Source organism: Variovorax sp. GW821-FHT09D07 (genome assembly GCF_059416345.1).
The window spans coordinates 1,297,372-1,352,852 of record NZ_JBWKOY010000001.1 but is presented as its reverse complement, the minus strand read 5'-3'; the positions used below and the strand labels follow the sequence as shown (position 1 = coordinate 1,352,852).

General features: G+C 68.7%; 51 protein-coding genes, 1 tRNA gene and 1 pseudogene (2 of these 53 only partly in view). 33 read left to right on the top strand and 20 right to left on the bottom strand.

Going from position 1 to position 55,481, the window contains the following annotated elements; genetic code table 11:
- The 7 genes from AC07OX_RS06170 to AC07OX_RS06140 all read left to right on the top strand — a co-directional run.
- Nucleotides 1–601 carry the 3' portion of a carbohydrate ABC transporter permease gene (locus AC07OX_RS06170; protein ID WP_206167906.1) on the top strand. Its footprint begins 212 nt before the window's first position, so the window shows 601 of its 813 coding nt (coding positions 213–813); its start codon lies beyond the left edge, outside the window; the stop codon is at nucleotides 599–601.
- Nucleotides 602–633: 32 nt separating this feature from the next.
- Entirely contained in the window at nucleotides 634–1,740 is a 1,107-nt protein-coding gene (locus AC07OX_RS06165) for an ABC transporter ATP-binding protein (RefSeq protein ID WP_495260254.1), read from the top strand.
- A 43-nt stretch (nucleotides 1,741–1,783) separates the two neighbouring features.
- The gene (locus AC07OX_RS06160) at nucleotides 1,784–2,833 is read left to right on the top strand and encodes an NAD(P)-dependent alcohol dehydrogenase (RefSeq protein ID WP_495260253.1); all 1,050 of its coding nucleotides are present in this window, start codon (nucleotides 1,784–1,786) and stop codon (nucleotides 2,831–2,833) included.
- 108 nt (nucleotides 2,834–2,941) lie between these two features.
- Entirely contained in the window at nucleotides 2,942–3,769 is an 828-nt protein-coding gene (locus tag AC07OX_RS06155) for an SDR family oxidoreductase (protein WP_495260252.1), read from the top strand.
- A complete protein-coding gene (locus AC07OX_RS06150) occupies nucleotides 3,766–5,103 on the top strand; it encodes a flavin-containing monooxygenase (RefSeq protein ID WP_495260251.1) in 1,338 nt (445 codons plus the stop codon). Before AC07OX_RS06155 ends, AC07OX_RS06150 begins: the two co-directional genes overlap by 4 nt.
- A 32-nt stretch (nucleotides 5,104–5,135) precedes the next feature.
- On the top strand, nucleotides 5,136–6,038 hold the full coding sequence (locus tag AC07OX_RS06145) for a bile acid:sodium symporter family protein (protein ID WP_492684319.1): 903 nt from the start codon (nucleotides 5,136–5,138) through the stop codon (nucleotides 6,036–6,038).
- Entirely contained in the window at nucleotides 6,035–7,033 is a 999-nt protein-coding gene (locus AC07OX_RS06140; RefSeq protein ID WP_495260250.1) for an SDR family oxidoreductase, read from the top strand. Before AC07OX_RS06145 ends, AC07OX_RS06140 begins: the two co-directional genes overlap by 4 nt.
- On the opposite strand, the gene AC07OX_RS06135 is transcribed toward AC07OX_RS06140, so the two are convergent.
- The gene (locus AC07OX_RS06135; RefSeq protein WP_495260249.1) at nucleotides 7,020–7,934 is read right to left on the bottom strand and encodes a LysR family transcriptional regulator; all 915 of its coding nucleotides are present in this window, start codon (nucleotides 7,932–7,934) and stop codon (nucleotides 7,020–7,022) included. The two genes, AC07OX_RS06140 and AC07OX_RS06135, sit on opposite strands and share 14 nt — an antisense overlap.
- A gap of 101 nt (nucleotides 7,935–8,035) precedes the next feature.
- Between AC07OX_RS06135 and AC07OX_RS06130 the strand changes: the two genes are divergently transcribed.
- Nucleotides 8,036–8,797 (top strand): sulfite exporter TauE/SafE family protein, encoded by a 762-nt coding sequence (locus tag AC07OX_RS06130; protein WP_495260248.1) that lies wholly within the window; start codon nucleotides 8,036–8,038, stop codon nucleotides 8,795–8,797.
- Between the two features lie 12 nt (nucleotides 8,798–8,809).
- On the opposite strand, the gene AC07OX_RS06125 is transcribed toward AC07OX_RS06130, so the two are convergent.
- The 6 genes from AC07OX_RS06125 to AC07OX_RS06100 all read right to left on the bottom strand — a co-directional run bounded on the left by AC07OX_RS06125 (nucleotide 8,810) and on the right by AC07OX_RS06100 (nucleotide 13,322).
- Nucleotides 8,810–9,301: an NUDIX domain-containing protein gene (locus AC07OX_RS06125; RefSeq protein ID WP_495260247.1), complete on the bottom strand. Its 492-nt coding sequence runs from the start codon at nucleotides 9,299–9,301 to the stop codon at nucleotides 8,810–8,812.
- Between the two features lie 13 nt (nucleotides 9,302–9,314).
- Nucleotides 9,315–9,764, bottom strand: a complete 450-nt coding sequence (locus AC07OX_RS06120) for a GatB/YqeY domain-containing protein (RefSeq protein WP_062476513.1) — start codon at nucleotides 9,762–9,764, stop codon at nucleotides 9,315–9,317.
- Nucleotides 9,765–9,875: 111 nt separating this feature from the next.
- The gene (rpsU, locus tag AC07OX_RS06115) at nucleotides 9,876–10,088 is read right to left on the bottom strand and encodes a 30S ribosomal protein S21 (RefSeq protein ID WP_007833691.1); all 213 of its coding nucleotides are present in this window, start codon (nucleotides 10,086–10,088) and stop codon (nucleotides 9,876–9,878) included.
- Nucleotides 10,089–10,198: 110 nt separating this feature from the next.
- Nucleotides 10,199–11,413 carry a BaiN/RdsA family NAD(P)/FAD-dependent oxidoreductase gene (locus tag AC07OX_RS06110; protein WP_495260246.1) on the bottom strand — a complete coding sequence of 405 codons (1,215 nt, stop codon included), beginning with the start codon at nucleotides 11,411–11,413 and terminating at the stop codon, nucleotides 10,199–10,201.
- On the bottom strand, nucleotides 11,410–12,195 hold the full coding sequence (locus AC07OX_RS06105; RefSeq protein ID WP_159276073.1) for a YaeF family permuted papain-like enzyme: 786 nt from the start codon (nucleotides 12,193–12,195) through the stop codon (nucleotides 11,410–11,412). The genes AC07OX_RS06110 and AC07OX_RS06105 overlap by 4 nt, the downstream gene beginning before the upstream one ends.
- A 2-nt stretch (nucleotides 12,196–12,197) precedes the next feature.
- A complete protein-coding gene (locus AC07OX_RS06100) occupies nucleotides 12,198–13,322 on the bottom strand; it encodes a sterol desaturase family protein (RefSeq protein WP_070063138.1) in 1,125 nt (374 codons plus the stop codon).
- An 81-nt stretch (nucleotides 13,323–13,403) separates the two neighbouring features.
- Between AC07OX_RS06100 and AC07OX_RS06095 the strand changes: the two genes are divergently transcribed.
- From AC07OX_RS06095 to AC07OX_RS06075, 5 genes are all read left to right on the top strand, one after another.
- Nucleotides 13,404–13,790, top strand: a complete 387-nt coding sequence (locus tag AC07OX_RS06095; RefSeq protein ID WP_495260245.1) for a hypothetical protein — start codon at nucleotides 13,404–13,406, stop codon at nucleotides 13,788–13,790.
- Nucleotides 13,791–13,866: 76 nt separating this feature from the next.
- On the top strand, nucleotides 13,867–15,099 hold the full coding sequence (locus tag AC07OX_RS06090; RefSeq protein WP_495260244.1) for a TolC family protein: 1,233 nt from the start codon (nucleotides 13,867–13,869) through the stop codon (nucleotides 15,097–15,099).
- Complete coding sequence (locus AC07OX_RS06085) at nucleotides 15,096–16,562, top strand: efflux RND transporter periplasmic adaptor subunit (RefSeq protein ID WP_495260243.1); 1,467 nt, start codon at nucleotides 15,096–15,098, stop codon at nucleotides 16,560–16,562. Before AC07OX_RS06090 ends, AC07OX_RS06085 begins: the two co-directional genes overlap by 4 nt.
- Nucleotides 16,559–19,726 (top strand): efflux RND transporter permease subunit, encoded by a 3,168-nt coding sequence (locus tag AC07OX_RS06080; protein ID WP_495260242.1) that lies wholly within the window; start codon nucleotides 16,559–16,561, stop codon nucleotides 19,724–19,726. Before AC07OX_RS06085 ends, AC07OX_RS06080 begins: the two co-directional genes overlap by 4 nt.
- Complete coding sequence (locus AC07OX_RS06075; RefSeq protein WP_495260241.1) at nucleotides 19,723–20,055, top strand: copper-binding protein; 333 nt, start codon at nucleotides 19,723–19,725, stop codon at nucleotides 20,053–20,055. Before AC07OX_RS06080 ends, AC07OX_RS06075 begins: the two co-directional genes overlap by 4 nt.
- Here AC07OX_RS06075 and cobA read toward each other — a convergent pair.
- From cobA to nirB, 6 genes are read right to left on the bottom strand one after another with little or no spacing between them, the layout of a single operon-like run.
- Nucleotides 20,052–20,858, bottom strand: coding sequence for a uroporphyrinogen-III C-methyltransferase (gene cobA / locus AC07OX_RS06070; RefSeq protein WP_354344942.1), 807 nt, complete (start codon nucleotides 20,856–20,858; stop codon nucleotides 20,052–20,054). The two genes, AC07OX_RS06075 and cobA, sit on opposite strands and share 4 nt — an antisense overlap.
- Nucleotides 20,855–21,760, bottom strand: coding sequence for a DNA-binding protein YbiB (ybiB, locus tag AC07OX_RS06065; RefSeq protein ID WP_495260240.1), 906 nt, complete (start codon nucleotides 21,758–21,760; stop codon nucleotides 20,855–20,857). The genes cobA and ybiB overlap by 4 nt, the downstream gene beginning before the upstream one ends.
- Nucleotides 21,761–21,807: 47 nt before the next feature.
- Nucleotides 21,808–24,609, bottom strand: a complete 2,802-nt coding sequence (locus AC07OX_RS06060; protein ID WP_495260239.1) for a nitrate reductase — start codon at nucleotides 24,607–24,609, stop codon at nucleotides 21,808–21,810.
- Between the two features lie 7 nt (nucleotides 24,610–24,616).
- Nucleotides 24,617–25,021, bottom strand: coding sequence for a nitrite reductase small subunit NirD (gene nirD / locus AC07OX_RS06055; RefSeq protein ID WP_062475470.1), 405 nt, complete (start codon nucleotides 25,019–25,021; stop codon nucleotides 24,617–24,619).
- A 34-nt stretch (nucleotides 25,022–25,055) separates the two neighbouring features.
- A complete protein-coding gene (locus AC07OX_RS06050; protein ID WP_495260238.1) occupies nucleotides 25,056–25,844 on the bottom strand; it encodes a type IV pili methyl-accepting chemotaxis transducer N-terminal domain-containing protein in 789 nt (262 codons plus the stop codon).
- A gap of 13 nt (nucleotides 25,845–25,857) precedes the next feature.
- Nucleotides 25,858–28,290, bottom strand: coding sequence for a nitrite reductase large subunit NirB (nirB, locus tag AC07OX_RS06045; RefSeq protein WP_495260237.1), 2,433 nt, complete (start codon nucleotides 28,288–28,290; stop codon nucleotides 25,858–25,860).
- A 64-nt stretch (nucleotides 28,291–28,354) separates the two neighbouring features.
- On the opposite strand from nirB, the gene AC07OX_RS06040 reads away from it, so the two are divergent.
- On the top strand, nucleotides 28,355–30,073 hold the full coding sequence (locus AC07OX_RS06040) for a bifunctional protein-serine/threonine kinase/phosphatase (RefSeq protein WP_493193862.1): 1,719 nt from the start codon (nucleotides 28,355–28,357) through the stop codon (nucleotides 30,071–30,073).
- A gap of 20 nt (nucleotides 30,074–30,093) precedes the next feature.
- On the opposite strand, the gene AC07OX_RS06035 is transcribed toward AC07OX_RS06040, so the two are convergent.
- Nucleotides 30,094–31,359, bottom strand: coding sequence for an MFS transporter (locus tag AC07OX_RS06035; protein ID WP_495260236.1), 1,266 nt, complete (start codon nucleotides 31,357–31,359; stop codon nucleotides 30,094–30,096).
- Nucleotides 31,360–31,619: 260 nt separating this feature from the next.
- On the opposite strand from AC07OX_RS06035, the gene AC07OX_RS06030 reads away from it, so the two are divergent.
- A complete protein-coding gene (locus AC07OX_RS06030) occupies nucleotides 31,620–32,903 on the top strand; it encodes an ANTAR domain-containing protein (protein WP_495260235.1) in 1,284 nt (427 codons plus the stop codon).
- 25 nt (nucleotides 32,904–32,928) lie between these two features.
- Here AC07OX_RS06030 and AC07OX_RS06025 read toward each other — a convergent pair whose 3' ends face one another.
- The 4 genes from AC07OX_RS06025 to AC07OX_RS06010 form a co-directional block, all read right to left on the bottom strand.
- Nucleotides 32,929–33,738 carry an ABC transporter ATP-binding protein gene (locus AC07OX_RS06025; RefSeq protein WP_070063125.1) on the bottom strand — a complete coding sequence of 270 codons (810 nt, stop codon included), beginning with the start codon at nucleotides 33,736–33,738 and terminating at the stop codon, nucleotides 32,929–32,931.
- Nucleotides 33,735–34,658: a nitrate ABC transporter permease gene (gene ntrB, locus AC07OX_RS06020; RefSeq protein ID WP_307588913.1), complete on the bottom strand. Its 924-nt coding sequence runs from the start codon at nucleotides 34,656–34,658 to the stop codon at nucleotides 33,735–33,737. The genes AC07OX_RS06025 and ntrB overlap by 4 nt, the downstream gene beginning before the upstream one ends.
- 13 nt (nucleotides 34,659–34,671) lie before the next feature.
- On the bottom strand, nucleotides 34,672–35,919 hold the full coding sequence (locus AC07OX_RS06015) for a CmpA/NrtA family ABC transporter substrate-binding protein (protein WP_062475451.1): 1,248 nt from the start codon (nucleotides 35,917–35,919) through the stop codon (nucleotides 34,672–34,674).
- A 320-nt stretch (nucleotides 35,920–36,239) separates the two neighbouring features.
- A complete protein-coding gene (locus AC07OX_RS06010; protein WP_495260234.1) occupies nucleotides 36,240–37,505 on the bottom strand; it encodes a nitrate- and nitrite sensing domain-containing protein in 1,266 nt (421 codons plus the stop codon).
- Between the two features lie 100 nt (nucleotides 37,506–37,605).
- Between AC07OX_RS06010 and tsaD the strand changes: the two genes are divergently transcribed.
- Entirely contained in the window at nucleotides 37,606–38,667 is a 1,062-nt protein-coding gene (tsaD, locus tag AC07OX_RS06005; protein ID WP_492736350.1) for a tRNA (adenosine(37)-N6)-threonylcarbamoyltransferase complex transferase subunit TsaD, read from the top strand.
- Here the strand turns inward: tsaD and AC07OX_RS06000 are convergent.
- A complete protein-coding gene (locus tag AC07OX_RS06000) occupies nucleotides 38,603–39,361 on the bottom strand; it encodes an alpha/beta hydrolase (protein WP_095949087.1) in 759 nt (252 codons plus the stop codon). The two genes, tsaD and AC07OX_RS06000, sit on opposite strands and share 65 nt — an antisense overlap.
- A 190-nt stretch (nucleotides 39,362–39,551) precedes the next feature.
- Nucleotides 39,552–39,920, bottom strand: a complete 369-nt coding sequence (locus tag AC07OX_RS05995) for an Hsp20/alpha crystallin family protein (protein ID WP_489058757.1) — start codon at nucleotides 39,918–39,920, stop codon at nucleotides 39,552–39,554.
- A gap of 127 nt (nucleotides 39,921–40,047) precedes the next feature.
- Here AC07OX_RS05995 and AC07OX_RS05990 point away from each other — a divergent pair, with 127 nt between their 5' ends.
- From AC07OX_RS05990 to nuoG, 17 genes and pseudogenes are all read left to right on the top strand, one after another.
- Nucleotides 40,048–41,331, top strand: coding sequence for a branched-chain amino acid ABC transporter substrate-binding protein (locus tag AC07OX_RS05990; RefSeq protein WP_492736348.1), 1,284 nt, complete (start codon nucleotides 40,048–40,050; stop codon nucleotides 41,329–41,331).
- Nucleotides 41,332–41,361: 30 nt separating this feature from the next.
- A pseudogene (locus AC07OX_RS05985) lies at nucleotides 41,362–42,531 on the top strand (pyridoxal phosphate-dependent aminotransferase); the annotation flags it as partial.
- Nucleotides 42,532–42,542: 11 nt separating this feature from the next.
- Nucleotides 42,543–43,337, top strand: coding sequence for a helix-turn-helix transcriptional regulator (locus AC07OX_RS05980; RefSeq protein ID WP_495260233.1), 795 nt, complete (start codon nucleotides 42,543–42,545; stop codon nucleotides 43,335–43,337).
- Nucleotides 43,338–43,420: 83 nt separating this feature from the next.
- A complete protein-coding gene (locus AC07OX_RS05975; protein WP_495260232.1) occupies nucleotides 43,421–44,431 on the top strand; it encodes a DMT family transporter in 1,011 nt (336 codons plus the stop codon).
- Nucleotides 44,428–44,694: a 30S ribosomal protein S15 gene (gene rpsO, locus AC07OX_RS05970; protein ID WP_056579564.1), complete on the top strand. Its 267-nt coding sequence runs from the start codon at nucleotides 44,428–44,430 to the stop codon at nucleotides 44,692–44,694. The genes AC07OX_RS05975 and rpsO overlap by 4 nt, the downstream gene beginning before the upstream one ends.
- Before the next feature lie 204 nt (nucleotides 44,695–44,898).
- Nucleotides 44,899–47,235 (top strand): polyribonucleotide nucleotidyltransferase, encoded by a 2,337-nt coding sequence (pnp, locus tag AC07OX_RS05965; RefSeq protein WP_307635449.1) that lies wholly within the window; start codon nucleotides 44,899–44,901, stop codon nucleotides 47,233–47,235.
- Nucleotides 47,236–47,325: 90 nt separating this feature from the next.
- Complete coding sequence (locus AC07OX_RS05960) at nucleotides 47,326–48,324, top strand: NAD(P)H-quinone oxidoreductase (protein ID WP_495260231.1); 999 nt, start codon at nucleotides 47,326–47,328, stop codon at nucleotides 48,322–48,324.
- A 13-nt stretch (nucleotides 48,325–48,337) separates the two neighbouring features.
- Nucleotides 48,338–49,102 carry a triose-phosphate isomerase gene (gene tpiA, locus AC07OX_RS05955; RefSeq protein WP_095746059.1) on the top strand — a complete coding sequence of 255 codons (765 nt, stop codon included), beginning with the start codon at nucleotides 48,338–48,340 and terminating at the stop codon, nucleotides 49,100–49,102.
- Nucleotides 49,103–49,140: 38 nt separating this feature from the next.
- On the top strand, nucleotides 49,141–49,551 hold the full coding sequence (secG, locus tag AC07OX_RS05950) for a preprotein translocase subunit SecG (protein WP_495260230.1): 411 nt from the start codon (nucleotides 49,141–49,143) through the stop codon (nucleotides 49,549–49,551).
- 119 nt (nucleotides 49,552–49,670) lie between these two features.
- Nucleotides 49,671–49,755 (top strand) — tRNA-Leu (locus tag AC07OX_RS05945).
- 67 nt (nucleotides 49,756–49,822) lie between these two features.
- Entirely contained in the window at nucleotides 49,823–50,182 is a 360-nt protein-coding gene (locus tag AC07OX_RS05940; protein ID WP_055805154.1) for an NADH-quinone oxidoreductase subunit A, read from the top strand.
- 15 nt (nucleotides 50,183–50,197) lie between these two features.
- Nucleotides 50,198–50,677: a NuoB/complex I 20 kDa subunit family protein gene (locus AC07OX_RS05935; RefSeq protein WP_007837763.1), complete on the top strand. Its 480-nt coding sequence runs from the start codon at nucleotides 50,198–50,200 to the stop codon at nucleotides 50,675–50,677.
- Nucleotides 50,678–50,690: 13 nt separating this feature from the next.
- Complete coding sequence (locus tag AC07OX_RS05930; protein WP_495260229.1) at nucleotides 50,691–51,302, top strand: NADH-quinone oxidoreductase subunit C; 612 nt, start codon at nucleotides 50,691–50,693, stop codon at nucleotides 51,300–51,302.
- Between the two features lie 5 nt (nucleotides 51,303–51,307).
- The gene (locus tag AC07OX_RS05925) at nucleotides 51,308–52,561 is read left to right on the top strand and encodes an NADH-quinone oxidoreductase subunit D (RefSeq protein WP_062475408.1); all 1,254 of its coding nucleotides are present in this window, start codon (nucleotides 51,308–51,310) and stop codon (nucleotides 52,559–52,561) included.
- A gap of 10 nt (nucleotides 52,562–52,571) precedes the next feature.
- Entirely contained in the window at nucleotides 52,572–53,114 is a 543-nt protein-coding gene (locus AC07OX_RS05920) for an NADH-quinone oxidoreductase subunit NuoE family protein (protein WP_062475406.1), read from the top strand.
- Entirely contained in the window at nucleotides 53,114–54,454 is a 1,341-nt protein-coding gene (nuoF, locus tag AC07OX_RS05915) for an NADH-quinone oxidoreductase subunit NuoF (protein ID WP_070063112.1), read from the top strand. Before AC07OX_RS05920 ends, nuoF begins: the two co-directional genes overlap by 1 nt.
- Nucleotides 54,455–54,474: 20 nt before the next feature.
- Nucleotides 54,475–55,481, top strand: the start of a protein-coding gene (gene nuoG, locus AC07OX_RS05910; protein ID WP_495260228.1) for an NADH-quinone oxidoreductase subunit NuoG. It continues 1,159 nt past the right edge of the window; 1,007 of the gene's 2,166 nt are visible here — the first part of the coding sequence; the start codon lies at nucleotides 54,475–54,477; its stop codon lies beyond the right edge, outside the window.

Sequence of the window (55,481 nt, the reverse complement as noted above, 5' to 3'; positions counted from 1 at the left end):
GGGCGCGGCGGTGATCATCGGCGCGGTGCTGGGCCTGCCGGCCGCCTATGCGCTGGCGCGCTACCCGCTGCGCTGGGGCAACGACATCCAGTTCTTCGTGCTGTCGATGCGCTTTTTGCCGCCGGTGGCGGTGGCCATTCCGCTCATGGTGATCTGGCTGCAACTGGAGCTGTACGACTCGCGCGTGGCGCTCATCGCCACCTACACGCTGCTCACGCTCTCGACCGTGATCTGGCTCGCCATCCCGGCCTTCAAGGCGGTGCCGAAGGAAGTGGAAGAAGCGGGGCGCGTCGACGGCTACGGGCCCTACGCGATCTTCTTTCGCATCGCGCTGCCGATCGCCGCGCGCTCGCTGGTGGGCGCCATCGCCTTCGGCTTCGTGCTGGTGTGGAACGAGTTCCTCATCGCGCTGATGCTCACCACCTCCGAGGCCAAGACGCTGCCCATCGTGGCGTCGGAACTCAGTCAGCTCGGGCGCGACGTGCCGTGGGGCATCTTGAATGCCTCGGTCATTTTGCTGTCGCTGCCGCCGCTGCTCATGGTGGGCGTGCTCAGCGGTTTTCTCAATGCCGCGTTCAAGCGCAAGCGGGAGGCTGAATGAACCGCGCCGCTTCCCTTTCTCCAGAACCCAAAATGTCTGCCATCCGCTGTCACCACCTCATCAAGCACTACGGGGAAACGCAGGTCGTCCACGCCTTCGATCTCGACGTGGCCGACAACGAGTTCGTCGTGTTCCTCGGCCCCTCGGGCTGCGGCAAGTCGACCATCCTGCGCATGCTCGCGGGCCTGGAAGACATCAGCGGCGGCGACCTGCACATCGGTGGCCAGCGCGTGAACGACCTGCCGCCGCAGGAGCGCGGCATCGCGATGGTGTTCCAGAACTACGCGCTGTACCCGCACATGACGGTGCGCGACAACATCGCGTTCGGGCTCAAGCGCCTGAAAGTGCCCAAGGCCGAGATCGACAGCCGCATCAAGGAGGTGTCGGACACGCTGGGCCTGGAGCGCTACCTGCAGCGCAAGCCCACCGAGCTGTCGGGCGGCCAGCAGCAGCGCGTGGCGATTGCGCGGGCCATGATCAAGACGCCGAAGGTGTTCCTGTTCGACGAGCCGCTGTCGAACCTCGACGCCAAGCTGCGCAACCACATGCGCATCGAGATCGCGAAGCTGCACCAGACGCTGAAGACCACCACCGTGTACGTCACGCACGACCAGCACGAGGCCATGACGTTGGCCGACCGCATCGTGCTGCTGCGCGACGGGCGCATCGAGCAGGTCGGCACGCCGCAGGAAATCTTCGAGCGCCCGCGCTCGGCCTTCGTGGCCGGCTTCATCGGCACGCCGCCGATGAACCTGATGGAGATGGCGGTGCACCACATGGACGGCGGGCAGTGCGAGCTGCGTGGCGGCGGCGGCTCGGTGCGCGTGGATGCGCGCCGCTTCGCGCTCGAAGGCCGCGAGCGCGTGACGCTGGGCGTGCGCCCGGCGCACCTGCACCTCGACACCGCCGGGGCGAACGGCGAAGGCTTTGCCGGCGAGGTCCAGCTCATCGAATACCTCGGCAACGAAGTTCTGGTGAGCGTCGGGCAGGGCGGCGAAGAGATCGCCGTGCTCCTGCCGTCCGCCGCGGGCCCCCGGCTCGGCGAGCCGCTGCGCTTCGTGGCCGATGCGCAGCAGGTGCACCTGTTCGATGTCGCGACGGGCGCTTCGCTGCTGCGTCCGGACGCCGCGCTGCACTGACGCCGAGTGTGTGGCCCCGTTTCAACCCTCTGAGAAAGATGCAATGAAAGCACTGATTCTGGAAAAGGCGCACGAGATCACGCTGCGCGATGTCGAGTTGCCCCTGCACGTCGGCCCGCGCGACGTGAAGATCCGCATGCACACCGTGGGCGTGTGCGGCAGCGATGTTCATTACTACCAGCACGGCGGCATCGGCCCGTACGTCGTCGACGCGCCCATGATCCTCGGTCATGAGGCTTCGGGTGTGGTGGCCGAGGTGGGCGCCGAGGTCACGCACCTGAAGCCCGGCGACCGCGTCTGCATGGAGCCCGGCATTCCCGACATGGACTCGCGCGCCGTGCGCGAAGGCTTCTACAACCTCGACCCGGCTGTGCGCTTCTGGGCCACGCCGCCGATCCACGGCTGCCTCACGCCCTACGTGGTGCACCCGGCGGCCTTCACCTTCCGCCTGCCCGACAACGTGAGCTTCGGTGAAGGCGCCATCGTCGAGCCGCTGGCCATCGGCCTGCAGGCCGCGAAGAAGGCGGCGCTGAAGCCGGGCGACGTGGCGGTGGTCATCGGCGCCGGCACCATCGGCGCGATGACGGCGCTGGCCGCGCTCGCGGGCGGCGCGGCGCGCGTGATCCTGGCCGACCTCGTGCCCGAGAAGCTGGCGCTGTTCGCCCACAACCCGGCGGTGACGACGGTCGACGTGCGCAGCACCAGCCTTGCCGACACCGTGCAGGCCCTCACCGACGGCTGGGGCGCGAACGTGGTCTTCGAAGCCAGCGGCAGCGCGCGCGCCTTCGACAACGTGTTCGACCTGCTGTGCCCCGGCGGCTGCCTCGTGCTGGTGGGCATACCCGCCGCGAAGGTGGCTTTCGACATCGTCGCGATCCAGGCGAAGGAGGCGCGCATCGAGTCGGTGTTCCGCTACGCCAACATCTTCCCGCGCGCGCTGGCGCTCATCGCGTCGGGGCAGGTCGACGTGAAGCCCTTCATCTCACGCACCTTCGCGTTCGAGGACGGCATCACCGCGTTCGAAGAAGCTGCGGCCGGGCGCGTCACGGATGTGAAGATCCAGATCCAATTTCCCGCCGCCGAAGCCGCCTGAACGCCCCGCAAGGGCGCGGGGCAAGGGGAAACGCTGGGGAGTGCGCTGGCAGGGCGCGGCTACAGTGGCTGCGTTTTGCCACTCGCAGCCTTGCGCGCTTGCCTGCCCATGCTCTTGCCGTTTCGCAATGTCGTTCTCACCGGTGCCTGCGGCGGCCTGGGGCAGGCGCTGGCGCGTGCGCTGATCGACGGCGGTGCGCGCGTGGCGCTGGTGGGGCTCGACACCGAACGCCTTGCGGCGCTCGCTGCCCAAGGTGAAGGGCGCTGCAAGGCCTACACGCCCGACGTGTCCGACAGCCCCGCCATGCAGGCGATGGCGGCTGACTGGATGCAGCGCTTCGGCCCGCCCGATCTCGTGATCGCCAACGCGGGCGTGGCCGGCGGCTACGACACCGCCGAGGCCGACGACCTGGCCGTGTTCCGCCGCATGCTCGAGATCAACCTGCTCGGCGCGGCCACCACCTTCCAGCCTTTCGTGCAACCGATGCGCGCGCAGGGGCATGGCGCGCTCGTCGGCGTGGCCAGCATCGCGGGCTGGCGCGGCATGCCGGGCAACGGGGCCTATTGCGCGAGCAAGGGCGGGCTGATCCGCTATCTCGAAAGCCTGCGCGCCGAACTGCGCGGCACGGGGCTCACGGTGCACACGGTGAGCCCGGGCTACATCCGGACCGCGCTCACGGCCGGCAATCGCTTCGCGATGCCGGGGCTGCTCGAGGCTGACGCGGCGGCGCGCCAGCTGCTGGCGGGGCTGGCGGCCCGGCGCGAAAAGATCGTGCTGCCGCGGCGCATCGGCTGGCTGTCGAAAGCACTGGGCCTGTTGCCCGCGCCGCTGCATGACCGCCTGCTGCGCGGCCAGCCGCGCAAGCCGCGCGTGGGCGAGGCGGGCGCCACCGCCATTCCCGGTCTGAATTCCCAGAAAGAACCTCCCCGCCGATGACGTCTTCCGCTGCCGCCGCCACCGTTCCCACGCACGAACAGATCGCCCTCATCGGCGCCGGGCCCTCGGGCCTGGCGGGCGCCCGCAATCTGCAGAAGCTCGGCGTTCCGTTCCAGGGCTTCGAGGCGCACAGCGACGTGGGCGGCCTCTGGGACATCGACAACCCGCGCTCCACGGTCTACCACTCGGCCCACCTGATCTCGAGCAAGCGCACGACCGAGTTCGCCGAGTTCCCGATGGCCGACACCGTGGCCGACTACCCGAGCCACCGCGAGCTGCGCCGCTACTTCAGTGACTTTGCCGACCGCTTCGGCTTGCGCGCGCACTTTCGCTTCGGCACGCGCGTGCTGCGCGTGGAGCCGGTGAGCGACGCGCCTGACACCCGCTGGCGCGTGAGCGTCGAGGCGCCCGATGGCACCGTGGAAACCGACGAGTACAAGGGCGTGGTGATCGCCAACGGCACGCTCTCCGAGCCCAAGCACCCGCAGTTCGAAGGCCACTTCGACGGCGAGCTGCTGCACACCAGCCGCTACAAGTACGCGGAGCTGTTCAAGGACAAGCGCGTGCTGATCGTCGGCGCCGGCAACTCGGGCTGCGACATCGCGGTCGATGCCGTGCACTACGCGCAAAGCGTCGACATCTCGGTGCGGCGCGGCTACTACTTCGTGCCCAAGTACGTGTTCGGCAAGCCGGCCGACACGCTGGGCGGCAAGCGCCCGCTGCCGCCGTGGCTCAAGCAGAAGGTCGATGCCACCGTGCTGCAGTGGTTCACCGGCGACCCGGTGCGCTTCGGCTTTCCCAAGCCCGACTACAAGATGTACGAGTCGCACCCGGTGGTGAACTCGCTGGTGCTGCACCACGTGGGCCACGGCGACATCGGCGTGCGCGCCGACATCGCGCGGCTCGCCGGGCGCACCGTGCATTTCAAGGACGGCAGCGCGCGCGACTACGACCTGATCCTCACGGCCACGGGCTATGCGCTGCACTATCCGTTCATCGACCGCGAGCTGCTCAACTGGCAGGGCATGGCACCGCGCCTGTACCTGAACATCTTCTCGCCGCGCTTCGAGACGCTGGGCGTGCTCGGCATGATCGAGGCCAGCGGCATCGGCTGGCAGGGACGCTACGAGCAGGCCGAACTGCTGGCGCGCTACTTCCGTGCGCAGGCCGCGGGCTCGCCCAAGGCGGCGGCGCTGCGCACGGCGGTGCAAGGGCCGCCGCCCGACCTGTCGGGTGGCTTCAAGTACCTGCAGCTGGAGCGCATGGCCTACTACGTGCACAAGGACACCTACCGCGCGGCCGTGCGCCAGGCCGCTGCCGCACTGGCTGACTGACCGACCGATCCCTTCTTCACGAGGTTCCGCGCATGCTGCCTGTCGACGAGATCCGCCTGCACTTCAACCCGGCCTCGCTGGTGCTGCTCAATGTGGTGCTGGGCTTCCTGATGTTCGGCATTGCGCTGGACACGCGCATCGACGACTTCAAGCGCGTGGCACGCATGCCCGGCGCGATGGCGGTGGGCATCGGCGCACAGTTCGTGGTGCTGCCGGCCGTGACCTTCGTGCTCACGCTGATCCTGCAGCCAGGGCCGAGCATCGCGCTGGGCATGATCCTCGTGGCCTGCTGCCCGCCGGGCAACATCTCGCAGATCCTCACGCACCGCGCGGGCGGCAACGTGGCGCTGTCGGTGTCGATGACGGCCATCTCGAACGCGCTCTCCATCGTGGTGATGCCGCTGAACTTCGCGTTCTGGGGCGGCCTGCACCCCACGGCCTCGGTGCTGCTCAAGACCATCGCGCTCGACCCCTTCGACATGCTGGGCCACATCGTGATGATCATCGGCATTCCCTTCGTGCTCGGCGTGGCTTGCGCGCACAAGCTGCCGGGGCTCACGGCGCGCATCAAGAAGCCGGCGCGCATCCTGAGCTTCCTGGCGCTGATCGCCTTCATCGTCGGCGCCATCGCGGGCAACTGGCGTTACTTCCTCGACTACGTGGGGCTGGTGCTGATGGCCGTGGTGATCCACGACGCGCTGGCCTTCGGCACCGGCTACCTGTGCGCGCGGCTCTCGGGGCTGGGCGACTACGACCGGCGCGCGGTGTCCATCGAAGTGGGCATCCGCAACGCGGGGCTCGGGCTGGTGCTGATCTTCAGCTTCTTCGGCGGGCTCGGCGGCATGGCCGTGGTGGCCGGCGTGTGGGGCTTCTGGGACATCATCGCGGGCCTGGCGCTGGCGAGCTGGTGGGGGCGCAAGCCTGCGACGCCATGAGTGAGGTCTGGAAGGCGTCCGCGCGGCGCGTGCTGGTGACGGGCGGTGACGGATTCCTGGGGCGCAGCGTGCTCGCGGCATTGACCGCACAGGGCACCTTCGAAACGCTGGTGGCGCTCGACGTGCGCGAGGTGCCCGCCGAGCGGCGGCTGCCCGGCGTGGTCTACCTGCAGCAGGACGTGCGCGACGACGGCATCGCCGACGTGCTCGCCGAACACGCGATCGACACCGTGGTGCACCTCGCGTCCATCGTCACGCCCGGCAAGGACTCGAACCGCGCCTTCGAGCATTCGGTGGACGTGGGCGGCACGCGCAACGTGCTCGACGCCTGCGTGGCGCGCGGCGTGGGGCACATCGTGGTGTCGTCCAGTGGGGCGGCCTACGGCTACCACGCGGACAACCCGGCCTGGATCGCCGAGTCGCAGCCACTGCGCGGCAACCCGGTGTTCGCCTATGCCGACCACAAGCGGCAGGTGGAAGAGATGCTGGCCGACTGCCGTGCGCGGCATCCCGCGCTGGCGCAGACCGTGCTGCGCATCGGCACCATCCTCGGCGAGCGCGTCGACAACCAGATCACGGCGCTGTTCGAGAAGAAGCGGCTGATCGCCATCCGCGGCAGCGACAGCCCCTTCGTGTTCGTGTGGGACGAGGACGTGACCGGCGCCATCGCCCACGCGCTCGGCGGCGCGCCGCCCGGCTGCTACAACCTCGCGGGCGACGGTGCGCTCACCATCCACGAGATCGCCGCACGCCTGGGCAAGCGTGCCATCGCCTGGCCGGCCGGGGTGCTGCAGGCGGCGCTGGCCGCGGGCTCGGCCTTGGGCGTGAGCCGCTACGGGCCCGAGCAGCTCGACTTCCTGCGCTACCGGCCGGTGCTGCTGAACACCGCGCTGAAGACCCAGTTCGGCTACGTGCCGCGCAAGACCAGCCGCGAAGCCTTCGAGGCCTTCATCGCGGCGCGTGCGCGGCAGGGGCGGCCGGTCACTTGCGCGTAGCGTCCGCAGCCGGCGGTGGTGGCGCGATCAGGTAGTCGAGCATGCGCCGCGCATTGAGCGGCAGGTCTTGCGACGAGCGCACGCAGGCCATGAGCGTGCGCTCGGCCCACGGGTCGGCCAGCGAGGCGCGCGCGATCTTCATCGAGCGAGCGCAGCGCTCGGCCGCGGTCTGCGGCACGATGCCCACGCCGATGCCGTACTCGACCATGCGGCACACGGCCTCGAAGTTGCGCACGCGCACGCGGTAGGCCAGGTGCCTGGCGAGCGCGCGCGCATGCCCGGTGATCAGCTGCTGCAGCGCGCTGTCGGCGGGCAGGCCGACGAACTCGCTGTCGACCACCTCGGCCAGGTGCACGCGGCGCCGGCTGGCCAGCGCGTGGCCGCGCGGCATCACCAGCACGAGGTCGTCGCGGCGGAAGGGGTGGCATTCGAGGCCGTCGCTCTCGATGGCGTCGGAGACGATGCCGATGTCGCACAGGCCGCTGCGCAGGGCCTCCACGGTGTCGGGGCTGGCGCGCTCCTCGAGGTCGACCGAGATGCGCGGATGCTCGGCCAGGAAGCGGCTCAGCACCTCGGGCAGGTGCTCGGTGAGCGCCGAGGTGCCGCACATGAAGCGCACGTGGCCCTTGAGGCCCTGGCCGTACTCGCCGAGTTCGCCGCGCAGCCGCTCCATCTGCTGCAGCACGACGCGCGCATGGTGCAGCAGCGTGCGCCCGGCCTCGGTGGGGCGCACGCCCTGCGCGTGGCGCGTGAGCAGTGGGGTGCCGAGCGCGTCTTCCATGCCGCGCACGCGCTGGCTGGCCGAGGCCAGTGTCATGTGCGAGCGGCCGGCGCCGGCCGTGAGGCTGCCGGCTTCGACGACGTGGAGAAAGAGCCGCAGGTCGGTCAGGTCGAATCGCATGATGGGCCGCAAGGTAGCACGCCAGCCTCAGCCTGTGCCTGAGGCTGGCTGCGCGAAAGCCGCATTTCCAGTGAAGGCGCCGGTCGGCAGACTTCGCGGCGATGACGATTTCCAACGATGCAATGGGCCTGTGGGCAGCGGCCGCCGCGGTCTTCCTGCTGGCCGGCCTGATCAAGGGCGTGATCGGCCTCGGGCTGCCGACCGTGGCGATGGCGCTGCTCGCGCTGTGGATGTCGCCCGCTCAGGCGGCGGCGCTGCTGATCGTGCCGTCGCTGGTCACCAACCTCTGGCAGACCGGGCCGCGCGCCAGCGTCGGCGCCGTGTTCCGCCGCATCGGTCGCATGCAGGCCGGTGTCGTGGTGGGCACGCTCGCTGGGGCGTGGTGGCTGGGCGTACCGGCCGGGGCCTGGGCCTCGCTGGCGCTCGGCGTGGCACTGGTGATCTATGCGCTGTGGGGGCTGACGGGGCGGCAGCTGCACGTGAGCGACGCGCAGGCGCGCTGGCTCGGTCCCGTGGTGGGCGCTGCGACGGGACTGGTGACGTCCGTGACCGGCGTGTTCGCGGTGCCGGCCGTGCCGTACCTGCAGGCCCTGGGTTTCCAGCGCGATGCGCTGATCCAGGCCATGGGCATCTCGTTCACCACCTCGACCGTGGTGCTGGCCCTGGGGCTGGCGGCCAACGGAAGCTACCCGGCGGCGGTGCTGGGCGGGTCGCTGGCGATGCTGGTGCCGGCGGTCGGCGGCATGGTGCTGGGCACCTGGTTGCGGCAGCGGCTGCCGGTGGCCGTGTTCCGGCGCTGCTTCCTGATCGGGCTGGCGCTGTTGGGGGCGTACATGGCGCTGCGCGCCGTCATGTCCGCCTGATCCCGTGATCGGTCAGCTGGCGGCCAGCAGGGCCGCGCGCACGCGCTCGATGGTCTGGCGGTAGGGCAGGGCGAAGTCCTCGATGGCTGCGTCGGCCTCGAGCCAGTAGAACGAGAACACCAGGCCTTCTTCTTCGGGGCTGCCCGTGGCCATGTGCTCGAAGGTCTCGGGCAGGGCGCGGTGGTCGCGCATCAGGAAGATGTGCCAGCGCTGCGGGTGGCGGTGCGTGTTGCCTTCGACGCCGGCTTCGCATTCGCGCTCCAGCGTGCCCAGCGATTCGAGCCGGCCGGCGAACACCAGGCCCGACTCTTCGAGCAGCTCGCGCCGCACGGCCGCCTCGGGCGACTCGCCGGGCTCGATGGTGCCCTTGGGCAGCTGCATGTTGCCGTCCTCGGGATGACGGAACACCAGCAGCCGGCCCTGCGCATCGACCAGGCAGGCGCAGGCCTTCGGGATCGTCGCGACGGGGGCGGCGCCGAGCGGGCTGCTGCTGCTGTTCTTCATGGCGGTGGCCGCCTCAGGCGCCCGTGAGGGCGGCCTTGACCGCGGCGCTGACCTGGCCCATGTCGGCCTTGCCGGCCAGGCGCGTCTTGACCACGCCCATCACCTTGCCCATGTCGCCAGGGCCCGAGGCGCCCAGTTCGGCCACGATGGCCTTCACCGCGGCGGCCGTTTCGTCGGCGCTCATGCGCTGGGGCAGGTAGACCTCGAGCACCTTGATCTCGGCGGCTTCCTTGTCGGCCAGGTCGGCGCGCCCACCCGTGGTGAACGCGGCGATCGAGTCCTTGCGCTGCTTGACCATCTTGTCGACGATGGCCACGACCATGGCGTCGTCGAGTTCCACGCGCTCGTCGACTTCCTTCTGCTTCATGGCGGCGAGCAGCAGGCGGATGGTGGCCAGGCGCTCCGAGTCCTTGGCGCGCATCGCCGTCTTCATGTCTTCGGTGATTTGTTCTTTGAGAGTCATTCTTCGCAACCTTTCGGAAAAAACAAAAGCCGCGGCAGGTTTCCCTGGCGCGGCTGGTGCAACGGGGCGCTGGCGGGGACTTTCGTCGGGGCCAGCCACCCTGGGCGTTGCTTAGTACAGCTTCTTGGGGAGCTGCATGCTGCGCACGCGCTTGTAGTGGCGCTTGACCGCAGCTGCCTTCTTGCGCTTGCGCTCGGCCGTCGGCTTCTCGTAGAACTCGCGGGCGCGCAGGTCGGTCAGCAGGCCGAGCTTTTCGATGGTGCGCTTGAAGCGGCGCAGGGCGACGTCGAAGGGCTCGTTTTCTTTAACGCGGATGGTGGTCATTGATGAATCGTTGAAATGGATTTGGCCGGGGGAGATCGAGGCCCCAAGCCGGGGTTCCTCAACTGAAAACTTTTTGCGGCCGTTGAGGGAAGGCCAGAGTTAGCCCGCGATTATAGCGCGGTTGCGCACGCATGTGCGCTCGCCCACGCCCATTGGAAGTTGTATCCGCCCAACCAGCCGGTCACGTCGACCACTTCCCCGATGAAATACAGGCCCGGCTGCTTCGATTCCATGGTTTGCGACGACAGATCGCGGGTGTCGACGCCGCCCGCCGTCACCTCGGCCTTCTTGTAGCCTTCGGTGCCGTTGGGGGTGATCTGCCAGCGGGCGATGCGCTCGGACAGTGCCGCCAGCGCCTTGTCGGTGGCCTCGTTGACCGGGCGCTGCAGGGCCGGGTCTTCGCCGACCCAGGCGTCGGCCAGGCGCGAGGGCACCAGCGCGGCCAGCTCGTTGGCGATGCGTTTCTTCGAGCGCCGCTTGGCGTCGGACAGCGACTCGGCCACGTCCGTGCCGGGCGCGAAGTCGAGCGTCAGCGGGGCGCCGGGCTTCCAGTAGCTCGAGATCTGCAGCACCGCCGGGCCCGACAGGCCGCGGTGGGTGAACAGCAGGTCTTCCAGGAAGGCCATCTTGTCCTTCTTGCCGCCGGTCTCGATGCGCACCGGCAGTGCCAGCCCGGCCAGGCCGGCATAGGGCGCCCAGGCGTCGCCGCCGAAGGTCAGCGGCACCAGCGCCGGGCGGGGCGTGACCAGGCGCAGGCCGAACTGCTCGGCGAGCCGGTAGCCGAAGTCGCTCGCACCAATCTGGGGAATCGACAAGCCGCCGGTGGCCACCACGAGCTTGGGCGCGTCGATCGGGCCGCGCGTGCTACTGATTTGGTAGCGCCCGTCGACAAAGGCGATGTCGCCGAGCTTGCACGGCTGCCAGCGCTCGACGCTGCCGGCGGCGCACTCGGCCAGCAGCATGTCGACGATCTGCTGCGAGGAGCCGTCGCAGAACAGCTGGCCCTTGTGCTTCTCGTGGTACGCGATGCCGTGGCGCTGCACCATGTCGATGAACTGCTGCGGCGCGTAGCGCGAGAGCGCCGAGCGGCAGAAATTCGGGTTGTCGCCGACGAAATGGCGCTGCGGGGCGCGCACGTCGAGGTCGCGGTTGGTGAAGTTGGCGCGGCCGCCGCCCGAGATGCGGATCTTTTCGCCGACCTTCTCGCTGTGGTCGACCAGCAGCACACGCAGGCCGCGCTGGCCCGCCAGTGCGGCGCACAAGAGACCGGCGGCGCCGGCACCGACGACAACGACGTCAAAGGAAGAAGAGGGGGAAGAGCTCAAGCGGGTCCGTCCGCCGCCAGCACCGGCGGCGGGTTGTATTTGAGGTGGCCCACGTAGCGCAACGGCTGAGTGGCGGCGATCGAGGGCACATCGCCCTCGCGCATGTGGAGCAGGTCGGCCGGACTCACCCAGCGCGGGTCGGCGTCGGTGATCGGCACGCCGGCCTGGCGGTAGGCCTCCAGCACGAACTGGGAGCAGAAGAACTGGTCGTTGCGACTGGCGCCCAGCTGCACCGTGGCCAGGCCGCTGATGCAGTACGCGCTCACGGCCGACGGAATCAGCGGCAGCTCGCACAGCCGGCGGTTCAGCACGAAGGGGGCGTTCAGCAGCACGCCGGCGGTGTTGTAGCGGGTGCCGACCTGCGAATGCGCCCACTCGCGCATCTTCTCGACGTCGGCCTCGACGAGGCCCGGCACGCGAAAGGCGACGACCATCTGCTCTTCGTCGACCACCTCGGCCAGCGGCCGTGCGCGCACGCCGGTGCCCACGGCCTCGGCGATCTGGCCGTCGCCCAGGTAGAGCACGGCATGGCTCACCGGCGAGAAAGTGCCCAGGCGGATGCCGAACGAGTTCACCGTGGCGATCGAGGTCAGCAGGATGTCGCCGGGCGCCAGCACCTCGGCGCCGATCAGCTCGCCGCCGTTGCCGGGGGCGATCACCGAGCTCTGCACGCGCAGGCGCAGGCCGGAGGTTTCGGAAGGCATCTCGATGCGCGTGGCGCAGGCCGAGAGCAAGAGCGGCAGCGCCGCGGCGAGCGCAACCGCGCGAAGAAGGGAGGCCATGGTCATCCCTTCCACACGAACGGGAACTTCAGCTGCTTGAAGAAGCCGTTGGGCACGTAGTCGCCCAGCACGCCGTACTTCTCGGGCCAGAGCTTGGTGCTCTTCACGGCGGTGCCGAAGAGGTAGTCGAGGAAGGCGTAGTGCGCCGCGTAGTTCTTGTCGAGTGCCTCGATGTCCTGGCTGTGGTGCCAGTGGTGGAAGTTGGGCGTCACGATCAGGTAGCGCAGCGGGCCCAGGCGCACGCTCACGTTGCAGTGGTTGAACACCGCCTGGAAGCCGACCACGACGATGTAGGCGTCGATCACGTCCTTGCTGAAGCCCAGCACGTAGATGGGTGCGAGCACCAGCGTGCGCGTGATCAGCAGCTCCAGGATGTGCTGGCGCGAGCCCGCCATCCAGTCCATGCTCTTCACGCTGTGGTGCACCGCGTGCAGGCGCCACAGCACCGGCACCTCGTGGTACGCGCGGTGCGTCCAGTACTGCACGAGGTCGGCCACCAGGATGATCAGCAGGATGCCGGCCCAGAACGGCAGGTTGCTCACCCAGCCGCGGATGCCGTCGTTGGCGGCCCAGCCGAAGAGCTTGTGCACCATGAGGTTGGTGGCCAGCAGCACGAAGCCCACGATCATGTGGTTCACCACGAAGTGATGAAAGTCGGTCTGCCACTCTTCGCGGAACACCGGCTGGTCCTTGCGCAGCGCAAAGAGCTTCTCGATGAAGATGAAGATCAGCGACGAGCCCAGCAGGTCGAGGATGAACCAATCGAGCCCGATGTAAGGCGTGTGGTCCGCGAAGTCGTGCACCGGCACCTTGTGCCCGCCCAGCAGCGCCGACACCGCCACCAGCAGGAACGCGGCCGACGAGAGCCAGCGCGAGCGGTTGAAGATGATGTTGACCAGCGAGAGCCCGCCGGCAATGACCAGCGCGGTGAGCAGGATGACGCGCATCACGTCGACGTTGTAGCTCTTGCGCAGCTCGGGCGTCGTCAGGTACTGCGGAAAGTGGAAGGCCAGCACGCCCAGAAAGCACAGGGCGGCGAGGCTGAAGGCGATGGTGCCTGTGACCAGCCCGCGCCCGCGGCGCAGCTCGCCGTGGCTTTCGGTGAATTCGTTGAGTTTGTCGAGCATCCCTGCCTCTTCCTTCTTGTTCGTTGGGCCGGGCGGGATTTTAGGCGGCGCCCGGACGGCGGCGCTACACTGCGCCTCCTCATGGCCCGCCGCTCCCTTCGTCGCTGCACGACCGCGATTTTCGTGGTCCTGTCGCTGCTGTTCTCGCAGCTGGCGCTGGCAGGCTATGTCTGCCCCGGCGCGTCGGACAGCCCGGGCTCGATGGCCGACATGATGGCGTCGGGCGAGCCCTGCGAAGGCATGGACATGGCCCAGCCGGTGCTGTGCTTCCAGCACGCCGCCGACCTGTCGCTGTCCTTCGAGCCGGTGAAGCTGACCACGCCCTCGCTGCCGGCCATCGTGCAGCTCGTGGTGATGCCGCTGGTGCTGGTGTCGGAAGGCCATGTCCTTCCGACGCAGGCCGTGCCGGAGCGGCAGCATCCACCGCCCGATCCCGTTTTTCTCGCCACGCGCCGACTGCGCGTCTGACATCTCCGTCGACTGACCGGTGCTGGTGCGGCGCGTCCGCCCGCCAGCGATTCGCTCGTTCGTTTGCGGAGTTTTCATGTTCATTTCCTTTTCGCGCGCGGCCGCATGGGCTGCCGCGCTACTGCCGTACCTGGCGACGGCGGCCCCCCTGTCCCTGGAGGACGCGCTTCAGCGGGCGACGCAGCGCTCCGAAGCCACCCGCGCCGCCCGTGCCGGCGTCGCCAGCGCCACGGCGGCGGCCTCCGCGGCCCCGCAGCTTCCCGACCCCACGCTGCGCATCGGCGTCGACAACCTGCCCGCGACGGGCGCGGATCGTTTCCACACCACGCGCGACTCGATGACGATGAAGCGCATCGGCCTCAGCCAGGAATGGCTGTCCGCCGACAAGCGCGCCGCGCGGCAGGCCGCCGCCGAGGCGTCGGTCGGCCTGGAGGCGGTGCGGGTGCAGGCCGCCGTGGCCGACACCCGCCGGCAGGCCGCGCTCGCCTACGTGGACGCCTTCTACGCCGGCGAGAGCATCAAGCTCGCGCGGCGCATGGAACACCACGCGCACGAAGAACTGGAGGCCTCGCGCGCACGCCTGTCGTCGGCCGCGGGAAACAGCCAGGACGTGCTGGCGCTGGCCGGCGCCAGAGGCATCGCGGAAGGCGAGACGGCCGACCTCCTGCAGCAGCAGGAAGCTGCCAGCGTCGCCTTCCAGCGCTGGGTCGGCGTGCCGCCCGACGAACTGCGGCCTCCGGGCACCATCGCCGTGCCCTCCGAAGCGGCCTACGTGGCCGCGCACCCCACGGTCGCGGCCCTGCAGCGCGATGTCGACGTGGCCAGGCAGACGGCGGCCGTCACCGCCTCCAACCGCAAGCCGAACTGGACCTGGGAGCTCGCCTACGGGCAGCGCACCGGCTACGCCGACATGGTGTCGGTGGGTCTGAGCATTCCCCTGCCCATCGCACCCGGCGAGCGGCAGGACCGGGACACCGCCGCCAAGCTCGCGTTGGTCGAGAAGGCCGAGGCCGACCTGGCCGAAGCCACCCGGGCCGCGACCGCCGAGTACCAGGCGCTGCGCAGCGATGCGCAACGCCTGCAGCAACGCATCGACCGCTACCGCTCGGGCGTGGTCGTTCCGGCCGGCCAGAGAACGGCGGCCGCGACCGCGGCCTACCGCTCCAACCAGGGCAGCCTCGTCACGCTGTTCGAGGCGCGGCATGCCGAAGTCGAAGCGCAGCGCAAGCTGCTGACGCTGCAGCGCGACCTGGCCAGAACCCATGTCCAACTGGCCTTCCGGCCGCTCACCACCGAGGGGGCCCCATGAACCGCACACGCACGATCGGCGCTTCGCTGCTGGCCGCCCTGTTGCTCGCCGCAGGCGCCTTCTACCTGGGGCGCACGACCGCCCCGTCCACCCCGGACGGCCGCAAGGTCCTCTACTGGCACGACCCCATGGTGCCGGGTCCGCGCTTCGACAAGCCCGGCAAGTCGCCCTTCATGGACATGCAGCTGGTGCCCATGTACGCCGACAGCACCACCGGCACGGGCAGTGCAGGCGGCGTGCAGGTGAGCCCCACGGTCCAGCAGAACCTCGGCATCCGGTATGCCGGCGTGCGGCGCGCGGAAACCGCCGCGTCCTTCGATGCGGTCGGTGCCGTGCAGTTCGACGAGCGGCTCAATGTCGTCGTGCAGACGCGCGTGGCGGGCTACGTCGAGCGCCTGTCGGTCCGTGCGCCGATGGAGCGCGTGCGCAAGGGGCAGGCGTTGGCGACGGTCTTCGCGCCTGAATGGCTGGGCCCGCAGAACGAGTTGCTGGCCCTCAAGCGATCGGGCGTTTCCGCCGACCTCGTCGCCGCGGCGCGTGATCGCATGCGGGCCCTGTCCATCCCCGCCGAGCTCATCCGCCGCAGCGAGGAGACCGGCACGGCGCAGGCGCGCTACGTGCTCACCGCGCCGTCCGACGGCGTGGTGGCCGAGCTGGGCGTGCGCGAAGGCGTCGCGGTCACGCCCGGCATGACGCTGTTCCGCATCGCGGGCCTGGAGAAGGTCTGGGCGGTGGCCGAGATTCCGGAAGCGCAGGCCGTGCGGCTCGCGCGCGGCCAGAAGGTCAGGGCAGTCCTCCAGGCCGATGCCGCCCAGTCGTTCGACGGCACGCTCGACGAGATCCTGCCCGAGGTCAACGCAGCCACCCGCACCCTGAAGGCCCGCTTCGAGGTCGACAACCGGCGCGGCACGCTCACGCCCGGCCTGCTGCTGCGCCTGCAGGTGACGGGGCCCGCCAGCACCCGGCTGGTCGTGCCGTCCGAAGCCGTCATCCGCACCGGCAAGCGCGCGGTCGTCATCGTGCGCAAGACCGACGGCGCGTTCGAGCCGCGCGACGTGTCGACTGGCGCGGACCTGGGCGACGACACCGAGATCGTCTCGGGCCTGAATGAAGGCGAGCAGGTGGTGGCCAGCGGCCAGTTCCTCATCGACTCGGAAGCCCGACTGCGCTCGGTGCTGGGCAGCATGGCATCGCCTGCCGTCACGGCCGCCACGCCGGCCGCCGTGCTGCACCTGGCCGAAGGCAAGGTCGAAAGCGTGGCGCCCGACGGCCTCACGATCTCGCACGGCCCCGTCGCGACGCTCAAGTGGCCATCGATGACGATGGGCTTTGCGAAGGCATCGCCCGAGGCGTTCCCGGACATTCAGCCCGGCGACCTGGTCCGCTTCGAGTTCAAGGAAGGCGGCCCCACGGGCTACGAGCTGGTCTCCGTGCAGCGCATGCCACAGGGTGCCAAGCGATGATCGCCGCCGTCATCCGCTGGTCGATCGGCAACCGCTTCCTGGTGCTGATCGCGACCCTGTTCCTGGTGGCCGCCGGGTGGTGGTCGGTGGCGCGCACGCCGCTCGATGCGCTGCCCGACCTGTCGGACACGCAGGTCATCATCCGCACGCCTTTCCCCGGCAAGGCGCCCCAGGTGGTCGAAGACCTCGTCACCTACCCGCTGACCACCACCATGCTCAGCGTGCCCGGTGCGAAGACGGTGCGTGGCTACTCGTTCTTCGGTGATTCGTTCGTCTACGTGCTGTTCGACGACAAGACCGATCCGTACTGGGCGCGCTCGCGCGTGGTGGAGTACCTGAACCAGGTGCAGGGCAGGCTGCCCGCGGGCGCGAACGCCTCGCTGGGCCCCGATGCCACGGGCGTGGGCTGGGTCTACGAGTACGCGCTGGTCGACCGCACGGGCACGCGCGACATCGGGCAGCTGCGCGCGCTGAACGACTGGTTCCTCAAGTTCGAACTGAAGACCGTGCCCGACGTGGCCGAGGTCGCCAGCATCGGCGGCATGGTGCGCCAGTACCAGGTGGTGCTCGACCCCGACCGCATGCGCGCGCTGGGCATCACGCAGCAGGCGGTCGTGGCGGCGCTGCAGAAGGCCAACCAGGCCTCGGGCGGCTCGGTCGTCGAACTCGCCGAGGCCGAATACATGGTGCGTTCGCGCGGCTACCTGCGTTCGCTGGACGACTTCCGCACCATCCCGTTGGCCGTGACGGGCGCCACGCCGGTGCTGCTGCGCGACGTGGCGACGGTGCAGATCGGCCCCGAGATGCGCCGCGGCATCGCCGAACTCGACGGCGAGGGCGAAGTGGCGGGCGGCGTGATCGTCATGCGCTCGGGCAAGAACGCGCGCTCGACCATCGAGGCCGTCAAGGCCAGGCTCGATGCGCTCAAGCCTGGCCTGCCGCCGGGCGTCGAGATCGTGCCGACCTACGACCGCTCGCTGCTGATCGACCGCGCCGTCGACAACCTGCGCGGCAAGCTGATCGAGGAGTTCATCGTGGTGGCGCTGGTCTGCGCGGTCTTCCTGTTCCACCTGCGCTCGGCGCTTGTGGCGGTGGTGGCCTTGCCGATCGGCGTGCTGGCGGCCTTCATCGTGATGCACTGGCAGGGCGTCAACGCCAACATCATGTCGCTGGGCGGCATCGCGATCGCGATCGGGGCGATGGTGGACGGCGCCATCGTGATGGTCGAGAACGTGCACAAGCACATCGAGGCCTTCGAGACGGCGCAGGGCCGGCAGCCGACGGTGGTCGAGCGATGGAGGCTGGTGGCTGACGCGTCGGTGGAGGTCGGGCCGGCGTTGTTCTTCTCGCTGCTGGTGATCACGCTGTCCTTCGTGCCCGTGTTCTCGCTCGAGGCGCAGGAGGGGCGGCTGTTCTCGCCGCTGGCCTTCACCAAGACCTACGCCATGGCTGCTGCGGCAGGCCTGTCGGTGACGCTGATTCCGGTGCTCATGGGCTACCTGGTGCGCGGGCGCATTCCGCACGAAGGCGCCAATCCCGTGAACCGCTTCCTGATGGCCGTGTACCGGCCCGCGCTGGAGCTGGTGCTGCGCTTTCCCAAAGGGACGCTGGCCGTTGCCGCGGTGCTGCTGGCGCTGACCGTGGTGCCGCTGATGCGCCTGGGCGGCGAGTTCATGCCGCCGCTGGACGAGGGCGACCTGCTCTACATGCCGTCGGCGCTGCCGGGGCTGTCGGTGTCGAAGGCCGCCGAGCTGCTGCAGCAGACCGACCGCCTCATCAAGACCGTGCCCGAGGTCGCGCGCGTGTTCGGCAAGGCCGGCCGCGCGGACACCGCGACCGACCCCGCGCCGCTCGAGATGTTCGAGACCACCATTCAGTTCAAGCCGAAGGATCAATGGCGCGTCGGCATGACACCCGACAGGCTGGTCGAGGAGCTGGACCGCGCCGTCAAGGTGCCGGGCCTGACCAACGTGTGGGTGCCGCCCATCCGCAACCGCATCGACATGCTGGCCACGGGCATCAAGAGCCCGGTCGGCATCAAGGTGGCGGGGGCGGACCTGGCCACCATCGATGCGCTCACCACGCAGATCGAGGCGGCGGTGAAGGGCGTGCCCGGCGTGTCGTCGGCGCTGGCGGAGCGGCTCACCGGCGGGCGCTACATCGACGTCGATGTCGACCGGCTCGCCGCCGCGCGCTACGGCCTCTCGGTGGCCGATGTGCAGGCCGTGGTGTCCACGGCCATCGGCGGCGAGAACGTGGGCGAAGTCATCCAGGGCCGCGAGCGCTATCCGATCAACGTGCGTTATCCGCGCGAGATCCGCGATTCGCTGGAACGGCTGCGGCAGCTGCCCTTCGTGACCGACAAGGGCGCGCAGCTGCTGCTCAGCGACGTCGCGCGCATCACCATCGAAGACGGCCCGCCGATGCTGCGCAGCGAGAACGCGCGGCTGTCGGGCTGGGTCTACGTCGACGTGCGCGGGCGCGACCTGCGCTCCGCCGTCCACGACATGCAGGCCGCCGTCGATCAGGCCGTGAAGATGCCCGCGGGCTATGCGGTGTCATGGTCCGGCCAGTTCGAGTACCTGGCGCGCGCGACCGAGCGGCTGAAGCTGGTCGTTCCGGCCACGCTGGCGGTGATCTTCGTGCTGCTGTACCTGCTGTTCCGCTCGTTCGCCGATGCGGCCCTCGTGATGGCGGCCGTGCCGTTCTCGCTCGTCGGCGGCTTCTGGCTCATCTGGGCGCTGGGCCATTCGATCTCGGTCGCCACGGCGGTCGGTTTCATCGCGCTGGCCGGTGTGGCGGCCGAGTTCGGGGTGGTGATGCTGGTCTATCTGAAGAACGCGCTGGCACGGCGCCTCGACGCCGGCGAGCCGATGAACGACGAGACGCTCCTGGCTGCGATCCGCGAAGGCGCCGTGCTGCGCGTGCGGCCCAAGGCCATGACCGTGGCCGTCGTGATGGCCGGCCTGCTGCCCATCCTGTGGGGCAGCGGCACCGGCTCGGAGGTGATGACCCGCATTGCCGCGCCCATGGTGGGCGGCATGGTCACCGCACCGCTGCTGAGCATGCTGGTCGTGCCCGCGGCCTGGTATCTGCTGCGCCGCCGCGCCCCTTTGTCGTCAGCTGTTTCCAACCCCTCATCTCATCAAGGAGCCACTTCATGAACGTTTTCCATCCCCTTGCCTTCGCACTGATCGCTGGCCTGGCCGGTGCCGCGCAGGCCCAGGCGCCGAAGAGCGAGCCACCGCCCGCGAAGGCGTCCGCGCCGGGCATGCTGACCGATGCCGTGGTCCAGAAGATCGATCCGGCCCGCGGCCTGATCGTGTTGAAGCACGGCGACATCCCCAACCTGGCGATGCCGCCGATGACGATGGGTTTCGATGTGGCCGAGAAGCAGATGCTTGAACAGGTCAAGCCCGGCGACAAGGTCCGGTTTCATGTCGAGGTGGTGAAGGGCAAGCCGACCGTCACGCACCTTGAAGCTGCGCGCTAGGTCCCGAACCGGCCGGCGTCGCCCGGCTGCAGCGCGGCTGCAGCCAGCCCCTGCAGCACGTCGCCCACCACGATCACCGCCGGGCTGGCCAGCCCGGCGTCGGCGATGCGGGCCTGCAGGCCCTGCAGCGTGGTCACGAGGTGGCGCTGGTGCGGCAGGCTCGCGTGCTGCACCACGGCCACGGGCGTGTCGCCCGGCAGGCCGTGCAGCAGCTCGCGCTCGATGTGGCTGGCGCCCGAGACGCCCATGTAGATCACGAGCGTCAGGCGTGCGTTGTGCGCGGTGGCGGCCAGCGCGCGCCAGTCGGTCGGGTCTTCGGCCGCGCCGGCGCCGGTCTTGGCGTGGCCGGTGACGAAGACCACGCCCTGCGCATGGTCGCGGTGGGTGAGCGGGACGCCCAGCGAGGTCACGGCGGCCAGGCCGGCGGTGATGCCGTTGACCACCGCGCATTCGATGCCGGCCTCGCGCAGGTGTTCCACCTCTTCGCCGCCGCGCCCGAAGATGAACGGGTCGCCGCCCTTGAGGCGCACCACGGTTTCGCCTTCGCGCACGGCGGTGATCATGAGCCGCTCGATGAAGGCCTGCGGCGTGCTCTTGCAGCCGCCGCGCTTGCCCACGTGCACGATGCGCGCGCCGGGGCGGGCGTAGGCCTGGAGCACGGCGTCGTTCACGAGGTCGTCGACCAGCAGCACCGTGGCGGCCTGGATCGCCTTGACGGCCTTGACGGTCAGCAGTTCGGGGTCGCCGGGGCCGGCGCCCACCAGCGTGCAGCGGCCGGTGATGAGGGTGGAAGGGGTGTTCATGCGTGGGAGGCCAGTTCGGTGATGTGCCTGACTTGCGTCGCGATGGCTTCGGGCACGGGAAGCTCGCCGGCCAGCACGCGCCGCGTGTACTCGGCCGTGGTGGCGACGTCGATTTCTTTCGGCAGGCCGGGCACGTCGGCGGCGGTGCCGGCGGCCTGGGCCTGGAGTTCGCTGCGCACGCCGCGCACGAAGCCGTCGATCTGCGCGGTGCGGCGCGGGTCGGACACCACCTCGCCCTCGAGGCCGCGCGAGAGCAGGGCGGTCATGCCCGTGAGCTCGAAGGTCTCGCCCATCGTGCGGGCGTATTCGGGGTGCGTGTAGCTGGCCACCACCACGCAGGGGCCGGTGGTCGGGCGCATGAGCTTGACCACGCTGTGGCCGGGGTTGCGCAGGCCCACCACGCGGCGCACGTCGAGCAGGCGCTTGAGCGCGGGGTTCAGCAGCTCGGTCGGGGCAAAGCCCACCTGGCCGGCGGCCAAGGGGGTGAGCGTGGTCATCGGGGGCATGTCCAAAGCTGAAAGCACGTTCGATGCCAGTACGCGCGAGGTTTCGCTTGCGCTGCCGTGCACCAGCACCGCCAGGCCTTCGCGCGCCAGCAGCAGCGCCAGCAGCGGCGTGAGCACCGGCAGCTTGCGCGCGCCGTTGTAGCTGGGCAGCACGATCAGAGGGCCGCTGCGGGTCGTCACGGGGTTCAGGCGCGCATGCGTGGCGTCGAGAAAGCCGGCCATCTCCTCGGGCGTCTCGCCCTTGATGCGCATGGCCAGGCAGAAGCCGCCGATCTCCAGGTCGGTGACCGTGCCGTCCAGCACCTGGCCGAACAGGTCGCGGGCCTGCTCGCGCGTGAGCGGACGGGCGCCCCGCGCGCCGCGGCCGATTTCCTTGATGTAGTGGCTGATTCCCATGGGTAGGCGGATTGTCCCGCAACGCTTATGCCGGAATGTGAGTCGGCTTATGCCCCCACGGCCAGTGCTTCGGCCGGGGTGGCCCGCACCATGCGCTTGAGCTCCGGCACGCACGACCCGCAGTTGGTGCCGCACTTCAGCGCCCCCTGCAGCGCCGCCAGCCGCTCGTCGGGGCTGCCGGTGCAGCGCAGCAGCTCGGCCTCGATGGCGCGGTCGGTCACGTTGAAGCAGGCGCACACCGGCTTGCCGCGCGACTGCACGGCCACCGGCGCGCGGGCGCCCGGCGACAGCAGCAGGCGGCCGTAGCTCTGGGCCGGCAGTTCCTCGCGCAGCAGGGTGGCGATCCAGGCTTCGGCGCTGGTGTCGCCGCCCAGCAGGAAGGCCTCGAGTCCGGCGCTGCCGTCGGCGCGGCGCACCAGCCGCGCGGCGCGGCGCTGGCCGCGGCGGTGGTCGGCGTAGCGCAGGGTGTCGGCGGTCTGCAGGCCCAGCAGGGCTTCGATTTTTTCGACCAACGCGGCGTCGGGCGCGTCGTGCGCGGCGGCGCGAAAGAGGACGCCGCTGCGTTCTGCTTCGCCGGGCGCGTTGCCCGCGAACGGCACGCAGGTGGCGAAGGGGAACAGCGCCATCAGCGGCTGCAGTGCGCGCTGCGCCGTGAGCGCGTCGCCGGCGGGCAGCCAGGCCATCGCCAGCAGCGACCACGGCAGCTCGGCCTTGAGGATCTTCACGGGCGTGTGCTTGAGCTCGGGCTGCTTCGAGGTGGGGCAGTAGGCCGGCGTGGTGAGCGCGTTGATGCCCGCCAGCCGCACGCCGGTCGACGAGCAGCCGCTCAGGTACTCCTCGCCCCAGTGCATGGCGACGAAGGCCTGGCTCATACCGATCTCGGCGCTGGCGCGCGCCGGCAGCAGGATCGAGCCGCGCTTCGATGTGAGGTGCACCAGGTCGCCCTCGGCGATCTGGCGGCGCGCCATGTCCTGCGCGTTCATCTGCACCACGGGCTCGGCCACGTGGCCGAACAGCTTGCCGACCGTGCCGGTGCGGCTCATGCCGTGCCACTGGTCACGCAGCCGGCCGGTGTTCAGCGAGAAGGGAAAGCGCGCCTCGCGCGCCTCGGCCACGGGCTTGTAGGGCGTGTCGACAAAGCGCGCGCGGCCGTCGGGCGTGGGGAACACGCCGTCTTCGTACAGGCGCACGCGGCCGGCGCGCTCGCCTTCCTTCAGCGGCCATTGCTGCGGGCCGACGTTCTCGAGCATCGCGTAGCTCAGGCCGGTGATGTCCAGGTCGCGTCCGCGCGTGGATTCGCGGTGCTCGTTCCAGACCGACTCGGCGCTCTCGTACGGGAACAGCGTGAAGGTGCGGCCCAGCTGCGCTTCGAGGCGGCGCGCGAAGGCCACGCCGATCGACCAGTCGTTGCGCGCCTCGCCGGGCGCCGGCACGGCCGGGCGCACGCGCGAGATGCGGCGCTCGCTGTTGGTCACGGTGCCTTCCTTCTCGCCCCAGGTGGTGGCGGGCAGCAGCAGGTCGGCGAAGGCGCAGGTGGCGGTGGTGGCGAAGGCTTCCTGCACCACGACGAACTCGGCGCGTTCGAGCGCGCGGCGCACCGTGGCCTGGTCGGGCATCGATTGCGCGGGGTTGGTGCAGGCGATCCACAGGGCGCGGATCTCGCCGTCGGCCGCGGCCTGGAACATCTCCACGGCGGTCTTGCCCGGCTTCTCGGGCACCGAGGGCACGCCCCACAGCGCGGCCACTTCGGCGCGGTGCTCGGGGTTGGCCAGGTCGCGGTGCGCGCTCAGCAGGTTGGCCAGGCCGCCCACCTCGCGCCCGCCCATCGCATTGGGCTGGCCCGTGAGCGAGAACGGGCCCGCGCCGGGCTTGCCGATCTGGCCCGTGGCCAGGTGCAGGTTGATGAGCGCGGCGTTCTTCGCCGTGCCGCTGGACGACTGGTTCAGGCCCTGGCAGTACAGGCTCAGCGTGGCGGGCGAGGTGGCGAACATCCGCGCCGCCGCGAGCAGGTCGTCCTTCGGAATGCCGCACACCTGCGCCACGGTGTCGGGCGTGCAGTCGCGCACCGTGGCCTTCAGTGCGTCGAAACCGTTGGTGCGGGCCGCGATGTAGGCGGTGTCGGTCCAGCCTTCCCACAGCATCAGGTGCAGCATGCCGTGGAACAGCATCACGTCGGTGCCGGGCTGGATCGGCAGGAACAGGTCGGCGATCTCGACCGTGTCGGTGCGGCGCGGGTCGGCCACGACGATCTTCAGCGCCGGGTTCGCGGCCTTCGCGTCCTCGATGCGGCGAAAAAGAATCGGGTGCGCCCACGCCGTGTTGCTGCCCACGATGAACAGGCACTCGGCGTGCTTCAGGTCGTCGTAGCAGGCCGGCGGCGCGTCGGCGCCCAGCGTCTGCTTGTAGCCGGCCACCGCGCTGCTCATGCACAGGCGCGAGTTGGTGTCGATGTTGTTGGTGCCGACCAGGCCCTTGGCGAGCTTGTTGAAGACGTAGTAGTCCTCGGTCAGCAGCTGGCCCGACACGTAGAAGCCGACCGCGTCGGGACCGTGGTCGCGCACCACCTGCGCGAACTTGCCGGCGGCGAGGTCGAGCGCGTGGTCCCACGTCACGGGCGCGGGCGCCTCCTTGCGCGCGAGGCGCTGCAGGGGCTGCAGCAGCCGCGTCTGGCGCGTGACGGTCGCGCTGGCCGTGAGGTGCAAGGTCGAGCCCTTGGTGCACAGGCGGCCGAAGTTCGCCGGATGGTCGGGGTCGCCGCGCACGCCGGTGATCTGGTCGCCCTGCGATTCGATGATGACGCCGCAGCCGACGCCGCAGTACGGGCAGGTGGAGCGCGTCTCCTGGGTCATGCGGGCCTCAACCTTCTTCCGGGGACAGGACCGTCACGGCGGCCAGGCGCTGCGGCCCGGCGACCGGGCGCTCCAGGTCGAGCGCGTGCGTGGCCAGTTCGCCGGCGTCCAGGTGCACCACGCCGTCTTCGAGCTTCACCGCGAACTTCGGCGTGCAGCCTTCGTCGGGCGAGCGGGCGCAGCCGTCGTCCAGGCCGATGGCCCAGTTGTGCAGCGGGCAGGCCACGCTGGTGCCGAACACGATGCCCTGGCTCAGCGGACCGCCCTTGTGCGGGCAGCGGTCGAGCAGTGCGAAGACCTGGTCCTCGGCGTTGCGGAACACGGCCACGTCCAGGCCGGCGGGCCGCATCACGCGGCGGGCACCGAGCACGGGGATGTCGTCGAGGCGGCAGATGGCTTTCCAATCGCTCATGGTGGGGCTCTCTTGTCTTGTGTTCGGGCGCGGGTCAGGTCTTGATCTCGGCGTACAGGCCGGTCACGCGGTCCATGATCGCGAGCAGGTTCTCGCTGCTCACGAACACGTCGGACATCAGCGCGGGCGAGGCGCCCGCACCGTCCAGGCGCTGCAGGCCGCGGTTGAAGAACATCCATTGCGCGTCGGCCAGCACCAGCTCCTGGCGGATCTGCGCGGTGGCCTCGGGCGCGTTGCGCAGCAGCTCGAGCGCGGCGAGGAATTCGGTGCGCGCCTTGGCGATCTCGGCGGTGCTGCCGGCCGGGTCGATCTGCATCGCCGCGGCCAGGTAGCACTTGGCCATGCGCTGCGACAGCATGCGCTGGCGCCCCGCGATGTTGACCAGCCGCCCGACCGGCTTGCCCGAGGCGGCCTCGTACTGCGCCGTGCCCTGGTGGGCCAGCGCGAGCACGGCGGCGTCGAGCGCCACGACCCGCGCGGCGGCCTCCCGGCCGGGCGCCGCATCGGCCAGCTCGGTGCGGAACGCGCGCCAGGCGCCGTCCAGGCCGTCGTAGGTGGCGCGCAGTGCGGGCGTCGGCGCAAAGGCCTTGAGCTCGCCGAGCTGGCGCTCGAACAGCGCCACCGAGCGGTCGAGCACCTGCTGCGCGCTGCGCGGTTCCACCTTCTGCACCAGCGCCAGGTAGGCCTTGCTCGCGCGCTGCGACAGCATGCGCTGGCGGCCGGCCTTGTTGATGGCGTCGTTGAGGTCGGCCACCTGCGCACGGGCACCCACCGGGGCGAGCGCAGCGAGGGCGGAAGAAGCGATGAAGAGTCGTCGTTTCAAGCGGTCGCTCCGATCACACGCTCAGCGGCGCAAACTGCCGCACATCCACCGAGGCTTGCGCCGATTCGAACCACGGGTCGGGCTCGCCGTCGAGCGCGAACTGCAGCCGCTCCCACAGTGCCTTGCGGCCCTCGGCGTCTTCGAGGATCTTCTTCTTCACGTAGTCCAGCCCGACGCGGCCGATGTAGTGCACCGTGCGCTCCAGGTACCAGCCTTCCTCGCGGTACAGCTGCAGGAAGGCGCCGGCGTGTTCCATCACTTCCCCGGCGGTCTTCACCTTCACGAGGAACTGCGCCACCTCGGTCTTGATGCCGCCGTTGCCGCCCACGTAGAGCTCCCAGCCAGAATCAACGCCGATCACGCCCACGTCCTTGATGCCGGCCTCCGCGCAGTTGCGCGGGCAGCCCGACACGGCCAGCTTGACCTTGTGCGGCGAGTACATGGCCCACAGCGCGCGCTCCAGGTCCTTGCCCATCTGGGTGCTGTCCTGCGTGCCGAAGCGGCACCACTCGCTGCCCACGCAGGTCTTCACCGTGCGCAGCGACTTGGCGTACGCAAAGCCGCTGGGCATGCCGATGTCCTTCCACACGCCCTCCAGGTCTTCCTTCTTCACGCCCAGCAGGTCGATGCGCTGGCCGCCCGTGACCTTGACGGTCGGGATCTTGTACTTGTCGGCCGCGTCGGCAATGCGGCGCAGTTCGTCGGGCGTGGTGTGGCCGCCCCACATGCGCGGAATGACGGAGTAGGTGCCGTCCTTCTGGATGTTGGCGTGGCTGCGCTCGTTGATGAAGCGGCTCTGCGGATCGTCCTTCGCCTCTTTGGGCCAGGTGCTGATGAGGTAGTAGTTGACGGCCGGGCGGCAGGTGGCGCAGCCGTTGGGCGTGCGCCAGCCCATGCCGCGGTAGACCGCGTCGTGCGTGAGCCAGTGCTCCTTGCGGATCGCGTCGCGCACGTCCTGGTGGCTCATGTCGGTGCAGCCGCAGATCGCCTTCTTCTTGGGCGTGGCCGAGTAGTCGCCGCCGGCCGTGAACATCAGGATCTGCTCGACCAGCCCGGTGCACGAGCCGCAGCTGGCGCTGGCCTTGGTGTGCTTCTTCACCTCGTCGAGCGTGAACAGGCCCTTCTCCTTGATGGCCTTGCAGATGGTGCCCTTGTTCACGCCGTTGCAGCCGCACACCTCGGCGTCGTCGGGCATGTTTGCGGCCTTGCTGTGGCCCTCGTGGCCGGTGTCGCCGATGTTCGATTCGCCGAACATCAGCTTGTCGCGGATGTCGTGCACGCTGCGCCCGTCGCGCAGCAGCTTGAAGTACCAGCTGCCATCCACCGTGTCGCCGTACAGGCAGGCGCCGATCAGCTTGTCGTCTTTCAGCACCAGCTTCTTGTAGACGCCACCGAAGGGGTCGCTCATCACGATCTCCTCGGTGCCTTCGCCGCCCATGAACTCGCCGGCGCTGAACAGGTCGATGCCCGTGACCTTGAGCTTGGTGGACGTGAGCGAGCCGAGGTAGCGGCCGATGCCGAACTGCGCCAAGTGGTTGGCCGCGACCTTGGCCTGCTCGAACAGCGGCGCGACCAGGCCGTAGGCGATGCCGCGGTGCGCCGCGCATTCGCCCACCGAGTAGATGCGAGCGTCGGTCACGGTCTGCATCGTGTCGGTCACGACGATGCCGCGGTTGCAGTGCAGGCGCATCTTCTCGGCCAGCTCGACGTTGGGGCGGATGCCCACGGCCATCACCACGAGGTCGGCCGCGACTTCGGTGCCGTCCTTGAAGCGGATCGCCTTCACGCGGCCGTCGTCGCCCCCGACCAGGTCCTGCGTTTGCGCGCCCATGAGGAATTTCAGGCCCCGGTCTTCGAGCGACTTCTGCAGCAGCTTGCCCGCCACGTCGTCCAGCTGGCGCTCCATGAGCCAGGGCATCACGTGCACCACCGTCACGGTCATGCCGCGCAGCATCAGGCCGTTGGCGGCTTCCAGGCCGAGCAGGCCGCCGCCGATGACCACCGCGTTCTTGTGCGTGCGCGCGGTCTCGATCATGTAGTCGGTGTCGGCGATGTCGCGGTAGGCGATCACGCCCTTCAGGTCCTTGCCGGGCACGGGCAGCATGAAGGGGTTGGAGCCGGTGCACATCAGCAGGCGGTCGTAGGGCGCCTCGGTGCCATCTTCCGCGCGCACGATGCGGTTCACGCGGTCGACCTCGACCACCTTCTTGCCGGCGTGCAGCGCGATGTGGTTGTCGCTGTACCACTCCCAGCTGTTGAGCACGATCTCGTCCACCGTCTGCTCGCCCGCGAGCACGGGCGACAGCAGGATGCGGTTGTAGTTGGGGTGCGGCTCGGCGCCGAAGACGGTGATGTCGTACAGGTCGGGCGCGATCTTCAGCAGCTCTTCGAGCGTGCGCACGCCGGCCATGCCGTTGCCGACCATCACGAGTTTCATTTTCTTCATGGGGCGGGACCTTTCAGGGAAATCAACCGAACGACGGCCCGCGGCGCGCGGTCAGAATCGCGCCATGAGCTTTGAAGTGGACATCGGCTACAGCAGCCAGCGCGGGCCGCGCGACGCGAACGAGGACTTCGCCGGCACGGTGCATGCGCCGGCCGGCGACGAGGCACGCGGGCTCATCGCGGCGATTGCCGACGGGGTCTCCAGCGGCGGACGCGGCCGCGAGGCGGCGCAGACCACGGTGATGGGTTTGCTGGCCGACTACTTCGCCACGCCCGCGACCTGGGAGCCGACCGCCGCGCTCGACCGCCTGATCGGCGCGCAGAACGGCTGGCTGGCCGATCACAACCGCCGGCGCCAGGGAAAACAGGAGGGCGCGGGCACGGCGCTCACCACGCTCACCGCGCTGGTGCTGCACGGCCAGAGCTACACGCTGGCCCACGTGGGCGACACGCGCGCCTGGCGCGTGCGCGCCGACGGCGAGCCCGCGCAGCTGCTCACGCAGGACCACGCCTTCGACCACCCCGACATGCGCAGCCGGCTCACGCGCGCCATCGGCCTGGACGACCAGGTGCGCGTCGACTACCTGCAGGGCGACGTGCGCGTGGGCGACTGCTTCGTGCTCAGCACCGACGGCGTGCACGGCGTGCTCAAGCCGCAGCAGGTGGCCGCGCTCGCGCTGCAGGGCGACGCCGAGGCAGCAAGCGAAGCGCTGGTGCAGGCGGCGCTGGACGCCGGCACGCGCGACAACGCGACCGCGCTGGTGATCCGCGTCGTGGGGCTCGATGCGCGCCAGCTCGACGACGAACTCGGCGACGGCCGACGCCTGGCGCCGCCGCCGTGGCTCAAGGTGGGCGACGCGCTCGACGGCTATGTCGTCACCGGCCTGGTGGCCGACACCGGCGTGCACCTGCTGTACCAGGCGCGCCATCCGGTCACGCGCGAGCTGGTCGCGCTCAAGACCCTGCATCCCTCGCGCGCCGGCGACCCGCAGGAGCGCGCGATGCTGGCGCACGAGGCCTGGCTGGGGCAGCGCGTGGGGCAGGGCGGCGGCTTCGTGCGCGTGCACGAGCGCGCGCCGGACGCCAGCGCGCTGTACATCGTGTTCGACTGGCACGGCGGGCGCACGCTCGAGCAGATGCGCAAGGACGGCACGCGCGGCACTGTGGCCGAGGTGGTCGCCGCGGCCATCGAGGTGAGCCGCGCACTCGGGCGGCTGCACCGCCACGGCGTGGTCCACCGCGACATCAAGCCCGGCAACCTGCACCGGGGCGACGACGGGCGCTGGCGCATCCTCGACCTGGGCGTGGCGATCTCGGGCCGCGAGGGCGCGGCGCAGCGCGAGCTCCACGCGGGCACGCCGAGCTACATCAACCCCGAGCAGTGGGAAGAGGGCGGCGTGGCCGATGCGGGCAGCGACTTGTTCGCGCTCGGCGCCACGCTCTACCAGTGGCTCGGCGGGCACCTGCCCTACGGCGAGATCGAGCCCTACCAGGTGGCGCGCTACCGGCGCGACCCGGTCGCGCTCTCGCGCCTGCGGCCCGACGTGCCCGTGTGGCTCGACCACCTCGTGCGCAAGGCCGTGGCCCGCGATCCGCGCGAACGCTTCGAGACCGCCGAGGAGATGCTGCTCGCGCTGGAGCGCGGCGCCTCGCGCCCCGTCAACGCGCCCGCCGCCACGCCGCTGATCCGCCGCGATCCGCTCGCGCTGTACCAGCTCGCGCTCGGCGTGTCGGTGCTGTTCAACGTGCTGCTCATCGTGTGGCTGCTTTTCCTGCCACGTTGAGCGGGGGTGGGCGACATGGCTCATGAACGGGCGGCCTTGCGAACGGGCGAGGGCTTCGCAGCGGAATGGGCCGGCGTGACGCGCGCGCGTCCGCCTTTTTCGGCCCAGGTGCGCGTCCAGCGGATCTGCATCACGCGCATCACGCCCAGCATCGCCAGCGAGAGCGCACCGAAGAACACGAAGCCCCAGGCATAGCTGCCCAGGTACTGCTTCGACAGGCCCATGGCGTTGGGCACCAGGCCGCCGCCGAGGGCGCCGATCTCGCCGATCATCGAGCCGGCCACCGCCGTGCTCGTGGGCCAGCGCAGCGGCACCAGCTGGAACAGCGCGCCGTTGCCCGCGCCCAGCGCCGCGAAGCAGACGATCAGCAGCAGCGTGGTGAGCGCCAGCGAGCCCGACGAGAAACCCACCAGCACGAGGCCCACGGCCACCACCAGCAGCACCACCGTGAGCGTGTTCACGCCGCCCCAGCGGTCGGACAGCCAGCCGCCCACGATGCGCACCGCCGCGCCCATGAAGGCCGCGAGCATGGTGAGCTGGCCGGCCTGCACCTTGCTCACGCCGAACTGGTCGTAGTAGTACGAGGGCAGGAAGGTCGTGAGGCCGATGAAGCCGCCGAAGGTCACGCCGTAGATCAGGCTGAAGACCCAGCCGTCTTTCTCGAACAGGCAGGCGATGTGGGCGCGGAAGCTGCCGTGCGGGTCCACGTCCGGCGGCTCCTTGGCGAAGAACACCATCACGACCATCGGGATGAGGATCGCGACGGCGGCCACGCCGTACACCGCCTGCCAGCCCAGCCAGTTGGCCAGCGGCGGCGCCACCAGCACCGACACGGCCGTGCCCACGTTGCCCGCGCCCACCAGGCCCATGGCCAGGCCCTTGTGCTGCGGCGGGAACCAGCCCGAGCCCAGCGACAGCGCCACGCCGAAGCTCGCGCCGGCGATGCCCAGCAGCACGCCCATCGCGAGCAGGTCGTTGAAGCTCTTCACGAAGAAGAAGCCGAACAGCATCGCCACGGCGATGAGGCCCATCTCGACCAGCGTGGCCTTCTTGCGGCCGATGTACTGCGACAGCAGGCCCAGCGGAAAGCGCATGAGCGCGCCCGCGATGATCGGCACCGACAGCATCAGGCCCTTCTGTGCGGGCGAGAGGTTGAAGGTCTCGCCGATGAAGGGCGCCATGGCGCCGTTGAGCACCCAGATGCAGCAGGAGAACGAGAAGTACAGGAAGGCCGCGAACAGGGTCGGACTGTGGCCTGACTGCAAGAAATTCCTGAAACCGGACATGGTGTTCAAAGGTGCAAAAAGCCGCGGCGCGACCGGGCAGCGGTCGTGTCGACGGACAGGGGTGGAGTCGGGGTACCGGCGGCGAACGCCGTCGGCATGGGGGTGAGCCCGGCCCGAGGAGGGCCGGGTTGGATGCAGGAACCTGCAGCCTCACCAAAGCGGTGCTTCGTTACACCGTGCCCCCTTCGATGCAAGAGGCGTGCCTGCGAATGCAGGCTGGCGTGGCCTATGCTTCCCGGGCCTTGCCACACCTTGCCGCCATGTCCCTTCTCGTCGTCCTTTCCCCTGAACCCGCTGAAGGCGAGCCCTTGCCGGCGTCGCTGCAGCAGTCGATCGATGCCGCGGGCGTCGCGGTGCTCGGGCGCGCGGGCTGCCACACGCTGGTGCAGCGCACGCAGGCGCTTGCACCGTCGATGGTCCTGGTGCATCTGGATGCAACAGAGCCGCAGCTCGACGCGCTGCTCGATGCGCTGGCCCCCTGGGGCGGCGCACCGCCGTGCGCCCTGGGCGTGATGAGCGCGCCGCTGGACGGCGCGCAGCACGCGGCGCTCGTGGCCGCGGGCGTGCACGGGTGGGTACCCATCGAGAGCGCCGATGCGCTCGCCGCATTGATCGCGCAGGCGCAGGCCCGCTGGACCCGCGAGGCCGCGCTGCGCACCGAACTCGACGCCCTGCGCACCCGCATGGACGAGCGCAAGTGGGTCGACCGTGCCAAGGGCCTGCTGATGTCCGCGCGCGGCATCGGCGAGGACGAGGCCTTCGGCCTGCTGCGCGGCGCCGCGATGCACGCCAACCTGCGGCTGGGCGAGGTGTCGCGCTCGGTCATCGAGGCCGCGCAGTGGGCCGAGGCGATCAACCGCGCGGGCCAGCTGCGCATGCTCTCGCAGCGGCTGGTGCGCGTGGCGGCGCAGCTCGCGGCCGGCATCGATGCGCAGCGTGCGCGCGTGCTGCGCACGCAGTCGACCGAGCGGGTGCAGCAGACGCTGGATCATCTGACGGCCCTCGAGCTGGGCCCGGCCGGCGTGCAGGCGCTCGGCGAGGTGCAGGCGGCGTGGCTCGCGCTGGCCGCGCTGCTGGTTGCCAAGCCCGCGTCGCAAGGGCTGGCCGCGATCGATGCGCGCGGCGAGGCCTTGCTGTCGGCGGCCGAGTCGCTGACGGACGCGTTGGAGGCCTCGGGTGCGCGGCGCGCGCTGCGCATCGTCAACATCTGCGGACGGCAACGCATGCGCGCGCAGCGGCTGGCCAAGGACGCGCTGCTGGCCTCGACGCTCGCGGCCGGCGCCTCGCGCGAGCGGCTGCTGCCGACCATGAACGAATTCGAAGCCGCGCTGCTGGAGCTGGAGCGTGCCCCGCTCAGCTCGCCCGAGATCCGCGCCGGGCTGGCGAGCGCGCGCGACGAGTGGCTGCGTCTCGTCGGCGGCGTGCAGGCGCTCGACAGCGCCGAGGGGCGCGCCACGCTGGTGCGTTCCAGCGAGGCGCTCGTGGACACCTTCGAGCGCCTCACGGGGTGGTACGAGCACAGCCTGCAGGTCATCATGTCCTGACGCCGGTTGTGCGGCACCTGCTGGATCAGGCCGCGGCCTTCTCCACATGCGCCTGGCGCGTGTAGAGAAAATCGATCACCGCCTTGCGCGCGTGCACATAGGCCGGGTCTTCGGCCAGCGCGACACGGTTGCGCGGACGCGCGATGTCCACCGCCAGCACGTCGCCGATGGTGGCGGCCGGGCCGTTGGTGAGCATCACGATGCGGTCGCTCAGCAGCACGGCTTCGTCGACATCGTGCGTGACCATGACGACGGTGCTGCGCGTCTTCTGCACGATGGCGAGCAGTTCATCCTGCAGCTTGGCGCGGGTGAGGGCGTCGAGCGCGCCGAAGGGCTCGTCCATCAGCAGCACCTTGGGCTCCATCGACAGCGCACGCGCAATGCCCACGCGCTGCTTCATGCCGCCCGAGATTTCGCCGGGGCGCTTTTGCGCGGCGGGCGTGAGGCCCACCAGCGCGAGCGCCGCGTCGGTGCGCTCGCGCAGTTGCGCCTTGTTCTCGGTGGCCGCGAACACGCGTTCGACCGCGAGGTACACGTTCTCGAAGCAGGTGAGCCAGGGCAGCAGCGAGTGGTTCTGGAACACCACGGCGCGCTCGGGGCCCGGGCCCTTGATCTCCTTGTTGGCGCACAGCAGCACGCCCTGCGTGGGCGTGGTGAGCCCGGCAATGAGGTTCAGCAGCGTCGACTTGCCGCAGCCCGAGTGGCCGATGAGCGTGACGAACTCGCCCTTGGCCACGTTCAGGTTCACGTCGCGTAGCGCGACGAAGCGGCCCTTGGGCGTCTTGAACGCCTGCTCGACGTTGTGGATCTCGATGTACTTCGAATCGTCGTTCATGATTTCACCTCTTCGAACGTGAATGCGGTGGCGAGCTTGATGAGGGCGAACTCCAGCACCAGGCCGACGATGCCGATCACGAAGATCGCGATGATGATGTTGGCGACGTTGAGGTTGTTCCACTCGTCCCACACCCAGAAGCCGATGCCGACGCCGCCCGTGAGCATCTCGGCCGCGACGATCACCAGCCACGCGGTGCCCACCGCCAGCCGCACGCCCGTGAGCATGTAGGGCAGCACGGCGGGAAAGAGGATCTTGGTGAGGATCTTCCATTCACTGAGGTTCAGCACCTTGGCCACGTTCATGTAGTCGCTGGGCACGCGCTGCACGCCCACGGCGGTGTTGATGACCATCGGCCAGATCGAGCAGATGAAGATGGTCCAGATCGCGGCCGGGTTGGCGCCCTTGAACACCAGCAGGCCGATGGGCAGCCAGGCGAGCGGCGACACCGGGCGCAGCAGGCTGATGAGCGGGTTGAACATGCGCGAGAGGAACTCGAAGCGCCCGATGGCGAAGCCGGCCGGAATGCCGACCGCCGCCGCCAGGCCGAAGCCCAGCGCCACGCGCTGCAGCGACGACAGCACGTTCCAGCCCACGCCCTGGTCGTTCGGCCCCTTGCTGTAGAACGGGTCGCTGAACACCGTGAGCGCCTGCTGCCAGGTGGCCAGCGGTGAAGGAAAGCCGGTGGTGCTTTTCATGGCGACGATCTCCCACACCAGCACCAGCAGGCCGAAGCCCAGGAACGGCGGGAGCACGCGCATCCAGAAGGCGCGCAGGTCCAGGGGTGCGCGGGTGCGAGGCGCAGGTGCTGCAACAACCGCTGCAACAGCGGAGGCGGGTGCCAGGGGCCTGGACACCACGGGCGCGGCGACCTGCGAGGCCACGGCGTCGAGCGGGGAATGGAAGACAGCGCTGACCATGGTGCGTTTCTCCTCAGACATGGAGCTTGAAAGACTCGGCGTACTTCTTCGGGTCCTTGCCGTCCCAGACGGTGCCGTCGAAGAGCTTGCTGGTGCGCAGCACGTCCTTGGGCACGGGCGTCTGCGTGGCGGCGGCGGCCTGCTTGTAGATGTCGATGCGGTTGATCTCGGTGGCCACCTTCAGGTAGTCGGGGTGCTCCTTCAGCAGGCCCCAGCGCTTGTGCTGCGTGAGGAACCACATGCCGTCCGAGAGGTACGGGAAGTTCACCGCGCCGCCGTTGTAGAACTTCATGTGGTTGGGGTCGTCCCAGCTCTTGCCCAGGCCGTTGGTGTAGCGGCCCAGGATGCGCTGGTTGATGGCGTCCACGCTGGTGTTGACGTAGCTCTTGTCAGCAATGGTTTCGGCCATCTTGTTCTTGTTCTGCAGGCCGGTGTCGATCCACTTGCCGGCCTCGAGGATCGCGGCCGTGACGGCGCGCGCGGTGTTCGGGTACTTCTTCGTGAACTCCGCGGTGCAGCCCAGCACCTTCTCGGGGTGGTCCTTCCAGATGTCCTGCGTCGTGATGCCCGTGAAGCCGATGCCGTCCATGATCGCGCGCTGGCCCCAGGGCTCGCCCACGCAGTAGCCGTCCATGTTGCCCACACGCATGTTGGCCACCATCTGCGGGGGCGGCACGGTGATGTTCTTCACGTCCTTGAACGGATCGATGCCGGCCGAGGCGAGCCAGTAGTAGAGCCACATGGCGTGGGTGCCGGTGGGGAAGGTGTGGGCGAAGGTGTATTCGCCCTTTTCCTTGGCGATGAGCTTGGCGAGCGAGGCCGCATCGACCGCGCCCTTGTCGGCCAGCTTCTTCGACAGTGTGATGGCCTGGCCGTTGTTGTTCAGGGTCATGAGCACGGCCATGTCCTTCTTCGGGCCGCTCACGCCCAGGTGCATGCCGTAGACCAGGCCGTAGAGCACGTGCGCCATGTCGAGGTCGCCGTTCACGAGCTTGTCGCGCACGCCGGCCCAGCTGGCTTCCTTGCTCGGCACGATCTTCACGCCGTACTTCTTGTCGATGCCCAGCACCGAGGCCATCACCACGCTGGCGCAGTCGGTCAGCGGGATGAAGCCGATCTTCACTTCTTCCTTCTCGGGCTTGTCCGAGCCCTGGGCCCAGACGGCGGCGCGCAGCGCGGGGTCGATGCCCACGGCGCCGAGGGCGGCGGCCTGCAGCACGCGGCGCCGGCTCAGTTTGGTTTTCAGCAGCAGATCGGACATGGGCGGGGCTCCAGAAGTGAAAGACAAAAACGAAAAGGCGTCCGCACCGCGCAGGGGCTGCTCGTGAACGAGCCCTTGCGGGATGGGGACGCCTTTGTCCGGTTCGGTGGGCCGCACCCGCCGTTGGGTGCAACCTGCCTTTGAGACCTTGCGGTCCCGTGCCAAGGACTACGCAAGCGACGTGCCAGCTCGAACCCGCCGTTGGGAGCTATGGAAAAGATAGCTGGCAGGGCGCGCCGGCGCAGGGGAAAGTTCCTGCTGGCTCGCTAACCCGGGCGACGCACAACTGTTGTGCGCTGCACCAATCCAAGCGGCGCGGGTCAGCGCCGCGGTGCAGGCTCGAGCGGCAGGTAGTCGGCCATGGCCAGCATCGACTCGGCCACGTCGACGAGGCGGCGCTTCTGGTTCATGGCGGTCTGGCGCAGCATCTTGTGCGCCTCGGCCTCGCTCAGGCGCCGGTGCGCCATCAGCAGGCCCTTGGCGCGCTCGACGATCTTGCGTTCGTTGAGCGAGGCGCGCACGGTGTCGAGCTCGTCGCTCATGGCCTGCAGGCGCTGCGACTGCTCCTGGACCATGTCGAGCACCGAGCGTTCGAGGTGGCGCCCGAGCTGCGCGGGCGTGGCGTCCTGCGCCTGCTGAGCATCGTCGAAGAAGAGCGCGCCGCCGGCCTGCGGGGCCAGCGTGCCGAGCAGTTGCCGGTAGGCCGCCAGCTCGCTGCGCGCCTGGGCGGTCTTGTGGTCGCACAGCGCGCGCAGGTCGGCCGAGAGGCGGTTCTCGACCGTCTGCATGGCGTCGATGCGCCGCGTGCAGCAGTCGAACCAGGCCTGGCTCAGCAGCGCGTCGGCCGGCACCGAGGTGGCGCCCTTGCGGCGCAGGCGTTCGAGTTCGGCCAGCACGGCGTCCGACTGGCTGTCGTGCCACAGCGTGCGCACCGCGTCGCCCGAGAAATCGATGAACACCTGGAAGCAGCGCTCCTGCGACTCGATGAGGTGGCGCCACTGCTGGCGCTGCGCGTCGTCGCCCCGGCCCAGCGCGAGCGCGGCGGCGCCGAAGGCGCGCTCCTGGCCGGCGAACTCCTTGCCCTGCATGAAGTTGAACATCGCCACCAGCAGGCGCGAGATCTCGGGGTCGGTGGCGCCGTCGGCCGCCTCGAACACCACGGCCAGCAGGCCGGCCACCAGCTTGGCGAAGGCGGCCACGGCCTGCGCGGGCTGGAGCTCGAGCGCGTCGATGCGCCGGCGCAGCGCGGGCAGGGCGTCCAGGCCGGGCAGCACCCAGGCGATGCGGCTGAACAGGCGCGCGCCGTGGCCGGCGCCCACCGCGCGGTGGTGCTCGGCCTCGAGCCGGTCGAAGCCGGCGCGCACCTGCTGCTCGAGCGCCAGGCATTCGGCGATCTGCGGTGCGCGCTGGTCGGCGAAGCGCCCGCCGTGCGAGGCCAGGAACACGTTCGACATGCCGCGCTCTCGCTGCAGCGCATGCACGAGCCGCCCGATGGCGCCGACCAGCTCGCTGGTGCGCGCGAGCTGGTCCAGCGCGTCGATCTCGCATCGGCGCGCGGCGATCAGGAAGCTCAGGCCGGAAGTCATTCGTGGGGGCGCGGAAGGGGCGCCTTCCGCTCGTGCAACTTCCGTGCCTCGCTTGCCCCTTCGCCGGCGCCGCCGGCGGGCGGCCCCTACACTCGGCGCCATGCTCTTGTTGGGAATCGAATCATCCTGCGACGAGACCGGCGTGGCGCTGGTCGAGTCGCACGGCGACGCGCTGCCGCTGCTGCGTTCGCACGCGCTGCACAGCCAGATCGCCATGCACCAGGCCTACGGCGGCGTGGTGCCCGAGCTGGCCAGCCGCGACCACATCCGTCGCGTGCTGCCGCTCACCGAAGCCGTCATGGCCGAGGCCGGGCGCTCGCTGGCCGAGATCGACGTGGTGGCCTACACGCGCGGCCCGGGCCTGGCCGGTGCGCTGCTCGTGGGCGCGGGCGTGGCCTGCGCACTGGGTGTGGCGCTGGGCAAGCCGGTGCTGGGGGTGCATCACCTCGAAGGGCATCTGCTGTCGCCGTTCCTGAGCGCCGATCCGCCCGAATTTCCGTTCGTGGCGCTGCTGGTGTCGGGTGGTCACACGCAGCTGATGCGGGTCGACGGCGTGGGCCGCTACGAACTGCTCGGCGAGACCATCGACGACGCGGCCGGCGAGGCCTTCGATAAGAGCGCCAAGCTCATGGGCCTGCCGTACCCCGGCGGCCCCTGGCTCGCGAAGCTGGCCGAAGAGGGCGACGCCGCGGCCTTCAAGCTGCCGCGCCCGCTGCTGCACAGCGGCGACCTCGACTTTTCGTTTGCCGGCCTGAAGACGGCCGTGCTCACGCAGGCCAAGAAGCTCGGCGACCAGCTCGAGGCGCGCAAGGCCGACCTGGCCGCCTCCACGCAGGCGGCGATCGTCGAAGTGCTGCTGAAGAAGTCGCTCGCGGCGCTGGACCAGACCGGCCTGAAGCGGCTGGTGGTGGCCGGCGGCGTGGGGGCCAACAAGAACCTGCGCGAGCAACTGAACGCGGCCTGCGCCAAGCGCAAGGTGCGCGTGCATTACCCCGAGCTGCATCTGTGCACCGACAACGGCGCCATGATCGCCATGGCCGCCGCGATGCGTCTGCAATCAGGCCTGTCGCAGGCCTCGGAGCGCTACGCCTTCGACGTCAAGCCGCGATGGCCGATGGCATCGCTGATGACGCCCGAGACGCCGCTGCCGGAAACCGTGTAGCCGGCTGCGGCCGTGCACGCCCCAGCGAGGGCAGCGGCAGCACGTCGAGCACGTTGCGCCACAGCTGGCGCCACTCGGGCCAGTCGTGGCCGCCTTCGGTCGTGAACACGCGCCCCGGCGGCAGGGCGTCCGCCAGCAGCTTGTGGTTGCTGGCAAAGCGGTCGGCCAGGCCGAAGCCCAGGTACAGCGGCGGCAGGTCCTGGGAAGGCTTCGGCGCCAGGTACTGCTGGAAGAAGGGCCAGAGCTTGCGGTCGGGTTCCTCGTCGGGCTGCGGCCCGGTGGGCGCCTGCCAGGCGCGCAGGCCGCCGGCCTTCTTGATCTCAGCGCCGAGCACGCGGCGCCCCAGGTAGGGCGCCAGCGCCACGATGCCATCCACCGAGCCCGGCCGCGCCAGTTCGTGGATCAGCGCGCCGAATCCGCCGATGGAAATGCCGACCAGCCAGATCGAGGTGTAGCCCTTGGCCCGCTGGGGCTCGATGACGTCGGCGTGCAGCCGCTCGCTGAGGGTCTGGTCGTAGTAGTAGGAGACGTCCGCATCGACCAGCAGTGCGTCGGCTGCGAGGTGCCGCTCGCGCACGGCGCTGATGAAACCCTCGCGCTCGAACTCTTCGGGTTTGAGGTAGGCCCCTGGCAGGAAGATCAGGAGCGTGTCGGACCGTTCATTGTCATTGGCTGACTGCAGGTGCGTTTTCATGGTGCCTTGAGGCACACCCGCTGTCCGCACCGCCCGGGAACTCGATGCGTTTACGAGATGCCCACGAAGAAGAAAGTACTAATAAATCGTCACATCATGTGACGTTATCCGGCACTATTGTGAATACGGCGCTTGTTTAAAGTCAAAACAAGCTGTCACTAACATTTTCTTCGTGGGGGCATCGCCGGGACTAGTTGATCTGCAAGTGCGAAACCTGGCTTGCCGGCACCAGCTTGCCGAGCTTGAGGGTCAGCACGCCGTTCTCCAGCTTGGCTTCGCTGGTGGCCAGGTCGATGGCTTGCGGCAGCTCGTAGGCGAGCTTGATCTGGCGCTTGGCTTCGGCCTTGCTTTCGATGCGGACCACGGCGCCTTCGATGGCCACCGACAGGTCTTCACGCGACAGGCCGGGCACGTCCAGCGACAGGGTCCAGCTCTTGTCGTCCTGCTCGACCAGGGGCGAGCGGCGGGCGCCGGCAAAAGCCTCGTTCACGAAGCGCTCGAAAGCGCGGTCATGGGTACGGGGAGCGAAATGCGCGCGGTGGGTGGGGGTGAAGAACATGGCGAAAACTCCTGGGTGAATGAACACAATGGGGACATGGAATGTGTGTCCCTTACACTGCGCGGCCTTTCCATCGTGAGTGCCGCTTGACACCTCATCTAGGCGCATCGGCACGCGTTTCAAGACAATGAAAACCCCCTTTATTTGGCGCCGCCAGGCCTTGAAATTCGCAGCGGCGGCGCTATGCGCGACCCCGTTCGCCGGCCTGGCCCAGGCCCCGCAACCCGCCCCCATCCGGCTGGCGCTCATCGAGAGCATGAGCGGCCCGTTTGCCAACACCGGCGAGGCCGTGTTCCGCAACCTGCAGTGGGCCGTGGAGCGCGTGAACGCGCGCGGCGGCGTGAAGCTGCCCGGCGGCGCGCGACCACTGCAACTGGACCGCTACGACAGCAAGGGCCAGAACGAAGAAGCGCTGTCGGCGCTGCGCGCGGCCATGGACGACGGCACCCGCATCGTGCTGCAGGGCAACTCGTCGGTGACGGCCGCGGCGCTGATCGATGCCATCGACAAGAACAACGAGCGCGACCCGTCGCGCCGCGCGATCTTCCTGAACTACTCGGCGGTCGATCCGGTGCTGACCAACGAGCGCTGCAGCTTCTGGCACTTCCGCTTCGACGCCCATGCCGACATGCGCGTGGCCGCGCTGATGGACGTGGTCAAGGACGACGCGGCGCTCAAGCGCGTCTACCTGATCGGGCAGGACTACAGCTTCGGCCAGGCCGTGCTGCGCGAATCGCGCCGCCAGCTCGGCGCGCAGCGCCCCGACGTGGAGATCGTCGGCGACGAGCTGCACCCGATGGGCAAGGTGAAGGACTTCGCGCCCTACGCCACCAAGATCCTCGCCAGCGGCGCGCAGGCGGTGGTCACCGGCAACTGGGGCAACGACCTCACGCTGCTCGTGAAGGCCGCGCGCGAAGCCGGCTTCAACGGCAGCTTCTACACCTTCTACGGCAACGCCCTGGGCGCGCCGGCCGCCATCGGCGACGCGGGCATCGGCCGCGTGGTCGCCGTGGCCGACTGGCTGCCGAACGTGCAGACGCCGCAGTCCGAGGCCTTCTACCGGGCCTTCCGCACGCGCTTTCCGCGCCCGGCCGACGACTACGTGCACATGCGCATGCAGCTTCTGGTCGAGTCGCTTGCGCAGGCGCTGGAACGCGCGGGCAGCACCGAGGCCGTGCCGCTGGCGCGCGCGCTGGAGCAGGCCGACGTGAGCCTGTACGGCCAGCGCGGGCGCATGCGCGCGGCCGACCACCAGTTCCAGCAGCAGCTCGTGGTCGGCGTGATGGACAAGCAGGGCAAGCCCGGCGTGCAGTTCGACGTCGAGGGCTCGGGCTACGGCTTTCGCGTGATCAAGACGATTGCGCCCGAGCGCGCCGAGCAGCCCACGTCCTGCAAGATGAAGCGCCCTTGAGGCAGACGACACCCGACAGCACAGGAACCCCCAGACATGCGTGAAGCCATCCACCACCTCGAAGCCTCGAAGATCCGCGAAGTCGCCAATGCCGGCATGGGCCGCGACGACGTGCTCGCCTTCTGGTTCGGCGAGAGCGACGAGGTCACTCCCGAGGTGATCCGCCAGGCGGCCATCGAGTCGCTGCAGCGCGGCGAAACCTTCTACGCCCACAACCTCGGCCTGCCCGAACTGCGCGAAGCCATCGCGCGCTACACCAGCCGCCTGCACCCGACGGTCGACGCCTCGCGCATCGCCGTCACCTCGGGCGGCGTGAGCGCGCTGATGCTCGCGGTGCAGGCGCTGGTCGACGCGGGCGACGACGTGGTCGCTGTCACGCCCGTGTGGCCCAACCTCACGGCGCAGCCGGCGATCATGGGCGCGCAGGTGCGCACCGTGCCGCTGGTGCCGGTGAACGGGCAGTGGACGCTCGACCTGCCCGCGTTGCGCGCGGCGGTCACGCCCAAGACGAAGCTGCTGATCGTCAACGCGCCGAACAACCCCACGGGCTGGACGATGACGCGCGACGAGCAGCAGGCCGTGCTCGACCATTGCCGCGAAACCGGCACCTGGATCCTGGCCGACGAGGTGTACGAGCGGCTGTACTTCGAGCCCACGCCGAACGGCTGCGCGCCGAGCTTCCTCGACATCTCGACGCCCGACGACCGCCTCGTCGTCACGCACAGCTTCTCGAAGAGCTTCCTCATGACCGGCTGGCGCCTCGGCTGGCTGGTGCTGCCGCCGGCGATGGTCGACGGCATCGGCAAGCTGATCGAGTTCAACACCTCGTGCGCCAGCGTGTTCACGCAGCGCGCCGCCATCGCGGCGCTCGAGCACACGGCCGACATCACGCCGCGCGTGGTCGCGCACCTGAAGCAGTGCCGCGACACGCTGGTGCCGCTGCTGGCGGCGGTGCCGGGCGTGCAGGTGGCGCCGGCCAAGGGCGGCATGTATGCCTTCTTCCGGCTCGAAGGTTTCGGCGATTCGCTCGAGCTCGCCAAACGCCTGGTCGCCGAAGCGGGCCTGGGGCTCGCGCCGGGCAACGCCTTCGCGCCCGAGGCGCAGGGCTGGCTGCGCTGGTGCTTCGCGTCGAAAGACCCGCAGCGGCTGGTGCAGGGCGTCGAGCGGCTGCGCGGCTGGCTGGCCAAGCAGCAGGGCTGAGGCATTCCGGCATGGCCTCGAGGTCCGCGCCCGTCGATGCCGTGCGCATCCGCGGATCGGCGCTGCCGGGCCTGCAGGCGATTGCGGCCGAATCGAGCCGCAGCTTTCCGCGCCACATGCACGACGTGTTCGGCATCGGCGTGATGGACCGCGGCGGACAGCGCTCGGCCAGCGGGCGTGGCGCGGTCGAGGCGGTGCGCGGCGATGTCATCACGGTGAATCCGGGCGAGGTGCACGACGGTGTCGCGATGCGCGGTGAAGCGCGGGCCTGGCGCATGCTGCACCTGGCGCCCGTGCTGCTGTCGGACGGGGTGCCGACGGGGTTCGAGCTGACGCGGCCGGTGCTGAGCGATCCGGCGCTGCGACAGGGCTTCGACCGGCTGTTCGCGGCCGTCGTCGAAGGTGACGACGCGTTGGCGCTGGAGCAGGGCGTGCTGCAGCTGCTGCGCGATGCGCCCGGCGCGCGGGCTCCTGAGGCGCCGAAGCGCGTGGCGCCGGCAGCGATGGAGCGCGCACGTGCGCGCATCGCCGACGACTGCCTCCACGCGCCCACGCTCGCCGAACTGGCGCGCGAGGCCGGTCTGAGCCGCTACCAACTGCTGCGCGGCTTCGCGGCCGCCTTCGGGCTGCCGCCGCATGCCTGGCTGCAGCAATGCCGGCTGTCGCGCGCCCGCCGGCTGATCGCGCAGGGCAGGGCGCTGGCCGATGCCGCGGCCGGCGCGGGCTTCTCTGACCAGAGCCACATGACGCGGGCCTTCGTGCGCTTCCTGGGCTTCACGCCCGGGGCGTACGCGGCGGCGCGCTAGCTCGATTCCTGCAATTTCGTTCAAGACCGCCGCGCCCCTGGCGGGAGACGCTCGCGCTTTCTGCAGAACGGAAGGCGATCAGGATGTCGGAACGAAGCAAGGGAATGTGGCTGTGCGCGCTCGCGATGGTCACGGTCGGCAGCACGGTGGTCGCGAGCAAGCTCATCGCGAGCGGCTTGCCGCCGTTCACGGCGACCGCGCTGCGCTTTGCGCTGGCGCTGCCCGTGTTCGTGGCGCTGATGGGGTTCATGCGCGTGCGCTGGCCGCGCCCGGACCGCCACGACGCCGTGCTGCTGCTGTGCCAGGCGGCGGCGGGCAGCGTCGGCTACACGGTGCTGCTGATCCTGGGCGTGCGCTGGGCGCCGGCCGCCGATGCGGGCGTGGTGACCGGCACGCTGCCGGCGATGGCCGCGCTGGTGGCTGTGCTGGCACTGCGCGAGCGGCCGGGGCGCTACCTGGTGGGCGGGATCGTGCTCGCGAGCCTGGGCGTGCTGGCGATCACGCTGCGTCCGGGCGAAGGGGGCGGCGAGCGCACGTCGACCGCGCTGCTTGGCAACCTGCTGGTGCTGGGGGCGGTGGCGCTCGAGTCGCTGTTCATCCTGCTCAACAAGCGGCTGCGCGTGCCGCTGGCGCCGCTCGTGCAATCGACGGCGATGGTCGCGCTGGGACTGCTGCTGTCCGTGATTCCGGCGCTGCTGGAACGCGCCTGGCTTCAGCCGGTGCCGGCCGAGGCGCTGGCCGGGGTGGCCTACTACGCGCTGGTGCCGACGGTGGCGGGTTTCCTGCTCTGGTACGCGGGCGCCGCCCGGCTGCGCGGTGCCGAGGCGGCGCTGTTCACGGCGCTGATGCCAGTGTCGGCGCTGGTCCTGGCGGCGTGGTGGCTGGGGGAGGCCGTGGGGTGGGCCCAGATCGCCGGCGCCGCCTGCGTGCTGGGGGCGGTGGGGCTGGTTTCGCTTGACGGAAGGCGGCGGGAGGGAGCGGTCAAGCCGGCCGATGTATACTCCCAAAGCTTTGCATGCCGCAAGGCGCACGGTGAGGGCAGTTCCAGTGCTCACCGCAAGTCAAACATCCCGGAACAAGGAAATTCAACATGATCGCAGCCTCCATCAAGGCCGAAGTTGTCAAGGACAACGCCCGTGCAGCCAACGACACCGGCAGCCCCGAAGTGCAAGTCGCACTGCTGACCGCCCGTATCAACGAGCTGACCCCCCACTTCAAGACGCACGCCAAGGACCACCACGGTCGTCGCGGCCTGCTGCGCATGGTCAGCCGCCGTCGCAAGCTGCTCGACTACCTCAAGTCCAAGGACGCCGAGCGTTACACCGCGCTGATCGCCAAGCTGGGTCTGCGCAAGTAATTCGAATCGCATGAAAAAACGCCTGGGTTAGTCCGCTAGCTCAGGCGTTTTTTACTTCGCGATCCACTTTCGGAGTGCCCAACAGAGCGAAGCTGTGTCATTCCAATGAAGTTCGTCCCGAGCTTCGCTGGAATGGCATCGTGTTCTGAGCAGCCTCCGCCCCTTGCGAATCCTGTGTGATTCGCTATCAAAATAGGAGCAACAATGAGCCTCTTCAACAAAATCACCAAGTCCTTCCAATGGGGCGACAAGACCGTCGTCATGGAAACCGGTGAAATCGCCCGCCAGGCGACCGGCGCCGTGCTGGTCGACATCGACGGCACCGTGATCCTGGCGACCGTGGTCGCTTCCAAGACCGCCAAGCCCGGTCAAGATTTCTTCCCGCTGACCGTCGACTACATCGAGAAGACCTACGCCGCGGGCAAGATCCCCGGCAGCTTCTTCAAGCGCGAAGCCAAGCCCAGCGAACACGAAACGCTGACCAGCCGCCTGATCGACCGTCCGATCCGCCCGCTGTTCCCCGAAGGTTTCCTGAACGAAGTGCACGTGGTGATCCACACCGTGTCGCTGAACCCTGAAGTCGACGCCGACATCGCCGCCATGATCGGCGTGAGCGCCGCCCTGTCGATCTCCGGCATCCCGTTCAGCGGCCCGATCGGTGCCGCCCGCGTGGGTTACATCAACGGCCAGTACGTGCTGAATCCGGGCCCCACGGCCCGCAAGGATTCGCAGATGGACCTCGTCGTCGCCGGCACGCAAGCCGCCGTGCTGATGGTCGAATCCGAAGCCCAGCAGCTCAGCGAAGAAATCATGCTGGGCGGCGTGGTGTTCGGTCACGAGCAGGCCAACATCGCGATCAACGCGATTCACGACCTCGTGCGCGACGCCGGCAAGCCGGAATGGCTCAAGGAAGGCACCTGGGTGCCTGAAGCCAAGGACGAAGACTTCATCGCCAAGATCAACGGCCTGGCCGAAGAAAAGCTGCGCGCCGTCTACCAGATCCGCAGCAAGCAAGCCCGCACGCAAGCCCTGCGCGAAGCCAATGCCAGCGTCTTCACGGCACTGAAGGCCGAAGGCGCCGAGTTCGACGCCGGCAAGGTCAGCGACCTGCTGTTCGCGATCGAATCGCGCATCGTGCGCGGCCAGATCCTGCAAGGCGAGCCGCGCATCGACGGCCGCGACACGCGCACCGTGCGCCCCATCGAAATCCGTAACTCCGTGCTGCCCCGCACCCACGGCTCGGCGCTGTTCACGCGCGGCGAGACGCAGGGCCTGGTCGTCACCACGCTCGGCACCGAGCGCGACGCACAGCGCATCGACGCGCTGGCCGGCGAGTACGAAGACCGCTTCCTGTTCCACTACAACATGCCTCCCTTCGCCACCGGTGAAGTGGGCCGCATGGGCTCCACCAAGCGCCGCGAAGTGGGCCACGGCCGCCTGGCCAAGCGCGCGCTCGTCGCCGTGCTGCCGACCAAGGAAGAATTCCCGTACACCATCCGCGTGGTGTCGGAAATCACCGAGTCGAACGGTTCCTCGTCGATGGCTTCGGTCTGCGGCGGCTGCCTCTCGATGATGGACGCCGGCGTGCCCATGAAGGCGCATGTGGCCGGTATCGCCATGGGCCTGATCAAGGAAGACAACCGCTTCGCGGTGCTGACCGACATCCTGGGCGACGAAGATCACCTGGGCGACATGGACTTCAAGGTGGCCGGCACGACCAACGGCATCACCGCGCTGCAGATGGACATCAAGATCCAGGGCATCACCAAGGAAATCATGCAGGTCGCACTGGCACAGGCCAAGGAAGCGCGCATGCACATCCTGGGCAAGATGCAAGAAGCGATGGGCGAGGCCAAGGCCGACGTGTCGCAGTTCGCACCGCGCCTGACCACGCTGAAGATCAACCCCGAGAAGATCCGCGACGTGATCGGCAAGGGCGGCGCCGTGATCCGTGGCCTGCAGGAAGAAACCGGCACGACGATCAACATCGACGAAGACGGCACCATCACCATCGCCTCGACCGATCCGGAAAAGGCCGAATTCGCCAAGAAGCGCATCGAGCAGATCACCGCTGAAGTCGAAATCGGCAAGGTCTACGAAGGCCCGATCACCAAGATCCTGGACTTCGGCGCACTGGTCAACCTGCTGCCCGGCAAGGACGGCCTGCTGCACATCAGCCAGATCGCGCACGAGCGCGTCGAGAAGGTGACCGACTACCTGAGCGAAGGCCAGATCGTGAAGGTCAAGGTTCTCGAGACCGACGAAAAGGGCCGCGTCAAGCTGTCCATGAAGGCTCTGACCGAGCGTCCGGCCGGCATGGAATACAGCGAGCGCCCGCCGCGCGAAGACCGTGGCGATCGCGGCGACCGTGGCGGCGACCGCCGCGAGCGTTCGGACCGTGGCGACCGCGGTGACCGCGGCGGCGATCGTGGCGAGCGCGCACCGCGTTTCAACGACCAGCAGCAACAGCCCCGCGGCGAGCAGCAACAGCAGCCCGCCGGCGAGTCGCAGCAGCAAGCGCCGCGCGAACCGCAGGAGTAAGCAGTGAGGTGCGACGGCCTGTGCCGTCGCCTCTCGCGTGGACAGTGGTGATGCCCGCCCCGTGCGGGCATCCGAGCCTCGGAGACCCCCATGAAAGCCATTGAGATCACTTCGTACGGCGCCCCCGAGGTGCTGCGCGTCGCTGCGCGTCCCGACCCGGTGGCGGGCGAGGGTGAGCTGCTGATCCGCGTGGCGGCCAGCGGCGTGAATCGCCCGGACGTGCTGCAGCGGATGGGGCACTACCCCGTGCCGCCCGGTGCCTCCGACCTGCCGGGCCTCGAAGTGGCCGGCGAGATCGTGTCGGGCGACGCCAAGGCGCTGGCCGATGCGGGTTTCCAGGTCGGCGACCGGGTGTGCGCGCTGGTGGCCGGTGGCGGCTATGCCGAGCTGTGCGTGGCGCCCGTGGCGCAATGCCTGCCGGTCCCCAAGGGCTGGAGCGACATCGAGGCGGCCTCGCTGCCCGAGACCTTCTTCACCGTCTGGAGCAATGTGTTCGAGCGCGGCCGCCTGCAGAAGGGCGAGACCCTGCTGATCCAGGGCGGCTCCAGCGGCATCGGCGTCACGGCGATCCAGATCGCCAAGGCGCTTGGCGCGACCGTGATCGTCACGGCCGGCAGCGACGACAAGTGCGAAGCCTGCCTGAAACTCGGCGCCGACCACGCGATCAACTACCGCACGAGCGATTTCGTCGAAGTGGCGAAGCAGCTCACGGGCGGCAAGGGCGTGGATGTGGTGCTCGACATGGTGGCCGGCGACTACGTGGCACGCGAGGTCGAGTGCCTGGCCGAAGACGGTCGGCTCGTGATCATTGCGGTGCAGGGCGGTGTGAAGAGCGAGATCAACGCGGGCCTCGTGCTGCGTCGTCGGCTCACGATCACCGGCTCGACGCTGCGTCCGCGGCCGGTGGCGTTCAAGGGCGCCATCGCCAAGGCTTTGCGTGAAAAGGTCTGGCCGTTGCTCGAAAGCGGCGCGGTCAAGCCCGTGATCCACAGCACCTATGCGGCAGCAGGTGAGCCCAGCGGCGCGGCCCAGGCTCACACCCTGATGGAATCGAACCAGCACATCGGCAAGATCGTGCTGACTTGGTGAGACGAACAACGCGATGACAACCTTCAAGAAACTGATTGCCGGCAACTGGAAGATGAATGGCGGCCTGGCCGCCAACGAGGCGCTGGTGAAGGCCCTGCAGCAAGGGCTGGCCGCCAGCCCCGCGGCCTGCGGTGTTGCATTGTGCGCGCCTGCGCCGTACTTCGCCCAGCTGCAATCGCTGCTGGCGGGCACGCCGTCGCTGGCCCTTGGTGCGCAGGACATTTCGGCGCACCCGCAAGGTGCGTTCACCGGTGAGCAGTCGGCGGCGATGCTGAAGGATTTCGGTGTGCGCTATGCCATCGTGGGCCATTCGGAGCGTCGCCAGTACCACGGCGAAACCGACGATGCCGTGGCGGCCAAGACGGCGGCGGCGTTGGCGAACGGCATCACGCCGATCGTCTGTGTCGGCGAGACGCTGGCAGAGCGCGAAGCAGGGCAGACCGAAGAGATCGTCAAGCGCCAGCTGGCCGCGGTGATCCATGTGAATGGCCACTGCATCAGCGAGATCGTCGTGGCCTACGAGCCGGTCTGGGCTATCGGCACGGGCAAGACGGCTTCGCCGGAACAGGCGCAGGCGGTGCATGCCGTGCTGCGTGCACAACTGCACCATGCCGCGAGCGAACACGCCGCGGGCATCAAGATTCTGTACGGCGGCAGCATGAATGCGGCGAATGCCGCCGAACTGCTGGCGCAGGCCGACATCGACGGCGGCCTCATCGGCGGCGCCTCGCTCAAGGCGCCCGACTTTCTGCAGATCATTTCTGCCGCTGCACGCTGATCGCGGCAACGGCAGCCATCACTTAGGAGTAAGAACGAATGAACGTGGTCCTCAATCTTCTGGTCGGCGTGCAAATGCTGGCGGCGCTGGCAATGATCGGCTTGATCCTGATCCAGCACGGCAAAGGTGCCGACATGGGTGCGGCCTTCGGCAGCGGCAGTGCAGGCAGCCTGTTCGGCGCCAGCGGCAGTGCCAACTTCCTCTCGCGCACCACGGCTGTGCTGGCTGCGGTGTTCTTCGCCTGCACGCTGCTGCTGGCCTACTTCAGCCACGCACGTCCTGCGGGCGGCGGCAGCCTGCTGGAGCGCGCCGCCGTGGGCGCACCTGCTGTACCGGCTGCTCCCGCGACAGGCGCTGCGGGCGAAATCCCCGCTGCAGCAGCACCTGCCAAGGCCGCTTCGGCGCCTGCTGCACCCGTTTCGGGCCCCGGCCAGATTCCGGCCAAGTAATCAGGTTGTTTTCATGCAGCCGTTCGTGAGAAACGGCTTCATTTCAGGGTAAACTCTAAATCTGTTCAGAAAGCCAAATGCCTCAACGGCACCTCATGCCATCTGGACAGTTAAAAACCGCGGTCGTGGTGAAATTGGTAGACACGCTATCTTGAGGGGGTAGTGGCGAAAGCTGTGCGAGTTCGAGTCTCGCCGACCGCACCAAATCTCACCGGCAGAAGATCTCTTTCCAGAGGCTCTTCTGTCGGTGGCAAGCGGTGAAAATTTCTCGATGAACCTCGATTCCTACCTTCCCGTCCTTTTGTTCATTTTGGTCGGGGTCGGCGTAGGCGTCGCCCCGCAAGTCATCGGATACATCCTCGGGCCCAATCGGCCCGACGCTGCGAAGAACGCGCCCTACGAGTGCGGCTTCGAAGCCTTCGAGGATGCGCGCATGAAATTCGACGTGCGCTATTACCTCGTCGCGATTCTCTTCATCCTCTTCGATCTCGAGATTGCCTTTCTCTTTCCGTGGGCCATTGCGCTCAAGGAAATCGGCGCTGTTGGCTTCTGGGCCATGATGATCTTTCTCGCCATCCTCGTCGTGGGCTTCGTCTACGAGTGGAAAAAAGGCGCGCTCGACTGGGAATGACAAGGAAGCTACACGATGGCCATTGAAGGCGTTCTCAAAGAAGGCTTCGTCACCACGACCTACGACTCGGTCGTGAACTGGGCGAAGACCGGATCTCTCTGGCCGATGACGTTCGGCCTCGCATGCTGCGCGGTCGAAATGATGCACGCGGGCGCTGCCCGCTACGACATCGACCGTTTCGGCATGCTGTTCCGCCCCAGCCCGCGCCAGTCCGATCTGATGATCGTGGCCGGCACGCTGTGCAACAAGATGGCGCCGGCGTTGCGCAAGGTCTACGACCAGATGCCCGAACCGCGCTGGGTGCTCTCGATGGGCTCCTGCGCGAACGGCGGCGGTTATTACCACTACAGCTATTCAGTGGTGCGTGGCTGCGACCGCATCGTGCCGGTCGACGTCTATGTGCCGGGTTGCCCGCCCACCGCTGAAGCACTGCTGTACGGCGTGATCCAGCTGCAGCAGAAGATTCGTCGTACCAACACCATTGCCCGCGCCTGAGAGATTGCCGACGATGACTGACTTTGCAATTTCGCCGGAGGTGCTGCGCGCCACTGTTGCCGAGACGCTCGGCGCCAAGGCCAAGAGCGTGACGGTTGCGCTCGAAGAAGTGACCGTCGTGGTCAGCGCCGCCGACTACATCGATGCGGCGTTGCTGTTGCGCGATGCGCCCGGCTGCCGTTTCGAGCAGCTGATCGACCTGTGCGGCATGGACTATTCCGACTACCGCGAAGGCGAGTGGCAGGGCGAGCGCTACGGCGTCGTCTCGCACCTGCTCTCCGTGAGCCTCAACCAGCGCGTGCGCCTGAAGGTGTTCGCGACCAGCGAAGACCTGCCCGTGATCGACTCGCTCCAGCCCGTCTGGAGCGCTGCCACGTGGTTCGAGCGCGAAGCCTTCGACCTGTACGGCATCGTGTTCGACGGTCACGACGACCTGCGTCGCATCCTGACCGACTACGGCTTCATCGGCCACCCGTTCCGCAAGGACTTCCCGGTGTCGGGTCACGTCGAAATGCGCTACGACGAAGAGCAGAAGCGCGTGGTCTACCAGCCGGTCTCGATCGAGCCGCGCGAAATCACGCCGCGCGTGATCCGCGAAGACAACTACGGCGGCGGTTTGCACTGACAGATATGGCCGAAATCAAGAACTACACACTCAACTTCGGTCCCCAGCACCCCGCAGCACACGGCGTGCTGCGCCTGGTGCTCGAGCTGGACGGCGAAGTGATCCAGCGTGCCGACCCCCACATCGGCCTGCTGCACCGTGCGACCGAGAAGCTCGCCGAATCGCGCACCTTCATCCAGTCGCTGCCCTACATGGACCGCCTCGACTACGTGTCGATGATGTCCAACGAGCACGCCTACTGCCTCGCCATCGAGCGGATGATGGGCCTCGATGTGCCGATCCGCGCGCAGTACATCCGCGTGATGTTCGCCGAGATCACCCGCCTGCTGAACCACCTGCTGTGGCTCGGTGCGCACGGTCTCGATTGCGGCGCGATGAACATGCTCATCTACTGCTTCCGCGAGCGTGAAGACCTGTTCGACATGTACGAGGCCGTGTCCGGCGCGCGCATGCACGCGGCGTACTTCCGTCCGGGTGGCGTCTACCGCGACCTGCCGGATTCGATGCCGCAGTACAAGGTCAGCAAGATCAAGAATGCGAAGGCCATCGAGAAGCTCAATGAGAACCGTCAGGGCTCGCTGCTGGACTTCATCGACGACTTCTGCAAGCGCTTCCCGAAGATGGTCGACGAGTACGAGACGCTGCTCACCGACAACCGCATCTGGAAGCAGCGCACCGTGGGCATCGGCGTGGTCACGCCGGAGCGCGCGCTGAACCTGGGCTTCACCGGCCCGATGCTGCGCGGCTCGGGCGTCGAATGGGACCTGCGCAAGAAGCAGCCCTACGACGTCTACGACCAGATGCAGTTCGACGTGCCCGTGGGCAAGACCGGCGACTGCTACGACCGCTACCTGGTTCGCGTGGAAGAAATGCGCCAGGCCAACAAGATCATCCAGCAGTGCTCGGCATGGCTGCGCGTGAATCCGGGTCCGGTCATCACCAGCAACCACAAGGTCGCCGCGCCCGCGCGCGAATCGATGAAGGCGAACATGGAGGAGCTGATCCACCATTTCAAGCTCTTCACCGAAGGCTTCCATGTGCCCGAAGGCGAAGCGTATGCCGCCGTCGAGCACCCCAAGGGCGAGTTCGGCATCTACCTCGTGAGCGACGGCGCCAACAAGCCGTACCGCCTGAAGATCCGCGCCCCGGGCTTCCCGCACCTCGCTGCCCTCGACGAAATGTCGCGCGGCCACATGATCGCCGACGCTGTCGCGGTGATCGGCACGATGGACATCGTGTTCGGCGAAATCGACAGGTGAGAAAGAGCGAATGACGACTTCCTCAACCCATCACCATGACGCGGCGCCCTCGGCGCCGTTGAAGGCTGCCATCCTCGAGCGCTTTGCGCGCGAGGTCGCGAAGTACCCCGAAGCCGGCAAGCAGTCGGCCGTGATGGCCTGCCTGGCCATCGTCCAGCAGGACGAAGGCTTCGTGAGCGTGCAGCGCGAGCGCGAGATCGCCGCCTACCTCGGCATGGCGCCCATCGCCGTGCACGAGGTGACGACCTTCTACAACATGTACAACCAGCATCCGGTGGGCAAGTTCAAGCTCAACGTGTGCACCAACCTGCCGTGCCAGCTGCGCGATGGCGTCACCGCGCTCGTGCATCTCGAGAAGAAGCTGGGCATCAAGATGGGCGAGACCACGGCCGACGGCCTGTTCACGCTGCAGCAGAGCGAATGCCTGGGCGCCTGCGCCGATTCGCCCGTGATGCTGGTCAACGACCGCACCATGTGCAGCTTCATGAGCAACGACAAGCTCGACCAGCTCATCGACGGTTTGCGCAGTGCCAAGCCAGGGGAGGCTTCGTGATGACGCCCGAACAGGTTCTCTCGCAATTCCAGGCCACCGGTGTCCAGACCTGCTTCCATGACCGCCACATCGGCGCTCAGATCTATGCAGGCCTGGACGGCACCAACTGGCACCTGGCCGACTACGAAGCGCGCGGCGGCTACCAGGCGCTGCGCAAGATCCTCACCGAGGGCCTCACGCCCGACCAGGTGATCGCCGAAGTGAAGGCCTCGGGCCTGCGCGGCCGTGGCGGTGCGGGTTTCCCGACCGGCCTGAAGTGGAGCTTCATGCCCCGCCAGTTCCCGGGCCAGAAGTACCTCGTCTGCAACTCGGACGAAGGCGAGCCCGGCACGTGCAAGGACCGCGACATCCTGCAGTTCAACCCGCACATCGTGATCGAAGGCATGGCCATCGCCGCGTATGCGATGGGCATCAGCGTGGGCTACAACTACATCCACGGCGAGATCTTCCAGAGCTACGACCGCTTCGAGGCCGCCCTCGAAGAGGCGCGCGCTGCCGGCTACCTCGGCGACAAGATCATGGGCAGCACGTACAACTTCCAGTTGCACGCCGCCCACGGCTTCGGTGCCTACATCTGCGGCGAAGAAACCGCGCTGCTCGAATCGCTCGAAGGCAAGAAGGGCCAGCCGCGCTTCAAGCCGCCGTTCCCAGCCAGCTTCGGCCTGTACGGCAAGCCGACCACCATCAACAACACCGAGACCTTCGCGGCGGTGCCCTGGATCATCCGCAACGGCGGCCAGGCCTACCTCGAGTGCGGCAAGCCGAACAACGGTGGCACCAAGATCTACTCGGTGAGCGGTGACGTCGAATTGCCCGGCAACTACGAAGTGCCGATGGGCACGCCGTTCTCCAAGCTGCTCGAGCTGGCCGGCGGCGTGCGCAAGGGCCGCACGCTCAAGGCCGTGATCCCCGGCGGCTCGTCGTCGCCGGTGCTGCCGGCCGACATCATGATGGCCTGCACCATGGACTACGACTCCATCGCCAAGGCCGGCTCCATGCTGGGCTCGGGCGCCGTGATCGTCATGGACGACACGCGGTCGATGGTCGAGTCGCTCAAGCGCCTCTCGTACTTCTACATGCACGAGTCCTGCGGCCAGTGCACCCCCTGCCGCGAAGGCACGGGTTGGCTCTACCGGGTGGTGGACCGCATCCACAACGGCCAGGGCAAGCCCAGCGACATGCAGCTGCTGGACTCCGTGGCCGGCGACATCATGGGCCGCACCATCTGTGCGCTCGGCGATGCGGCAGCCATGCCCGTGCGCGCCATGATCAAGCACTTCCGCCATGAGTTCGAGGCCCTGATCCCGGGTCACGTCCCGACGGCGCCCGTCAAGGCCTGAGTGCGAGAAGAAACACAGACATGATCGAAATCGAACTCGACGGCAAGAAGGTCGAAGTGACCGAAGGCAGCATGGTGATGCATGCGGCCGAAAAGGCGGGCACCTACATCCCGCACTTCTGCTATCACAAGAAACTCAGCATCGCGGCCAACTGCCGCATGTGCCTGGTCGACGTGGAAAAGGCGCCCAAGCCGATGCCGGCCTGCGCCACGCCCGTCACGCAGGGCATGATCGTTCGCACCAAGAGCGACAAGGCCATCAAGGCCCAGCAGTCCGTCATGGAGTTCCTGCTGATCAACCACCCGCTGGATTGCCCCATCTGCGACCAGGGCGGCGAATGCCAGCTGCAGGACCTGGCCGTGGGCTACGGCGGCTCTTCTTCGCGTTACGAAGAAGAAAAGCGCGTCGTGTTCCACAAGGACGTCGGCCCGCTGATCAGCATGGAAGAGATGAGCCGCTGCATCCACTGCACGCGCTGCGTCCGTTTTGGCCAGGAAGTGGCCGGCGTGATGGAGCTGGGCATGTCGCACCGCGGCGAGCATTCCGAAATCGAAACCTTCCTCGGCGACTCGGTCGACTCCGAGCTGTCGGGCAACATGATCGACATCTGCCCGGTCGGCGCGCTCACGAGCAAGCCGTTCCGCTACAGCGCCCGCACCTGGGAGTTGTCGCGCCGCAAGTCGGTGAGCCCGCACGATTCCACCGGTGCCAACCTGATCGTCCAGGTCAAGAACAACCGCGTGATGCGCGTGGTGCCGCTCGAGAACGAAGACGTCAACGAATGCTGGATCGCCGACCGCGACCGCTTCTCGTACGAAGCGCTCAACGGCACGGAACGTCTGACGCAGCCCATGCTGAAGCAGGGCGGCCAATGGCAGCAGGTCGACTGGCAGACGGCGCTCGAGTACGTCGCCAACGGCCTCAAGCAGATCAAGACCGACCACGGTGCGCAAAGCATCGGCACGCTGGTCAGCCCGCACAGCACGCTCGAAGAGCTGCAACTCGCCGCCATGCTCACGCGTGAACT

Excerpts from the sequence above, each read along its gene's own strand:
- AC07OX_RS06165 (WP_495260254.1), top strand. The coding sequence starts at position 634 with ATGTCTGCCATCCGCTGTCACCACCTCATCAAGCACTACGGGGAAACG.
- AC07OX_RS06160 (WP_495260253.1), top strand. The coding sequence starts at position 1,784 with ATGAAAGCACTGATTCTGGAAAAGGCGCACGAGATCACGCTGCGCGAT.
- AC07OX_RS06155 (WP_495260252.1), top strand. The coding sequence starts at position 2,942 with ATGCTCTTGCCGTTTCGCAATGTCGTTCTCACCGGTGCCTGCGGCGGC.
- AC07OX_RS06150 (WP_495260251.1), top strand. The coding sequence starts at position 3,766 with ATGACGTCTTCCGCTGCCGCCGCCACCGTTCCCACGCACGAACAGATC.
- AC07OX_RS06145 (WP_492684319.1), top strand. The coding sequence starts at position 5,136 with ATGCTGCCTGTCGACGAGATCCGCCTGCACTTCAACCCGGCCTCGCTG.
- AC07OX_RS06140 (WP_495260250.1), top strand. The coding sequence starts at position 6,035 with ATGAGTGAGGTCTGGAAGGCGTCCGCGCGGCGCGTGCTGGTGACGGGC.
- AC07OX_RS06135 (WP_495260249.1), bottom strand. The coding sequence starts at position 7,934 with ATGCGATTCGACCTGACCGACCTGCGGCTCTTTCTCCACGTCGTCGAA.
- AC07OX_RS06130 (WP_495260248.1), top strand. The coding sequence starts at position 8,036 with ATGACGATTTCCAACGATGCAATGGGCCTGTGGGCAGCGGCCGCCGCG.
- AC07OX_RS06125 (WP_495260247.1), bottom strand. The coding sequence starts at position 9,301 with ATGAAGAACAGCAGCAGCAGCCCGCTCGGCGCCGCCCCCGTCGCGACG.
- AC07OX_RS06120 (WP_062476513.1), bottom strand. The coding sequence starts at position 9,764 with ATGACTCTCAAAGAACAAATCACCGAAGACATGAAGACGGCGATGCGC.
- rpsU (WP_007833691.1), bottom strand. The coding sequence starts at position 10,088 with ATGACCACCATCCGCGTTAAAGAAAACGAGCCCTTCGACGTCGCCCTG.
- AC07OX_RS06105 (WP_159276073.1), bottom strand. The coding sequence starts at position 12,195 with ATGGCCTCCCTTCTTCGCGCGGTTGCGCTCGCCGCGGCGCTGCCGCTC.
- AC07OX_RS06100 (WP_070063138.1), bottom strand. The coding sequence starts at position 13,322 with ATGCTCGACAAACTCAACGAATTCACCGAAAGCCACGGCGAGCTGCGC.
- AC07OX_RS06095 (WP_495260245.1), top strand. The coding sequence starts at position 13,404 with ATGGCCCGCCGCTCCCTTCGTCGCTGCACGACCGCGATTTTCGTGGTC.
- AC07OX_RS06090 (WP_495260244.1), top strand. The coding sequence starts at position 13,867 with ATGTTCATTTCCTTTTCGCGCGCGGCCGCATGGGCTGCCGCGCTACTG.
- AC07OX_RS06085 (WP_495260243.1), top strand. The coding sequence starts at position 15,096 with ATGAACCGCACACGCACGATCGGCGCTTCGCTGCTGGCCGCCCTGTTG.
- AC07OX_RS06080 (WP_495260242.1), top strand. The coding sequence starts at position 16,559 with ATGATCGCCGCCGTCATCCGCTGGTCGATCGGCAACCGCTTCCTGGTG.
- AC07OX_RS06075 (WP_495260241.1), top strand. The coding sequence starts at position 19,723 with ATGAACGTTTTCCATCCCCTTGCCTTCGCACTGATCGCTGGCCTGGCC.
- cobA (WP_354344942.1), bottom strand. The coding sequence starts at position 20,858 with ATGAACACCCCTTCCACCCTCATCACCGGCCGCTGCACGCTGGTGGGC.
- ybiB (WP_495260240.1), bottom strand. The coding sequence starts at position 21,760 with ATGGGAATCAGCCACTACATCAAGGAAATCGGCCGCGGCGCGCGGGGC.
- AC07OX_RS06060 (WP_495260239.1), bottom strand. The coding sequence starts at position 24,609 with ATGACCCAGGAGACGCGCTCCACCTGCCCGTACTGCGGCGTCGGCTGC.
- nirD (WP_062475470.1), bottom strand. The coding sequence starts at position 25,021 with ATGAGCGATTGGAAAGCCATCTGCCGCCTCGACGACATCCCCGTGCTC.
- nirB (WP_495260237.1), bottom strand. The coding sequence starts at position 28,290 with ATGAAGAAAATGAAACTCGTGATGGTCGGCAACGGCATGGCCGGCGTG.
- AC07OX_RS06040 (WP_493193862.1), top strand. The coding sequence starts at position 28,355 with ATGAGCTTTGAAGTGGACATCGGCTACAGCAGCCAGCGCGGGCCGCGC.
- AC07OX_RS06035 (WP_495260236.1), bottom strand. The coding sequence starts at position 31,359 with ATGTCCGGTTTCAGGAATTTCTTGCAGTCAGGCCACAGTCCGACCCTG.
- AC07OX_RS06030 (WP_495260235.1), top strand. The coding sequence starts at position 31,620 with ATGTCCCTTCTCGTCGTCCTTTCCCCTGAACCCGCTGAAGGCGAGCCC.
- AC07OX_RS06025 (WP_070063125.1), bottom strand. The coding sequence starts at position 33,738 with ATGAACGACGATTCGAAGTACATCGAGATCCACAACGTCGAGCAGGCG.
- ntrB (WP_307588913.1), bottom strand. The coding sequence starts at position 34,658 with ATGGTCAGCGCTGTCTTCCATTCCCCGCTCGACGCCGTGGCCTCGCAG.
- AC07OX_RS06015 (WP_062475451.1), bottom strand. The coding sequence starts at position 35,919 with ATGTCCGATCTGCTGCTGAAAACCAAACTGAGCCGGCGCCGCGTGCTG.
- AC07OX_RS06010 (WP_495260234.1), bottom strand. The coding sequence starts at position 37,505 with ATGACTTCCGGCCTGAGCTTCCTGATCGCCGCGCGCCGATGCGAGATC.
- tsaD (WP_492736350.1), top strand. The coding sequence starts at position 37,606 with ATGCTCTTGTTGGGAATCGAATCATCCTGCGACGAGACCGGCGTGGCG.
- AC07OX_RS06000 (WP_095949087.1), bottom strand. The coding sequence starts at position 39,361 with ATGAAAACGCACCTGCAGTCAGCCAATGACAATGAACGGTCCGACACG.
- AC07OX_RS05995 (WP_489058757.1), bottom strand. The coding sequence starts at position 39,920 with ATGTTCTTCACCCCCACCCACCGCGCGCATTTCGCTCCCCGTACCCAT.
- AC07OX_RS05990 (WP_492736348.1), top strand. The coding sequence starts at position 40,048 with ATGAAAACCCCCTTTATTTGGCGCCGCCAGGCCTTGAAATTCGCAGCG.
- AC07OX_RS05980 (WP_495260233.1), top strand. The coding sequence starts at position 42,543 with ATGGCCTCGAGGTCCGCGCCCGTCGATGCCGTGCGCATCCGCGGATCG.
- AC07OX_RS05975 (WP_495260232.1), top strand. The coding sequence starts at position 43,421 with ATGTCGGAACGAAGCAAGGGAATGTGGCTGTGCGCGCTCGCGATGGTC.
- rpsO (WP_056579564.1), top strand. The coding sequence starts at position 44,428 with ATGATCGCAGCCTCCATCAAGGCCGAAGTTGTCAAGGACAACGCCCGT.
- pnp (WP_307635449.1), top strand. The coding sequence starts at position 44,899 with ATGAGCCTCTTCAACAAAATCACCAAGTCCTTCCAATGGGGCGACAAG.
- AC07OX_RS05960 (WP_495260231.1), top strand. The coding sequence starts at position 47,326 with ATGAAAGCCATTGAGATCACTTCGTACGGCGCCCCCGAGGTGCTGCGC.
- tpiA (WP_095746059.1), top strand. The coding sequence starts at position 48,338 with ATGACAACCTTCAAGAAACTGATTGCCGGCAACTGGAAGATGAATGGC.
- secG (WP_495260230.1), top strand. The coding sequence starts at position 49,141 with ATGAACGTGGTCCTCAATCTTCTGGTCGGCGTGCAAATGCTGGCGGCG.
- AC07OX_RS05940 (WP_055805154.1), top strand. The coding sequence starts at position 49,823 with ATGAACCTCGATTCCTACCTTCCCGTCCTTTTGTTCATTTTGGTCGGG.
- AC07OX_RS05935 (WP_007837763.1), top strand. The coding sequence starts at position 50,198 with ATGGCCATTGAAGGCGTTCTCAAAGAAGGCTTCGTCACCACGACCTAC.
- AC07OX_RS05930 (WP_495260229.1), top strand. The coding sequence starts at position 50,691 with ATGACTGACTTTGCAATTTCGCCGGAGGTGCTGCGCGCCACTGTTGCC.
- AC07OX_RS05925 (WP_062475408.1), top strand. The coding sequence starts at position 51,308 with ATGGCCGAAATCAAGAACTACACACTCAACTTCGGTCCCCAGCACCCC.
- AC07OX_RS05920 (WP_062475406.1), top strand. The coding sequence starts at position 52,572 with ATGACGACTTCCTCAACCCATCACCATGACGCGGCGCCCTCGGCGCCG.
- nuoF (WP_070063112.1), top strand. The coding sequence starts at position 53,114 with ATGACGCCCGAACAGGTTCTCTCGCAATTCCAGGCCACCGGTGTCCAG.